Genomic DNA, 57,671 nt, shown 5'->3' on the forward strand with positions numbered 1-57,671 from the left:
GGATGCCGAAAAATTAAAAGGGCTTAAAATTTTTAGCTGCAGATCGGATTTACCCTTATTAGAACCTAATGAATTTTATATTGAAGATTTACGAGGCTTAACAGTAGTAGATCATACACTACTACCGCTGGGCAAAGTGGTAAATACTTTGAATTTTGGAGCAGGAGACATAATTGAAATAGAATTTCTCAATAATAAAATAGAATGCTTTCCATTTACTAAAGTATTTTTTCCAACAATAACCAGCCAATATATTAGCCTCAATTTATCGCCCCTTCTTCAGATATCAGATACGCACAAAAAATAGGCCTAATAAAAGCCTCCTTAGATTTTGCCCAATCTATACCCTTCGTCTTTCAAGAGTTGTGTTGTCATTAGACTTCTGTCGAAACTCGCATCGCACAGGTAACTTAAAAAAAATCTAATCTTCATTACGCTTCTCTGCCTTTTTCCGCTCATTTGGATTTAGGATAGCCTTACGCAACCGTATTGACTTAGGAGTAATCTCTACTCTCTCATCATTTTGAATATAACTAATTGCTTGCTCTAAGGTCATAATCTCTGGGGGAATCAGCCGCATCGCTTCATCTTTCCCTGATGCGCGTACATTCGATAGTTGCTTAGCTTTTAAAGGATTTACTTCCAGGTCATTATAACGATTATGTTCGCCAATAATCATCCCTTGATATACTGCTTCATTAGGGTTTATGAACATTTTACCTCGATCTTCTAAATTCCATAAAGCATAAGCAACAGACTCTCCATCTCCGTTTGAAATCAATACTCCATTACGTCTACCCTCGATCGCCCCTTTATATGGACCATAACTGTGAAAAATGCGATTCATCACTCCCGTACCACGTGTCTCTGTTAAAAATTGGCCGTGATATCCAATAAGGCCTCGAGAAGGTCCTAAAAATGTTACCCTGGTTTTACCTCCTCCTGATGGCCGCATATCAATCATTTCAGCTTTACGTAATGCTAGGGATTTAACCACTACCCCGACAAATTCATCATCAACGTCAACTTGAATTTCCTCAATAGGTTCTAATTTTTTTCCGTTTTCATCCTCTTTAAATAAAACCCTAGGTCTACTAATAGATAATTCAAACCCTTCACGCCTCATAGTTTCAATTAATATCCCAAGCTGCAGCTCTCCACGCCCCGCCACTTGAAAAGCATCCTGTGCTTCAGTTTGACTGACGTGCAATGCGACGTTACTCTCTATTTCTCGCATTAATCTATCACCTAACACTCGCGCTGTCAGCTTAGTGCCTTCTCGTCCTGCTAGAGGAGAATCATTTACTCCAAAAGTCATAGATAAGGTGGGAGGATCTATAGGTAGCGAGGGTAATGCTTCCATAATCTCGGGAGCACAGACAGTATCCGCAACAGTAGCATTTTGGATTCCAGCTATAGCAATAATATCACCTGCATAAGCTTCATCTACCGCTACTCGTTCCAGCCCTTTAAAAGATAATATTTTACTAATACGAGCATTTTCAAGCATCGCTCCATCTCTTGCTAACACCTTAACATTTTGATTAACTTTAATAGTACCACTATGGATACGTCCAGTAAGTACTCGACCAAAATATGGGTTATATTCTCGAGTAGTTACTAACATAGAAAATGGAGCTGCTACGTCAGCAATAGGAGCGGGAACATGCGATACTATTAAATCAAATAAAACTGATAGGTCTGTAGCCGGCTCGCTCAAACTAGTACTAGCCCAACCTGCTCTACCAGAGGCATAAATAATAGGAAAATCTAGTTGATCATCAGTCGCTTCTAATGCCATAAATAATTCTAATACTTCATCTACTACTTCACTAACTCTTCTGTCAGGCCGATCTATTTTATTAATTACTACAATCGGTTTTAAACCTAATTTTAAAGCTTTGGTTAATACAAATTTTGTTTGTGGCATTGTGCCTTCCGAAGAATCCACTAATAATACCACCCCATCTACCATGGTAAGAATACGTTCTACCTCTCCTCCAAAGTCCGCATGTCCAGGAGTATCTACTATATTAATACAAATACCATTCCACATGAGGGAGGTGCATTTAGCTAATATGGTAATTCCGCGCTCACGCTCAAGATCATTTGAATCCATTGCTCGTTCTGCTACTGCTTGGTTAGCCCTGAAAGTACCACTTTGCTTTAGCATATTATCAACTAGGGTAGTTTTACCATGATCAACGTGAGCGATAATGGCAATATTGCGAATAGCAGAGGACATTAAAACCTTTAATATATTTTTAGAATATGGAGTATAAAGTAAAATAATAAAATTGGAATAGACTTCCTGCATAAGTCAAAAATAGCACGCGGGATTTTGAGAAAAAGTGCAGACAAGCCGAGCTACGTACAATAGACGCAGCTGAGGAGCGAAAGCGAGCTTTGACTACAAAATCACCAACTAGATTGACTTATGCAGGAAGTCTAATAAATTTTAACCTTTTTTATGCACAATATACTCAATGAATTTCAAGAATCTTCATTTTATTTGACAAGCTAAGAAAGCGCAGTGTACATAAGAATATAAGTAGTATACTATTATTCTTATTAACATCGCTGTGTTCTCTCTAATATTATTCAGTACCCTAAGTTTATCCAGTACATTAACTCGACCTCACCAATACTCCCTACCCCCTTGGCAACACTATCCTCATTAAAAATTCCACTATCATCGTGCTTTACTCTCTTTGAATTTTCGTGGTTTCTTGCAATAACGTTGTCTTCTGCTGCTAGGTCATTTTTATCTTTCATTGTTTCTCCTAAACTTTGAAAGTGGCGCCCGGTAAGATGCTTTAATACCGAGGTTGCTATATCGTCACTAACTTGTCCTACTTTCTTATCCGGTACTTTAGAAGAAGGTAGATTATTTGTTATTACCTCTATTATCTGCGTTGGGTGTTGCAATAAACTATCTATCAGTTCAGGGAAATAAGCCGCCTGTAGCTGATCTGTCAAAGTTGCTGCCAGAGTAGGTTGAATATCTGTATATTTCATTACCATGGCCTTTAGCTCAATAATATTTTTACTTCCTACCTTTTTCAGCGCTTGCTCAATTATTTCCTGTACTAATACCGGAATCAAGGCTTTAGTCATATTATCAATATGCTTATCAATCTTATGGCTAGGGAATAGTGCTTGCTCTTCAGGAGGCTCTATATGTTTACAGGATTGTGAAATTTTACTCTCGACTAAATTAACTACATATTGGCCCTCGGCGTCCTTCATATCATTTAATAGCTTCATAAGTTTTTCGCCCTGTAAGCTTTGTTCTACTACTCCCTGGATATTTTTTACTAACATTTTCGCGTGATTATAAAATATCCAAGTAACGCTGCTTGCTATACGAGTGTCCAAACTCTTGTAAGATTGACGTTCTAGATAAAAATGTTCTTTTAAGGTCGCATAATGATCTAAAATAGCCGGAGGAATTTCTGGCACTATGAAATTCCCTTCTTGATCAAATAGCCACTGCATACCGAATAATTCCCCTTCTTTACGAAGCAATAACAATATCAATCTAAAGTCTGAGGTACGTAACATGAAGTTGGCATCGTCGTGGGGTAATATAGAATTCGAGTGTCGCATTATTGCAGCGTTAATCTCATGAAGCTCTTCTTTATCTAAGCTTTCTACTGCTTGATCAAAGCATTCCTTAAACTCGTCCCCTATTGCAGGATCATTATATACGTCAAGGAAATCCAGAATATCATTAGCAGTTGGCTCCCCTTTGAGTATTTTTGGGATTATTTTTTTTTGAATAATATTTTTTATCAATTCTAAGTTGTGGGTAGTAATAATTGGCATTTGGTTTCTTGTCAAAAATAAAGGTTGATTTTTCTTAAATAATTAATAGCTAATGCGGCATTATCGTCTCTTTTGCATCATTCGTCAATGCTAAAATCAGGTAATTCTATATACTCCTCTGCCGATGATTTTGCTGCTAGGCGTGATGGTAGAACCTATAAATAATAGGCGAGCTATTGAGCAACAACGCATGCAAATTCATATCAGAGGAGTATATCGCTTATTACAACTATTATTTGCTATATTGCTCTCCCATTAATACTCTGCTATAATTCACAATGTTAATTAAATAACAAATTGATGATGCTGCCACAAACATTTTATGAACGTGATACTCTTACGGTCTCACAGGAATTGCTGGGGAAAATCTTATGTTTTAATAACATAACAGCTCAAATTATTGAAACTGAAGGTTATATAGGAGAAGACGACCCTGCGTGCCATGCAGCACGTGGCAAAACTCTACGTACTGCCACTATGTACGGTCCTGCAGGCACCTCCTATGTATATTTAATATATGGGATGTATTATTGTTTAAATATAGTAACAGAAGCAGTCGGCTTTCCTGCTGCAGTATTGATTAGAGGGGTAATCCAACTTACCCCTCTACCTTGTCTATTGGATGGACCTGGTAAATTATGCCGAGCTTTCGGAATTAATAAAACGCATAATGGACAAAATATGACCCTTAACCAATCTTTTTGTGTTATTGATGTAGGGAACACCCCTAAATTTATTAGTACTCCGCGGATTGGCATTAGCAAAGGACAGGATAAGCTATGGCGTTATTTAGCAATATAACAAAAACGTTTCAACCCTCTCTTTTGTAGCCAAATGCCTCAAAACTATAAAAACAAACTTAGAGTTTATTGCAAAACCATCATACAAGAAAATATCTACAAAATTCAAGCCACTGAAACTCAGCTATCCATTATCAGCCAATTAAGTAAATTAATAGATTTATTAAATGTTACACATATTGGAATATACTACCATAATCAATATGAAATTAATATTCTTGACTTAATGCAATTAAGAACGGATTTGATATTTTCTTTACCTAAAGTCATAGAAGATAACCTGATTTATACTAAATATAGTTTAGGAGATAAATTAATAAAAAATAAGTTTAATCTTTATGAATCTCATAATTCTACTCAAGTCTATCCTAAATTAATATGTCTTCCTGGTTTAGGTTTCAGCACGCAAGGTTATAGACTAGGTTATGGTGGGGGATTTTTTGACCGTTATCTTATTAAGCACCCTACCATATTCAAGGTTGGAGTATCACTGAAAGAACAGTTATTACCGCCCTTTCCTATAAACAATTTTGATCAAAAACTTAATTATATTATTACTGAAGAATAAAAATAATAGCCTTAACTTCAAACAATTTTATTGTTAATTAAATTTCGATTATTATACCATGTCCCAAAACTAAATTAGCATTATAGTCACTTAGGTTAAACTAGCTACGTTGTTGCTCGTCGCTTACCTAGTATCTCCTAGGCTTCACTCCTCGCGCCTAGTATCTAATTCAACCTAAGTGACTATAGGAGTACGAGGGTCGGCTACCTGCGCGTACATATTAGCACGTGAGGAGCGCAGTCTTTAGACACGACGACGCCAATTCTTGAAGTTCCTAGAGTATATATAGACAAGGTGATGATTAGACTTCGGAAATGGTATTACATAATGATCACATCCTTGATTTGTAATTGTATAGTATATCGTTCTTTCCAGTAATTCATTTTTAAAGAACCAATTACCGAAATATTATAAGGTTTAGGAGCAAGTAAAATATTCTCAATAGGAGTTGTAGTACTATTAAAAGCAATAGCCGAGAGAGCGGTGCTACCGAATGCTTCTTTAGAAGGCGCTAGCAAACATTTAATATGTTTGTCGCCAATGATATCTGCTTTTAATACAAACAGATCGTCAAATTTAAATAATGGCTCAGGGTTCCCTGGACCGAACGGGGCTAATTTGTCTAATTCTTCCATTAATTGCAGATTCACACTCGCTGTAGTAAGCTCTAAGTCATATTCTTGATGATTTAGAGTTAAATTATTAGCTAAATCTCTCCTAAATTCATTATTTAAGAATTCTTGTAATTCACCTAATTTTTCTTCTAATACTGTAAAACCAGCGGCCATTGCATGGCCTCCCCCGCTTACTATTAACTCCTTAGTTTTAGCATTAATAATTTTACTACCAAAATCAATATTTTTTATTGAGCGACAAGATGCCTTGCCGATGCCATCATTTAACGCAATAATAGCCACAGGTTTATTAAATTTTTCTTTTAATCTACCAGCTATAATTCCAATAACACCAGGATGCCATCCTGCCCCTACTATAAACAAACTACTATCATGTTCCTGGGTTACAGCAATATTGCTAGCTTCTTCTAACATGATCAGCTCTAGGACTTTCCGCTCATTATTATGCTTTTCTAATTCTAATGCCAATTTATTAGCTTCTATAGTACAGCTAGTAGATAATAAATGCGCTCCTAGACTGGACTTGCCAACCCTTCCACCCGCATTTATTCTAGGACCTATTACAAAGCCTAAATGATAACAATTAGGCTTTTCATGCAAGCCAGCAATATCACATATTGTCGTTATTCCTAGATTTGTTCGTTGTTGCATAACTTTTAAGCCTTGGGCAACAAAAGCTCGATTTAAATTAATAAGTTGCATTACATCACATACAGTTCCAAGGGCTACCAAATCTAGATACTGCATTAAGTTTGGGGGGGATAAATTGAGGCCATCAATATTTCCAAAAAAATTGTACTTTTTTAGCTCAGATAATAAAGCAATAGCAAACAAAAAACTTACTCCTACCGCAGCTAAATATGTGTAAGGGCTTGTTTCATCAAGACGATTCGGATTAACTACTGCCACTGCCTCCGGTAATATGTCATGGCTCATATGATGATCAATCACTATTACATCTAGCCCTACTTGCTTAGCATATTTTAATGCCTCGTGGGCCATGGCGCCGCAATCTACCGTAATCAATAATATAGTACCATTATCTTTAATTTTTTGCATAGCAGAGATGGTGGGACCATAACCTTCAGCAATTCGATCAGGTACGTAAATATCCACTACCTGCCCTAGATCCTTAAAAAAATTTTTTAGTAATGAAGAAGAGGTAGCGCCATCAACATCATAATCTGCAAAAATACAAATTTTTTGACTATTTAAAATAGCCTGCCTAGTTCTATCTACCGCCTTTTGCATATCAAGTAAGTGAAAAGGATCTGGCAGGAAATTCTTAAGCTTAGGGGAGATAAAATTTAACGCTTGATCTATGCAATCTATGCGCCAGCGCAACATTCTTGCCAACAAATCACTAATCCCTGTATGCTGCGCAATTTGTAAGGCCTCATACTCATTAATAGGCCGCTGCTGCCAAATTATCTTATTGACTGATATTTTATTTACTGAGCTTTTATTTTCTTGCAGTTTCATAATAATTTTAATTTTTCTATACTCTATTGCTTTCAAGGGATAATTATCCAAGAAGTCTACCAACTCTTCAGGTACGAGCAGTATATATCATAGATTTAACGAGCACTAATAATTAATTGAATAAACTGCTTGTGTGATAAAAATGGCCTCAATAATAAATTCAACTTTTTATTGTAAAAGAATTGATGACTTACAACTTTACATTGAATATAATGAATGTTATAATTTTAATTAGGGAAAAATGGGAGGATAAAAATGAAAGGTTTTAATAAGGGTAAAATGACAGACAGCACTAAGAATCAGAAAAACCCTCATTGTTTAACATTAACCCAAACACCAGGCGGATCAAATAAAAGTAATTTTCAAGAATTTTGGAGATCCGTTATTGCTCAACCATATACCACTATTATTTTACCAGAGTCCGCTTATGGGGAGTTAGTTAATTATTATCAGGAATTTAATAACTGTATGAAAGAAGATAATAAAGTAATTAGCTATTCAATAAAGTTTAAGAATTTCCCCTCAGCAACTGCAGCCCTCATAAAAAGCAGCTTACAACAACAAGGAGTTACAATAGTCCAAAACAACCAAATAGAGCTAGATGACGACTTGCAACTTCCCAATCTCCCGGCTACCCTAACCGTAGAGTGCGATCTAACAGGTAACATTTCAAATGCTGTACAGAAGGATGAGGAACTTTTTATTGGCAACTCATAAAATTTAACACAATAGACCTCTTCCACAGCACGCCTTTGGTAGAGAATTTAATACATTTCCCAAAACTAAATTAGCATTAGGAGTATACTGTTCGTACCTGAAGAGTTGGTAGACGAAGGTCAACTTCAAGAAGAGCAAGGAGGGGCAAAGTCGAGCAGCGCAGCGTACTAAAGTACGTGAGCAGCCTCGAGCTTTAGGGCACGACGACGCCAATTCTTGAAGTTCACCGAGTATATGAGCGCCCTGCACCGGAGCGAGCTGCCAAAAAGGCCTATTGATTTATGCCGCAAACCTATTCTGCTGCTAATTCCTTTAATTTATAGATCAAATCTAATGCTTGTTTAGGGGTCAAATGGTCTACTTCAATTTTCTCCACTTCTGCCAATAAGGGGTTAAATTTTGTATTTTGTGATACTTCTGGTAGTATATTAGATAAATTCATATCACTGGCTTCAGTTCTTAAGATATTTATACCTTGCCTGTTACTTGTTTTTTCTAATTTCATCAAAATCTCTTTCGCTCTAATTATTACTGACTTTGGCAGTCCAGCTAAACTTGCCACATGAATCCCATATGATTTATCAGCAGCACCTTTAACAATACTATGTAAAAATAATATATCATGTTCTAATTCTTCGATAGCACTAGTATAGTTTTCTAAGGCGGGCAGAAAATCACTCAAGCTAGTTAATTCATGATAATGCGTTGCAAATAAACACCGACATTTCAAACTATTATGAATATATTCCAATACTGACCAAGCAATAGATAGTCCGTCATAGGTAGACGTTCCTCGCCCTATTTCATCTAATATTACTAGCGATCTTGCGGTTGCTTGAGCTAAAATCCCAGAAGTTTCTAACATCTCTACCATAAAAGTTGAGCTACCAGCCTGCAAATCGTCCCCTGCTCCTATTCTACTAAAAATCTTATCAACAATACCGATTTTAGCGCTACTTACTGGCACAAAACTACCAATTTGCGCTAATATAGCTATTATGGCATTCTGTCTTAAAAAGGTGCTCTTACCTGCCATGTTTGGCCCAGTAATTAACCATATTCTATTAGTAGCGGATAAGGTGCAATTATTACCAATAAAAGGTTTATTTTTTCTTAACAAGCTTTGTTCGACAACTACATGACGCCCCGATATAATTTCAAAATTTAAGTCATTCGTTAATACCGGTCGTGTATAATTATATTCATAAGCAACATATGCGAAATTGCAAAAAACATCTAAATTACTTAAACTATTAGCCATCAGGCGTAAAAATGCTGCTTGCTCAATAACTTGACTACATATTTTCGTATATAAATCTGCCTCAAGGTTAATGACTAAATTTCTTGCGTTCACCATGTCACTTTCTAATTGTTGTAAAGGAATGGTAGTATAACGCACTGCATTTGCAGTTGTTTGCCTATGAATAAATTTGGAGTCAAGCATTTTTTCATTATGCCTTGGAGTAATTTCTATAAATAACCCAAGGACATTATTATGCGATATTTTTAAATTTTCAATACCGGTATCAAGACGATATTCATTTTTTAACTTTTCAATGTAAGATTTACCATTATTAATTAAATCATATAATTCTTGGACTTTGGGATGATAACTATTTTTTATTATACCGCCTTCATTAATAGAATTAGGGGCATCTTCACGAATTGCTTGATCTATCAGATCATATAGTTCATCATTTCCTGCCAATGGTTTAATTAAATCTTCTATACAGCTAGGCAAATTTAAACCACACAAATTAACAAATTCACCTTTTATTTGTAAAGCTGCTTTTAAAGTGTATTTAATATTTAGGAGATCACGGCCGCAACCACGTTTCATGGTAATCCGCGCTATACATCTCTCTATATCCCCTACTTGTTTAAGCAATTTTCTGCTGTTTTCTAACAGCGTAATATTAGAATAAAAAAAATAGGTACGCTCCTGGCGGTAACTTATTGCGGTTATATCGATTAAAGGGGCTGATAAAAAGTGGTATAATAAACGACTGCCAGCTTTAGTAATCGTATTATCTAAAGTATCTAATATACTACCTTTAGTTTGACCCAATAAATTACTAGTAATTTCTAAATTGCGCCGAGTAGCGGCATCAATAGACATAAAATTATGATAATTAATAATTTTAGGAAAAGGTAAGTTAGGAATATTTTGTTTCTGGGTTAAAATTAAATATTCTAAAATACTACCAAGGCTACTTATTTGGCATTCCGATATTTCCCCTATAGCCTTTAAGTCATAAATCTTATAAAACTCTAAAATAATTTTCTGGCATTTTTTATTAGCAAAGCCACTGTCAACCTGATAGGAAATTCTAAGACGCAACTGATTATAAATATCATGGGATAATTGCTCTAGCCGATAATTCTCACTTAGCAGAATTTCTTTAGGTTTTAACCGGGCTAGCTCATTTAGTACTTCTGTGATTGGCATATCTAGCAGAAATATTTCTAAGGTAGAAAGATCTACATAACAAATGGCTGCGGTATTTTTGGTTAAAGCTACACTTGCTAAATAATTTGGTTGATGGGCGGTGATTAATGATTCTTCAGTCACAGTACCAGGGGTAATAATGCGCGTTACATCCCTATTTACTACTGCTTTATACCCGCCACGCCTTTTGGCTGCTTCTGGTGTTTCTAGTTGATCACAAATAGCAATTTTAAAATTTTCTTCAATTAATTTATTTAAATAAGTTTCAAGAGAATGATATGGTACCCCGCACATGGCAATTTCCTCATCGCCATTTTTCCCTCTCTTGGTGAGCGCAATACCTAACACTTGACTCGCAATTATTGCATCTTCAAAAAACATTTCATAAAAATCACCCATCCTAAACAACAATAGACACTCCAAATTAGCAAATTTAATATCTAAATATTGCTGTATCATCTTAGTAGAGTATTGGTAATTATATTTAAGGCGAAATTCTTCTAAAGTCATATATCTTCCATTGGTATAAGAATCTATAAGATTAAACAAATATTTAAAGTAGAGTCAATAAAATAAAATAGGAGCTTAGAAAGAATTGAGCAAAGGGTAAAGATAGGAATAAAGGTTCTATAGGGCACCCTATAGAACCTAATGTTATACTCGCGCGATCATTCGAGTATAATTATATTAACCTCAATTCGACATTAACTTGATATATCGAACTTAGATAATATTAGAAAGTAACTCCAGCGAATAAACCAGCAGAATATTGTTTAGTACGTTTAGTCAGCTGCATGCTCGCTCTTATACCATAGTTGATATAGCTATCGCTCTTAGCGCGCACTTCTCCACTTAAAGTAAAGTTTGATTCATCAACTTTATAAGTAGGCACAGAAAACAAACGTGGCATATCTGATACCCTTCCTTTCGCTTGCTTCTTTATTGAATTAATACATTCATACCCATACGACAAAGTAAGAGATGGTATTAATGTTAAATTATCTTGTACCTGATAAGCTTGGGCAAGAGTGGCTCCTATTTCAGTAATTAAAGATTTACGATTTGGGATATTAAATTCCATAGTAGTACTTCTAATATCGCCTACCTCTTTATAAGATTTGACCGATACTTCTTGATAGTTCACATTGAAAAATGGTGTTACCACTAATTTAGTTTCATCAATATAGTTATACCCTACCCCTACAGTACCAAGATAATGCACCCCTGATGGTTTGCCTCTCTCTTCTCTGGTAGCTAGCCCAAGCGCAATCTTACGTTTAATATCATATTTGATCTGGCCCGCTCCTACTGCTGCATATATAAACACCGGATTATCGAATTTGTAGGTACCATTGATAGAGACTAGATATTCTTTCATATCGGCTTTACCATGCCCATGCTTGAAATCCATATTAGATTTAGCGCCATTAAGTTGCAGACCTAAATTGAAGTTTTCATTCATTTTATAGTTAATTTGAGCATAAGCACTGCCAGTATTAGCTTTTTTAATACCTAATTCTTTCTTACTGATTGTTTTAGTACTATTATAAATATAATCACCACCTATATCAGCGGTATAAAACTGCTCCACTGGGTGCAGCACATTATTATGAGCGCTAGCATGCATAGTTTGCAAAGCGTTAGTACCAACTGCTATTGGTAATTCTCTGACGAATGCTACCCTACTTGGAGATTCAATAACTGACTCTACATATTGGGCAGTAATTTTTTGTGCAGCTTCAGTAGGGTAATTAGCTCCAAATACACCAAAGTCTCTATATGTTCCTGCAATATCTTGATCCGAGAGATAGGCTTTAGGATTATTACTCATTTCTTCAACTAATCTAGCATAATCAATATATATAACGTTAGCATCCGGAGCATGTTGCGCTATCCCATCCATCATGGCTTTATTCAAGAGTTTAGACAAGATTTGTCCGAAAATCCGATTTTGTTGGTCATTCAGACCACGATTTTCATATAAGTGCCGATAATATTCATCAACATGATTAAAGACAACAATATAATTTGCTCCATTAACAGAAATATTGTGTATAAAATTTCCTTCGGTATTTTTAATTCTTGTAAGTAGGTCAGCTGTACCTGGAAATGCTATTGCATTCACCGAACCATCCTCATTTGTTATTTGAGCCAACACTTGGCTTAATGCTGTCTCCACAGGGATATGATGGCGCACTACTAAAACTGCAGCCTTCCCTTGAATTGCGTTCCGTAGCCTCCTCTCTAGGCGAGCCTCAGCACTTGGTCCCATATTTACTAGGTACAGTGCATTTGGATCAATTTTGCCGCCATGAATTTGTATATATTGATTAAACATCCTATCAACTTCAACGCTAGTGCTGTTACCAGAATCAAAAAATGTTTGACCATTCACAAATTTAAACCCATATCTTTCAGTAATTAAAGCCGCCCAGCTATTATTTGGTGCAGTAAAACTATCCCCAAAGCTTATAACATTCGTAAAATTTTCTTTTGGTGCCGCAATAGCACTGCTAGAGGTTAAGAAAGTTGTAGCTAATACCATGCTGGCAAAAATTTTGTTTTTCTGTCTCATAATTTTCCTTAATAATATTTATCTTATTATTTAGCCAGCAAACTCAAACAAAATTAAGCTATTAACTGTAAATGCCAATATATTAAAAAATATTATATATTTTGTTATCTAAAACAAAAAATTATTAATACAAATAAAGCTTTTGGAGAAATTTTGCTATTTAGTTGGAGGAAGAGTGTGGAATAAATACCACATTATGCAGCTAAATAGTTAAAGATTATTAGGGATCTAGTAAAATGTTAATAATAATTCTTAACTATTCAAGCGTGTAATATGAATAAATATAAAAGTGAGAATTCTATATCAATTATAATATTATAATTGATATATTAAAACGATTAATGTATAGGCAATGCCAGGAAACGTGGCCGATAAGGAAGAGCCAAACGAAAGCTAAAAAATAGTATAGTTCTAGATTCTGTGAAGGTTTCTATGTAGTGGGCGATTTCGTGGTTATTTTCGTTCTCTAATCCTCACATACATTTAGTACGCTGCGGTTCTGTAAGCAAAAATGCCTATAAATCTACCACTACATAGAAACCTTCACAGAACCTAATCTTTTGAATTCATTATTTTCTGAGCTTCTTCATCTTCTAACCACTCCCCGGTTTGTAATAATCTTTGCTGTTGAAACTGCATCAGTTGCGGCGATGATAGCTCCTTCATATCAGTGATGGCTAAATACTCTACTCCATAATAATATGAGTCCACTGCTCTAAGCAGGTTATCGATATCCTTTATTTCGGATTTTTTATTACTAAAAAAGATAATATTATTAAATGGAATATTTATAACATGAAGAAACCTTGCAAGAGCCTCATCCTTATTCATAGTGCTGGTAAAAATAATCCCATGATAAAAAATAGGAGAATTATTATTGATTTCATCAAAGCTAAAGACCTCTTGGTTATTAATTTTTGTAGTAAATTTTATTCCCAAATTACCCAATTGTTGATATTGCCGCTCTTCAAAATTGTCAATCTGTTGACATGCCGGGTTTACTCTAGCAAATCCTAATACTAACGCTCCTGTCATCTTTAGTTTATTTATAAAATTAGGCCACCCTTCCTCAACTAACACAACTTGTCGCTGTAAGATCAGCTGTGCGATGGCGCGGTTAGCCCCAGGCACATTATGATTGGCTGCACTACTTAGCTCCTCAATAAAACCTCGATAGGCGCTACCGTAATTAAACATTTTAGATTTAGGCTTAATGATTGTATCATCAATGCTGATTAACACTAAGCTAGATTTCCCAATTTTTGGCAATAAATTTTTTACGGTATCAGAATCTAACGAATAAGTGGCCAGCGTTATAGCATAGCTGGTATTTATACTTAACACGGTAGTAATAAAGATTAATATCGCACATAATACTCTTAAATAATTATTTAAGAGCTCTATTGAATTATTTTTTGGTGTCATAAGGGTTGATCCTAGCTTTACTCTTAATTTTGGGATTATTGCGTTTGACTAACTTCAATTTTTTTGCCAGTCCCTCTACTAATTGCACAAAATTATTCTCGTTTATTTCTGACGCCTCTTGTGATTGTTGAGATAAATGATAACCAATAAAAACTAATTTATCATTATAATTTTTTAATTGCTGTTCTACGCCTTGTAGCTCAATAAGATCTCTACTTACCATTATTAAAACTGTTGGGGTACATTTTACTTCTATTAAGAAATTTAGGAGTACTTGAAACAGAGGAAGGTTATTGCTGCTCAATATTCCTTGATAGAAAACAGGATAAGAATTATCGAATGCTTCTAGATTATTGAGAATAAGATATTCCTGTAAAGGAAAGGCTTGAGATAAATTAATGTTCAAGCTTTTAAGATAATCTGCTTTCCATATTTCCAGTTTCTGAATATTGTTGAAATTACCGGTGAGCCCATTATCAATCGCTATAACCTGACTGCCCTGCTCCTGCATATCTTTGATAATATTAGGCAATGCTGGATCTGACAGCGTGTTGCTCCCTTCTGTAAGCACGAGAGTATCAAAATAGATCATTTGGGAGGATTTAATAGCGTTAAATATTTTGGATAATTGATTGAATGCTTTATTGTCTAATAGTCTGAAGGAGGGAAAAAATGGGTGAAATATAGCGTTTTGTACCCCAAAAATTACTAAAATATCTTTAGGAGAATAATTGGCAGAGAATGCCCGATAATCTTTACTAATTTGTTCTAAATTAGTTGTCTCAATGATTTGGCTGTTAGCTGTCATTGGCAGACACAAGAGTATATAGCTTATAAAAAGCTTACTAATACGCATTTAAAGCTCTCTTAATGTGGTTAAGTATAGTAATTTCATCCTTCTTCCTAGTAAATATATAGTATAATATTTTTCCTAGAGTCATCCGTTTTTTTACCTGTAACAGTAACTCTTGTTTAACAATAGACCGAGTTGTAACTAAATTACCATCCTGCAAGCATTTCATCAAAGCCTGCAATTGCTCAACAGTAAAATTATTTAATAATACTTTAATGATGAGCGTAATATATGCGGTAGGAGATTTAGTTTTTGCTTTCCTAGCATATTTCTTAAAATTTAGACTAGTAATTTTATTAGAATATCTATCATGAAATAATTCTATAAAATTAATTTCAGATAACTGTTTTATTATTTCCTCTCTTTCCTGTTCTATTGTTCTGCGGGTTGAAGGAGAGGCTTCATTAACATGTATTTTATAATCTTTATAGTCAGAAGCAATTTTATAGATTATTATATACTGAATAAATTTAGTATCATTACTATTCATTTTTAACAATGAAATAATATTTTTAAATAAAAGTTTATACCTATTTTTCAATGCATTTTTAGTAAAAATATCAAAAGTCCCATATCTTCTTATCATTTTAGAATTAATAGTAGAAGCAAGCGTAGATTCAAGTGATGAGATCATTAAAGAAATAGTATGACCATTTTGAATGTTTTGTGTCAGTTCTTTCCTAATATGGCTCAATATATAAGATAAATCGCGACTTTCTGTGAGAGATATAATCATGATTGAATCTATATGTTTAGTGATATTAATTAATACCTCATGCAAAAAAGAATTTTTCTTTAATAAAAATTTCTCTACTATAGCAAATTCTGCATTTTCTATCTGATGTAATATTGTATTATAACTTTCAAATAATTTAAAAAGCTCATACCCGTTAATATTAATCTTACTATCGTTGCCTCTAAGCTTTGCTTCCTCATATATCTTGACCAAAACCTTATTATGAAGAGGAGACTGATCACTTATATTGCTTAATCTATTATATAATGACACTAATTTAGCATTAGGTAATTCCATAAGAACATTATGCTCATCTAACAAAAATTTAATAATTTGTTTTAATACTGTCTCATATTCTGGTACTTCATATTCTGGTAATAAGGATAATATATTAGAATGAAATAGTACAATATTGGATTCTTTATGATGATTAACTGTATGGTCAACTTGCCACAATTCCTTTATTAAGAGCATGTGCTCTAAAAACAAGTTTTGTGGCTCTGTTAATAAAATATTAAATCTTAACGCAATAGTTAAAGCTTGGAACTTATCTATCTTTTCTTGCTGATCATTACCCTTACTAATGATACTACAACATTGCTGAATAAAATTTTCTATTAGATCATAGACTCTATTTATTTCAGAGGTTACTTCTTCTGTTTTATAAGCCCCATTAGACGAGTGCTCCAGAGATTCTATGACCTGCGTAAGAGCAGCAGTGAACGTTGAAAATTCCGCTATTTTAAAGGCTTTGTGTTTGAAAATGTCAGGTGATTGTTGCCCATACGAGTTCAGGAAAGACAATAACTGCTTTTGACTATCTACCCTTAGATGGTTAAGTAAATCAATATTTACTCGTAAAATATAGATAAAACGAGTAGTATATAAAGCTTTTTTTACTTTAAGCGAATATTGAGAAGCTACCATAAATTCAGAGCTGAAAGACGTAAAGCAGTCCTTTACTCGCTGTAATATTTTTGTATAATTATTATTAATAATTATAGAGTTAGAATTTTCCACAATAGTAAAACAATATTATAGTGCATAGTCTTTAACAACAAAATTATTAACTTAATCTTAACTTATTATATTATGAAACATCTTATTTTATTATCACCAGGTAATTAAGGGATTATTTATTTAGAATGATATCAAACATTTTAATTATTGGATATAATAAACTAATTTATTTAATAATATCAGCTTTTTAGTTGATTAATAATAAATAAGGCGTTATCCTTTTGAAAATCTTAACTTAAATCCAGGATTGCCTAAATTATTATGTCTACTACTACTCTTATTATTCTTAGTTCACTATTCTTTCTAATATCATGCACAGAAGAACAGGATAAACCGCAGGAGCAAAATACTAACAATATTAATACTGTTAGTGATGCAAGCGTACCAGCTGAAATTAGCCCACCAGTTCCTACAGCCGAACAGCTAGAAGCTTCTGCGAGCAGCAATACCCCAGATATTTCTACAGATACACAGGATTCAGAATCAGAGGTAGAGCTACAAAATATGAATGATCCCTCCGATTCGCAAGAGGCAGATATCTCTGATTCTCCTGATGCAGTCACTGGCGAAGAGAATATTGCTACTACTGTAGAGAGCTCCGAGACGAATAGCAATCCTTCCGGCGAGGAGGCGATAGTTAAGGCCCTACCAAATAAACAGGACAGTACTAATGAACCGTTGGATACACCAACTTTTAAAGTTAATAACAGCGATATAGTGCTGGGTAATGCTGATGCAAAAGTAGTATTTATTGAATATTATTCTCCCACCTGCCCCCATTGCGCGTACTATAATAAAACAATTTTACCACAACTAAAAAAGAAATACACTGATACTAATAAAATTGCTTACGTAATTCGGGAATTTATCGGAAGTAAAGAAGATTTAGATGCAGCAATTTTACAGCGTTGTACCAATAACATTAATAATTTCCTGAAATTTCAAGCGGTACTATTAGAACAACAAGATAAATGGGCCGGTAATAAGCGATATCGTGAATTACTGACAAATATAGGGAAGATAGGTGGCATACCGGAGAGTACTTACGCAACATGCCTTAAGGACGATAAAATTGTTAAAATGTTAATAGCTAATACTAATCTGGCTAATACTGCCCCCGGTTTTATAGGTACCCCTGCATTTTTTATTAACGGGGAACAAGTATCAGGGGGTTATGGTTTAGAAAATCTATCGAAACAACTTGATGCAGCTTTACAACAGGCTAAATAATATACCTAAATGTGTGTGATATATTGTTTATAAATGAAAAGTGTGTTAGGTTCTGTAAAGGTTTCTATGTAATGGTCTTATTGATCGTTATTTTCGTTCTCGAATCCTCACGTACATTTAGTACGCTGCGGTTTTGTGAGCAAAAATGCCGATAAATCTACGCATTACATAGAAACCTTTACAATACCTAAAGAAAAGCTCTGCTGCACTACTGTTTCTTCGTAAGGTTTTTCGAGGTTGCGTACAACTTAGTTGAGCCCAAAATATTTGCTGCTTGAGCGTTACTTTTTTCTTTATTTAAAGCAGTGGGTACAAACTTAAATATTAAAATGGCTCATAATCCTTTAGAACAATTTACCATTAAGAAGCTAATAGTAATTAAATTATTTGGTTTGGATATTAGTTTTACCAATTCTAGTGGTTATATGGTTGCTGCTGCAGTGTTAGCTTTATCATATCTTTACCTAGCTCTAAAAAAACAGGAAATCATCCCTTCTCGCTTACAAATCAGCGCTGAAATGGTATATATTATGATTACTGATATGCTAGAGCAAAATGTGGGAGAAAAAGGCCGGCGCTTTATTCCTCTAATCTTTACTTTATTCATTTTTATTTTACTATGTAACTTACTAGGGATGTTTCCTTATTCCTTTACTGTGACTAGTCATATTTTAATAACCTTTGCGTTAGCAACCATAATATTCTTACTAATCACAATTGTAGGGTTTATTACTCATGGTCTTCATTTTTTATCGTTATTCTTACCTAAAAATATCCCATTATGGCTAGCACCGCTAATGATTATATTAGAATTATTTGCTTACTTAGCAAAGCCGATAAGCCTATCGTTAAGGTTAGCTGCCAATATGATGGCTGGCCATATATTACTTAAAGTAATAGCAGGTTTTGCAGTATCATTAATAATATTTCTTAAATTCTTACCTATACCACTAATTATTGCTTTAATTGGCTTTGAAATATTTATAGCTATACTTCAAGCATATATCTTTACTATCCTATCATGTGTATATCTAAATGACGCCTTAAATTTGCATTAGATATTTACTACTACCATTTTTATAGGCAAAATTGTCTCGCAGTAATGCTAACCTACTGTAAAAGGCTGCTCAATCTATAAAAAATTACTTTATATTTATCCCTTATCTGACTATACTCAATAGACTTCCTGCATAAGTCGATCTAGTGGTGATTTTGTCGTCAAAACTTGCTTCCGCTCCTCAGCTGCGGCTATGTACGTAGTTCGGCTCAGCTTCGTTTTGCCTAAAAACCCCCTGAGCTTTTTTGACTTATACAGGAAGTCTAATCTTAAAATTTATTTTATATTTAGGAGTTTACTTATGGATGCAATATCTCTAAAATATATTGGAGTGGGGTTCATGGCTATAGGGATGTGCGGTGCAGCTATAGGGGTATCTAATATATTTAGTACCCTATTATCGTCTATTGCCCGTAATCCTTCTGCTAGTGATCAACTACAACGCATGGCCTTAATTGGTGCAGGTCTTACTGAAGCCATGGGGTTATTTTCATTTGTAATAGCAATTTTACTTATATTTTCCTAAGATTTATGCCTCAACTTGATAGTACTTTTTATTACTCACAAACTTTTTGGCTAGTGGTCATTTTCAGTGGTTTATATTTCTTTATATATAAATTTATTAACCCCCAAGCAAAAAAAATTTTAGACCAACGACAATTTGTGATAAAGTCTCATATTGTCAAGGCGGAAGGTCTTGCCGCTAAAGCCAAAGATCTTCAGCAACAATATCATATGGAAGTACAACAAATCCAAAATTTAGTAGAAAATATTCGGCAAGAAAAATTAATAAAAATGCAGTCCTCTATTTCTGCTAGAAAAAATCAGCTTAGTCATGAGCTAAAAGCCCAGATTATGCAAAATAATAGGGAGATTGAAGAAAACTATAAATTATTTTGGGTTCAACAAGAACAAAACTGTATTAGTTTAGCGCTGTTATTAATTACCAAAATTACCAATCAACCGGTAAATTTAGAATTATTAAATCGCTTATATAAAAAGATACCCTAATGTATTTATTTAATGAAGACTTTTGGATAGCGATATCTTTTCTGATTTTTATATATTTAGCCTATTCGCCAGTAAAAGGTATGATATTACAATCATTAGACCACAAAATTCTTATTATTAAACAACAAGTATTAGAGAGTAAAAAACTCACGGAAGATATGGAATTATTATTTGCTAACACTGTAAATCAGCTACAAAGCCTTGAAGCTTTAAGACAGGAAATGCTAGCAAACAGTAAAGAAGCGACTACTATCATGCTCCAAGAACAAGATAGAGAAATTATAAAATTTTTAGAAAATAAGAAGTTAAATACTAGTCACTTAATCAATATGCAAAACTCCAAATCATTTGAGCTTCTTCACGCAGAATTTTGTAACAAAATAGTAGAATTAGCAGCCTTATACCTTCAGGCAACTCAAAATGAAGGGAAGCTAGATATAGATATTGCCAAAAAATTTATAGACAGCGAATCGTCCATGACTCCTAATCCTTCCTAAGAAGCAGAATACATAACACAATGAATATTGATAAAAATTTACCTAATTATCTAACCATAGCACGCATTGCTGTTATCCCCATTATCATAATGTCTTTCTATCTAGATAACTCTAAATTTGCCCATAGGCTTGGAGCATTACTCTTTGTATTAGCAAGTATTACCGATTTTTTTGATGGTTATTTGGCACGGAAATTCAGTTTGGTATCTAGTTTTGGGGAAATGTTTGATCCAATAGCGGATAAATTATTGGTAGGTTGTGTGATTATTATGCTAGTCAAAAAAGGTAGTGCTGGAGAAATTCCTTGCTTATTAATTTTAATACGGGAATTTTTAGTAGCAGGGTTACGAGAGTTTTTAGCTTTAATTAAGGTCAGCCTGCCTGTATCTCGGTTAGCTAAAATTAAAACATTTATTCAAATGTTTGCTCTTACCACCTTGATCCTAGGTTCTAAAGGTTCGGGCTTCATATATATGGACTTAATCGGGCAGATTGCACTATGGATTGCTGCAATTCTAACTATTATTACTGGCTATTCTTACCTAAAGCTCTGTAGTAAATATTATTAAATTTGCGCTATTTAATCCCCTTTAAATCACTATAGACTCCCTACACCCTATACTTTTTTGAATCTCAAGAATCATCGTTTTATTTGGCAGCAATATAGTAGACCTCTTGCATAACCTAATCTAATTGGTAATTTTGTCGTCGAAACTCCTCTCTGTTCCTCACGTACTTACATGTACGCTGCGGTACTCGACTTCGTTTCTCCTAAAAATTCTTCAATTATCTTTAGGTTATGCAAGAGGTCTAGTCAATTAAGATGAATTAAGGACTAGGCGCGAGGCACGAAGCCTAGAACTACTAAGTAAGCAACGAGCAACGATGTCACCAAATTCTCCTGAATTAACTATAACAACTCGTGAAAGGTGAAAAGTATACTTGCATAACAACTTAAAGTAGTATATTTTGATTAAAAAACTACTATTAATTGTAAATGTGTTTATTACGTCTCTTTTTATCGATTAACCTTATTTTAGAGCAAGAATACCATAATCTTAGCCTGTGGTATTGTGTGAGTTTTATAGCGGGCATCGTCACTTATTTTACGTTAGTTAATGAACCATCTTGTTTACTGATTGTATCTATGCCTATTATTGCCTTACCTTTAATATGAACTGCGCCCCTATGTTTAGACCAAAAAAGCTTTAAATAGAGAGACTATTATTTTCATAAACTATCTACAAAAATATTATTTTTATAATTTTGTAGCTGTTGTGGTAATAGTGGAATTGTGGGTAAGTCGCAAGACTTATCCATAAATCCACTATATATCTCAAACGGCGTTTTGTACTCCAAAGCCTGATGGGGCCTTTGATTGTTATACCAATTCAACCATTTCGGGATATTATTTTTCAACTCTAAAACTGAAGTACACCGGTATAAATACGACCCCTCATACTTAAACGATCGCCATAAACGCTCAATATGGGCATTATCGTTACACCTGCCTTTGCCCGTCATGCTGATGCTTATGACGCATCTCCTCAATTCATTAATCCAATCCTCGCTGGTAAACTGGCTACCTTGATCACTATTAATTATCGACGGCTTCCCATATTTAGCTATAGCATCTTCTAACGCTAGCAAACAGCTCTCTGTATTTAAACTATTTGATAAACGATATCCTACTACTAATCTAGTATAAACATCGATTAATGCAACCAAATACATAAAACCACTTTGTACCCTTAAATAAGTGATATCCACCTGCCATACCTGATTTGGCTTTATAACCTCTAACCCTGATAGCAAATATGGATAAATAGCTTCTTTTAGGTTTCTTTTACTTGTATTAATCGAAGGGTAAATTGCTTGCAAATTCATTAGTTTCATCAACCTCCTGACTTTTTTGCTGTTAACAATTACCACTTCTCTCCTAAGTATCGCCGTTATTCGCCGGTAACCATATATCGGATAATTACTATAGATCTCAACTATTCTATTACTTAAATAATTATCTTGATCCTTCTCCGAATCCTTGTAATATAGGCTGGAGCGGTTCAGATTCAATAGCTGACTTTGCCGACGAACACTTAAATCTTTATAATCCTTATCTACCATCACTTTCCTCTTTATAGTTTCAACTTGGCAGATACGAGCTGCAAAAAATCGTTTTCTACCTTCAATTTGCCAATAGTTGCATGCAGTTTCTCTATTTCGCTTGTAGAACTAGAGGAATTACCGTTTTCATAGCTAAACTTAAAAATATCAGCACCATTTTCCAAAAATTGTTTCTTCCACCTTGTCATTACCGACCTTGGAACTTGATATTTTGAGATTATTTCAGCAATACTCAAATCTCCTCGGATCATCTCTAGCGATACTTTAAACTTAAATTCTTTACTGTAACTTTTTGGCTTACTCATTTTCGACTGCTCCTATTTTATATTTATTTTAACATAAAATAGTCTCTCTATCACTGCTCTAGTTTTCGGGGCGCATTACGATATTTGCAAGACCTCATATATTATGGAGTTTTATATTAAGGTTAATAATTTCCTTCTCGTATGGTATGGTGATCAGCAAATATCGCACATATACCAATAACTACAATCTACTTTATATATTAGACTTCCTACATAAATCAAAGATAGTTGAGGAATTTTTAGAAGAAACGAAGCCGAGCCGAGCGGCCTACATAGACGCATCTGAGGAGCGGAGGCGAGTTTCAACGACAAAATTACCGACTAGATTAACTGATTCAGGAACTCTAATTCACAAAGCGTTAGCTAGCCCGCTTGAACATCGCTATAACCCGCATATATTCCAAACTGACGAATGTGTCATTTCTCCTGTAGAAGGGATAGTTAATGCCATAAATTCGCGGAATCGTGGCCTCCAAATTACCTTGACTGGGGCTAGAATTTACAAATTACAGCAAAAGCTCGCAAAAGTTAGGATAACTGTGCCGGCAAAATATGCCAAAGAAATTGATATAAATAGTACTATAAAAATAGTAGCAAAACTTTGTCGGCCCCAAAATAGCCTGCTGCCTGGAGGCTATGATTTTAGTTTTTATGCCTACTTTAACAATTTAGGGGCAACTGGCTTCGCGCTAGCTCCTCCCAAAATTATATCATATACTAACCTCTCTACTAATAACTTGATCTACCACCTTAGAAAGAATATTTATAATAGGTTAATACAAGTACTAGGTTCTTGTAAGGGAAATTTTGCAGCAGCGATATTATTGGGGGAAACAAAAGCTCTAGATAAAAATATAATGCAAGCGATGAGGCAAGGCGGGGTATCTCATATCCTTTGTGTTTCGGGCTTACATTTATCCTTAGTTGCCACTATTTTGTTCATGGCGACAAGATTTTTATTAAATTTATCAAATTATATAGCTTATAATTATAATATCAAATCGGTAGCAGCAATTTGCTCTTTAATTGGTAGTTATAGCTATTTAGAATTAACTAATATGCAAATTGCGGCTACTAGAGCCTTTATTATGACGGCAATTTTTATTTACGCCCTGATGGTAGAACGCTCTGTTTTCCCTCTTCGCTCCCTGGCAGCTGCAGCTTTTATAATATTATCTCTAAATCCAGAAGTTGTATTTCATCCCAGCTTTCAGCTTTCTTTTATTGCCGTATTATCCTTAACCAGTGGTTACGAATTTTACCTAAAGAATCAATGGGTTTTAGGGGAAAATAAAGGAATATTCGCTAAGGTAAAATTTTATTATGCTTCTAATATTTATTCAAGTTTACTAGCAGGAGTAGTCACTGCACCGGTGGTAATCAATCAATTTTATACTTTTCCTACTTACTCTATCATCCTGAACCTTATTGCCGTGCCCATAATGTCTTTTTTTTTAATGCCTTTAGCGATAATGTCTTTATGGTTAATGATCTTTGGGATAGATCATTATTGTCTTAAATTAATGGGGTTTTTCATTGACTTAATAATTAAATCTGTAAAATTTACTACCTTATTACCTTTCCCCCTTTGGCATGTAGGTTATATAAGTAAACTTAGCTTAATTACCTTTTTATTAGGATTCTTTTGGATTTGTTTATGGCAAACAAAATGGCGTTTTTTAGGATTAATAATAATATTTTTATCTTTTATTTTAATGATCCTCTCCCCTTTGCCTAATTTTATTCTTGATATCAAGACAAATAATATAGGTTTAAAAAATAATAACTCTGAGCTGGAAATTCATAACTATTTTAATGAAATAAATAATCCTAATGCTCTACGGCCTCCTATAAACACAAGGATAACAATATCAAATTTTAAACGTCTCTACTGGGCCCAATGGTTTGGGCAAAAAGATGCTAAAATATTTATGGAGCCCCAAAATAAGTTTATTTCTCAGGGTAATAAACTTATTATCAATTCCCAACAAATTAGCAATAAAGAGCAATGTGAAAATGCAGATATATACCTTAATCTAGCCTCTGGTAGTAAATGCCGGGGTCATAAAATGACTATCACTAAGGAGTACTTACAAAACGCTGGAGTAATAATGATATTTTGTAATACTACTCAATGCAAAATTGTAACAAATAATAATAGATTTAGTGGCTAATAAAAATTTCTGTTTGTTAAGAAACTAGGTTCTGTGAAGGTTTTTCTGTAATGAGTAGATTTATAGGCATTTTTGCTCACAGAACCGCAGCGTATAGCTTATGTCATTATGATACATACATGATAGTACGCGAGAAGCATAGTAGTTGTGTATACTTGAAGATAAATATTTTGTACGCACCTTAATGGTCTATGCTATACTAAATGTAGGTGAGGATTCGAGAACGAAAATAACGATCGATAAGACCATTAGATAGAAACCTTCACAGAACCTAATATATTTCTCGTACTTAAAAAGTTGGTATACCACTCTTCTGCAAGTTGGCGCAAACAAGAACGCTAAGGGTCTCTATTAAAATGGCATCTTTAAGCCAGGAGGTAAGCTAATATTACCAAAAGCATTAGACATCGAATTTTGTGAGTCTTCATCGGCTTTACTTTTAGCATCATTAAAAGCAGCGATAATTAAATCTTCTAGTATTTCTTTTTCCGCCTCTTTAAGTAAGGAAGGATCTATAAAAGCTTTCCGCGCTTCACCACGACCAGACATAGTAAGCTGCACTAGGCCGCCCCCAGCTTTACCAGTATATTCAGTGGTAGCCATTTGATCTTGCATCTCTTGCATTTTTTTTTGCATAGATTGCGCTTGCTTTAAAAACTGATTAAAATTTGCCATATTAATTTTTCCTGTAATTATTAGATTATGCAAATAAGCGGCGGAGGTTAATTATTTCCAGGCCCTAGCAATATATCGGAGATAGTGATATCTGGAAAGTGTTTTATCAGAGTTTGCCAGTCTTGACTTGTTTTTACCTTATCTATCAATTGCTCTTTAAGAGTAATAACTTTCAATTGTTTGGTAATAGTTACATTATATACTTGCCCTGACCAAGCTAATAATAAATTATTCAGCTGAGCTTGTATATTTATGGTAAGATTATTACCCGCAACCTCTATTCTATTATTAGAAAAAGACTTTATTTCCACCTCATTCATTAGGTGATAATATATCTCCATTTCATTATGTAAATATAAATAACTAAGAAAAGGAAGGATTTTATTATTGATATTATGTTGTGAGGTAGGTAGGAAAAGCGAAGCTCCTGAAGGAGAATGAACCTCTTCTAATTCTTCAATAGATGGAAGCATTTGAGAATATATAGACTTTATTGCTAACATTTCTGCTTCTATCAATTGATCATGTGACATTTTTATCTCCATAATCCCTTTACTGTATATTTGCCAAATAACTGATAGCTGACAAATGGTCAATTGAGATAAAATATTTGCTACTTCTATATTAAAAGATTCATATATTGGATTTTGATAATTAGGTAATAACTTGACTTTGATAAGGTATGCGATAAAATCAGATAAGAGAGCTACAAAAATTTCCAGGTTTGCTGAGGCCATATAAATTTCATTGAGTAAACCCAGCGATTTAGCTGTATCTTTTTTTATAATAGCTTCCACAAATTTGATAATATTTACAGTATCTACTACCCCAACTATTTGGCAAATATCGGAAGCAGTAATGATATCCCCCTGCCCTAAGCCAACTACCTGATCTAACATAGAGATAGCATCTCTAGCTGAACCATCCGATCTGGAGGCTATTATTTTTAAGGCTTCCTTTTCAATTTTTAGCTTTTCTTTATCAGCAATTTCTTGCAGCAGCGATAAAATTTCATTAAAAGTTAACCTTCTTAGGTCATATCGTTGGCATCTAGAAATTACCGTTAACGGAATTTTTTGTGGTTCCGTAGTAGCAAAGATAAATATTATATGGCGGGGCGGTTCTTCAAGGATTTTAAGTAACGCATTAAAAGCACCTTTAGATAACATATGTACTTCATCGATAATATAAATAGTATATCTGCCAATTAAGGGCTTATATTCACTACTTTCTATTATTTTACGAATATCATCTACGCTGGTTTTACTAGCCGCGTCAATCTCTATTATATCGGGATGATTATTATTATTAAAGCTATTACAATTCTGACAATTGTCGCAGGCATTAATATCTTGACCTTGAACTTGTAGATTAGTGCAGTTTATAGTCCTAGCAATAATACGCGCCGAAGTTGTTTTGCCTACTCCTCTAACACCAGTAAGAAGATAACCTTGCGCTATTCGCTCTTTAGAAATTGTATAGCTTAAAATTTTTGTTAAAACTTCTTGTCCATATAACTTTGCAAAATTATTTGGACGATATTTTCTTGCAAAGTTAATATATTGCTCTGTTAATTTGTCATTACTTATATTCACAAAAATACGATAGAAATATTAGTTTTTAGTTCGCGATGATACTTTACTATGCGTAGATTTTAACTGCCCTTGCCGCAGTCTATACTCCTTACTATGATTTTGCTGCTGAGAGCGATGGTAGAGCCTATAGATAATAGGCGAGCTATTTGAGCAACGACGCATGCAAATTCATCGGAAGAGGAGTATATTTTAAAAATAATTTGATATTGCTAGTAATGACCCATTACCGACCACTTTGGCTGCTTTCTTTCGAACCTGACCACCTGAGCAGAATTCATGCCCACTACCAGCAATAAATAAAATAGTCACTTTATTTACTTAACGCAAGCTATTTTCGTCTTAATTTTATACAAAAAATATTATTAAACTTCCTGGATAAGTCAAAATCCCCCCCTGTTGTAAAGATAAAAGAATCATTAGGGGAAATATTACATATTCTCTTCACAAAATTGCCAATTAACTAGGGAGTCTAGATAGACTGAGACATAATCGGGACGCTTATTACGATAGTCGATATAATAGGCATGTTCCCACACATCGCAGGCAAGTAATGGCTTAATAGACTTAGTAATAGGCGTATCCGCATTGCTAGCTTTAACAATTTGTAATTTACCCTCATTAAATACTACCCAAACCCAACCGCTACCAAATTGACTTATTGCGGCTTGTTTAAATTCGGCAACAAAATTTTCATAATTAGTAAAATCTTTATCAATTAGTTTTAATATTTTACTACTAGGCCTTCCCCCTCCTTTTGGCTTAATAGAATGCCAAAAAAAGCTGTGGTTCCATACTTGTGCTGCATTGTTAAAGATAGAACTTTTAGTCGGGTCTTTAGCCGAAGAGATTATTATTGCCTCTAAGCTCATTTTTTGTAAATCTTGCTGGTCTTGTAATAAATTATTTAAGTTAGTTACATATGCTTGATGATGCTTACCATAATGATAATCAAATGACTCCGCGGAAAGGGAAGGAGCAAAATCACCCTTATTATAAGGCAATTCTGGTAAGATAAAAGGATAAGAACTTTGGTTCGCTTGAGGGCTATATATCATAATCTTCTCTCTATTTATTACATTAAGTTAACCTGAATTTATGAACAGTATATATCACCTAGAGCTGGGTTATTCTATTAATTTTAAAAAATCCGCTGCTAAAAACAAAGAACCGGTAATAATTATATTGGTTCCTTCTTGCTTTAAATTACTTATTTCTTTGATGGCTTCTTCTAAAGAATCGCTAGGAACAAATTCTATCCCTGCTGCAGCTCCTTTTTGACTTACCATCTCACTACTATAACTCATGACCTCAGACAAAACTCTGACCCCGTATCCTTTTACTATCAATAGCTTTAAATGTAAACAAAAATCCTCTACATTTCTATTTTTTGTCATTCCTAAAATGAGATAAACTGGTGGCTGTAAATTATCAGCAATCCAAGCAGCAAGAACTTGAGCGCCCGCACTATTATGCGCTCCATCTAGCCAAATTTGTACATGCTTATGTGCTAAATGCGAATATTTATTAAAAGAAATTTTTTGCAACCTGGCAGGCCAATGGATATTTTGTAGTCCCCTTTGTATATTTGCATTAGTTATATTAAATCTAGTATTAATCAAGCCAATAGTAGCAATTACTGCGGCAGCATTGATTAGTTGATGATCCCCCCGCAAGGAAGGGAAGGAAAACTGATAATTAGCATTCTGGGATAAATAATTAAAGCTATCATCGTTTTTCTTGATACCAAAATCATATTCATAGCAAAAAACCAACGAATTTAAAGCGCGGCATTTTGCTAATAGTACTTCATATACTTCTTCTACTTGACAACTAATAACACAAGGAATATTGGCCTTAATAATACCAGCTTTTTCTTTAGCGATCTCTGGTAACGTATTACCAAGTTGTTGCATATGATCGTAAGAAATAGGAGTAATAAGAGTAATAAGGGGAGCTGGCACTACATTAGTAGCATCCAATCTGCCCCCTAGTCCCGTCTCAAATATTAATATATCTGCTTTTACTTCAGCAAAAGCTAAACAAGCGGCCGCTGTAATACTTTCAAAGAAACTAGGTTCAATATCATCTTTTAAGCTTGCAATTCGTACTCTTTCACATACTTCAAATAAAAATTTATCAGAAATTTTTTCTCCTTGTACTACTATCCTTTCATTGACTTCCAATAAGTGGGGAGAAGTATAGGCATGTACTTTATAACCCGCAGATTCAAATATACTCTTAAACATGGCGACGCTTGACCCTTTACCATTGGTGCCAGCTATATGGATCACTGGGGGCAATTTTAGATGTGGGTTACCCAATGTGATTAGTAACTTACTAATATTCTCAAGATTATATTGTATATTTTGTTTCCAGGGGGCAGTAGGAAAATGGGGCATTCTCATATTTTTGCTCAATCACTAAATAGCTAATAATACAATACTTGAAAAATTAGTTATACCATTTCCGAAAACTACTCATCACGTCGCCTTACTTCATGCTCTCCTCCTTACGTACTAATATGTACGCGCAGGTAGCCGACACTCGTACTCCTATGTCACTTAGGTTGAATTAGATACTAGGCGCGAGGAGCGAAGCCTAGGGGATACTAGGTAAGCGACAAGCAACAACGTAGCTAGTTTAACCTAAGTGACTATAATGCTAATTTAGTTTTCGGAAATGGTATTACTTTAGACCTCTTGCATAACCTAAAGATAATTGAAGAATTTTTAGGAGAAACGAAGTCGAGTACCGCAGCGTACATAGACGTACGTGAGGAACAGAGAGGAGTTTCGACGACAAAATTACCAATTAGATTAGGTTATGCAAGAGGTCTTTTGTAAAAAAAGTCAAACATAGCGTTACTTATAAGCAATATAGGCCTGGTTCAAGACTTAGTATCTATAAAATTAGTTGTATATTAATATATAACAAGCTAATATATAGGCCTTTACTAAATGAAATAATATCTCAAATAACATGATTAATATTACTTTTCCTGACGGCTCCAAAAAACAATTTATAAAAAATATTACAGGAATAGAGCTAGCCCGATTGATTTCAGTATCTTTAGCCAAGGAAGCATTAGTAGTAGAAGTCAACAGCCAGCTACAAGACTTAAATCTTCCAATTGAATCGGATTGCAATTTAAGGATTTTAACCAATAAAGATCCTGAAAGCTTAGAAGTCATCAGACATGATGCAGCCCATATTACCGCGCAGGCAGTAAAAGAATTATTTCCGAATGTGCAAGTGACTATCGGCCCAGCAATTGAAAATGGTTTTTATTATGATTTTGCTACTGAGAAACCCTTTACTCCTGAAGATTTACTGAAGATCACTGCAAAAATGCAGGAAATCATCAATAGAGATGAAAAAATCGTTAGAGAAATATGGGACCGAGATAAAGCGATAGAATTTTTTAAAGGGCTCGGGGAATATTATAAAGCAGAAATTATTGCTGAAATTCCAACAAATGAGAATATTACCTTATATAGACAGGGCAATTTTATTGATTTATGCCGGGGCCCTCATGCATTATCAACTGGTAAAGTCCAATATTTTAAATTAATGAAAGTAGCTGGGGCGTATTGGCGCGGAAATAGTAACAATCCTATGTTGCAACGAATATATGGTACGGCATGGGCGACTAAAGCCCAGTTAGACAATTATCTTTATATGCTGGAAGAGGCTGAAAAGCGAGATCATCGGAAATTAGGAAAAGAGCTGGGGCTTTTCCATTTTCAAGAAGAAGCTACAGGTATGGTATTTTGGCACGATAAAGGCTGGAGTATATATAATATCATTGAGCAATATATTAGAAGAAAAATTAGAAAAGCGGGCTATAATGAAGTTAGAACTCCTATCCTAGTAGACAAAAGCTTATGGGAGCAATCAGGACATTGGGAAAAATTTAGAGAAGATATGTTTGCTTTAAATTTAGAAGATAAAGTTTTAGCACTGAAACCTATGAATTGCCCCTGTCATGTGCAAATTTTTAAACAAGGAATAAAAAGTTATCGCGATCTACCCCTTCGTATGGCTGAGTTTGGGTTATGTCATAGAAATGAAGCCTCAGGCGCCTTGCATGGCTTAATGAGAGTGAGAAGCCTGGTCCAGGATGATGCCCATATATTCTGTACCGAAGAACAAATTAATAGTGAAACAGTAAATTTTTGTAAGCTTTTAACTGAGATTTATCAAGATTTTGGCTTTTCTGAAATCAAAATTAAATTCTCAGATCGTCCTATTGTACGAGCGGGTAGTGATGCAGTGTGGGATAAAGCAGAACATTCTTTAAAACAAGCAGTAGCAGAGGCAGGATATTCATATATATTAAGCCCCGGTGACGGTGCATTCTATGGGCCCAAGTTAGAATTTTGTCTTAAAGACTCAATAGGCAGGGAATGGCAATGTGGGACTTTACAAGTAGATTTTGTACTACCAGAACGGCTAGATGCCAATTACATTGCAGTAAGCGGGGAGAAAAAAAGACCAGTAATGCTTCACCGCGCAATAATTGGTTCTTTTGAAAGATTTATTGGCATATTAATAGAAGAATATGCCGGCCGCTTTCCCCTATGGTTAGCCCCGGTACAAGTAGCCATTGCTACTATCACGAGTGACCTACAAGACTATGCCTTAGAAGTCAATAAACTATTAATTAATGCTGGCATTAGGACTAATATTGATATTTCTGGAGAAAAAATTAACTATAAAATCCGTAACTTTTCTAATAATAAAGTTCCTATAATAGCGGTTATCGGTAAGCACGAAATGGAAAACGAACTACTTACTATAAGGCAGCTGGGTTCGCAGAAACAGGACACTATACAGGTCGCTGCTTTAATACAGCTAATAAATGAACAAAACGAGCGCTATTTAACATAGGCTACATTAGACTTCCTGCATAAGTCGAAAATATACTTCTCTGATATGAATTTGCATGCGTCGTTGCTCAAATAGCTCGCCTATTATCTATAGGCTCTACCATAGCGCCTAGCAGCAAAATCATCGAAAGAGGAGTATAGTGGATGCAGAAATAAAAACTTAAGCTTAAGCAATAGAATGTTAGAAACTTATAATCCCCACCAACTTATTCCTCTAAAAAGCTATCAACAGGCTACTGCAACACAGGGGAATACTAAACAAAAGACTATTTCTATAGCTATAATTGGTAAACCAAATGCTGGGAAATCTTCATTATTGAATCAATTAATTGGGCAAAAGATTTCGATAGTAACGCCAAAGGAGCAAACAACTCGCACTATCATTACAGGAATAGTAACGATAAAAGATACTCAATTAATAATATTAGATACTCCTGGCATATTTGAACCGAAAAAACAATTAGAAAAAGCTATGGTAAGATGTGCATGGTCCAGCCTGCATGGGGTTGATTTAGTGTTAATGATATTAGATAGCACCAAAACTATTGATCAATTTACTTTGCAAATACTAAAAAAATTACAAAATTTCCAAATAAATTTGCTTTTCTTACTAAATAAAATTGATGTGCCTTCTAAAAATTTAGAAACGGTGGAAAATACTGTAAGGGCTCAAACCAATGCTAATATACTAAAAATCTCTGCTCTCTCTGGTAAAAATATCCACAAATTACTAGAATTTCTAAGAAAACAGGCTAAACTATCGCCTTGGTTATATGAGAAAGATGATATTACTAATTTACCTATGCGTTTTTTAGCAGCTGAAGTCACCCGTGAACAATTATTTCTGCAGCTTCATCAAGAGCTTCCTTATAATTTAACTGTACAAACAGAAAGCTGGCAAGAAAATAATGATAAATCTATAAAGATTTGTCAGGTAATTATTGTGACTAAAGATTCTTATAAATCTATGATTCTTGGGAAAAATGGTGCTAAAATTAAAGAGATAGGATATAAAGCTAGAATAGAAATGCAACAAGCTTTTGATTGCAGAATTCATCTCTTCTTATTTGTAAAAGTACGAGAATTATGGAAAGATGACCCCCATGCATATACACATATGAGGTTACAAAAGGTTTAAAATTAGACTTCCTGCATAAATCCGATCTAGTTGGTGATTTTGTCGTCAAAACTTGCCTCCGCTCCTCACGTACCTATGTACGCTGCGGTGCTCGGCTTCGTTTTTCCTGAAAATCTCTCAACTATTTTCGACTTATGCAGGAAGTCTATTAAAAAGGTAAGTTAGAAAGTTAATATGAATTTTAAAGATATAGGGATAATAATTGAGAAAAGACCTTTAAAAGAAAATGCATCGATAATTACTCTATTTACTGAAAAACATGGATTATATTCTGCAGTAGTTCCCCAAATAACTAAAAAGTCACGCGCTATTTATCAAGAAGGAAATATTGTGGATTTCCTATGGCAAGCTAGGCTAGAAGAACATTTAGGAACCGCCAAGTGTGAATTGATAAAATCCTATAGTGGGTTTTTAATTATTAATAAGACTAAGTTATATGCTTTTAATTCAATTGTGAATCTTATTAAACTTACTTTTCATGAGCGAGAACCACATAATAATTTTTTTCTTATTTTAAAAAAATATTTAGATAGCTTAGCAAAACATTTTGTTTTTGAAGAATATATTCGGCTCGAATTAACTATATTACAAGAAGGTGGTTATGGATTAAACTTAAATAAATGTGTAGTAACAGGTATGGAAGAAGATCTTCATTATGTTTCCCCTAAATCAGCATCGGCAGTGAGTTTAACAGCTGGGTTGCCATATAAGGATAAATTACTCTCCCTGCCCCAATTTTTGCTTGCTGCTAACGAACAAATTTCTAATAATGATAAAAAAAATGCTTTTATTTTAACAACATATTTTTTTAACCGCTATCTTTTAAATAATCAGCAACAATTATATGCAAGGGATAAATTTATAGAACATATCCTTATGCTTAAGTGAGCCACCCTATGAATCAATTAAACAAACTAATCACCTTAATAATTCTATTAATGAGTACCTTTATGTCAACAAGCCCAGCGTTTTCTTCTTCCCCTATACTCAATGGATTGCAAGAGTTGGATTTTATTGTGAGTGGTGAGCGCGCGGAGCGTACAACTAAGTACGTGAGCACGCGAAACCATGATAAAATGAAAAAACAACTCTTGAAAGGCGAAGAGTATCCTCTACTTATTCCTCGGAAAGTACTATTTGGTAACCCAGATAAGCTTGCCGTTCAATTCAGTCATGATGGCAAATATCTAAGCTATTTAGCTCCTAAAGATGGTATAGTTAATATTTGGGTTGCTACGGTAGGTAATCTTAAAGAGGCAATAGCTATAACTAATGAAAAAGAGCGGCCAATTAATAACTATTTTTGGGCGTATAATAATAAAGATATTCTTTACCTATACGATGAAAAAGGCGATGAGAATTATCGGCTATATAAATGTAATATTGACACCAAAAAAACTGAGCTACTTACTCCGAAGACAGCTGTAAAGGCACAGTTAATAGGAACAAGTATTAACTACCCTAATGAAATTTTAATTGGTTTAAATGACCGTGATAAAAGATATTTTGATGTTTATAAATTAAATCTAATAACATTACAAAAAGAGCTTATTTTTAAAAATGATAGTTTTTTTAATATAGTTGCTGACAATAACCTACAAATACGTGTGGTTTCTTCTCCAACTCAAGAGGGGGGGGCTGACTATTATCAGCTCAAAGAGAATAAATTAGAACATTTCATGACAGTCGCTATGGAAGATATGGTCGTTATAGTCAATTTTGATCAAACCAATAATAATATTTATCTGCTTGATAATAGAAACAGTAATACTATGGTTTTAAAACTCCATAATCTATTGACTGGCCAGGAAGAAATAATTGCTAAAAATGATTTGGTAGATCTTGCTATTGGCACAAGACATCCAATGAATCGCACCATACAAACTGTAAGGGTTAATTACGATAAAATTAGCGAGCAGATATTGGATAAGACAATTGAAAAAGATATCAAATATTTAACTAATTTTCATAAAGGTAATTTATATATTACCAGCCGCACTTTAGATGATTCTATGTGGATAGTAGCCTATCAAAGTGATACAGTACCATTAAAATATTATCAATATAACCGGCACTCTACCAAGGCTGAACCACTATTTACTTCAAGGCCGGATTTAGCACAATATAATTTACTATCAATGCACCCGGTAATTATTAAATCACGTGATGGTCTTGATTTAGTCAGCTATCTAACTTTTGCAGCTGGTACCACCCTTGATAGTGCCAATAAACCGAGCCATAAATCTCCGCTTATTATTTATGTGCATGGTGGTCCTCATGCAAGAGATGAATGGGGGTCAAATATCGTACATCAGTGGCTAGCTAATCGCGGTTATAGCGTCCTTAGTATCAATTACCGTGGTTCAACTGGTTTTGGTAAAGATTTTATTAATGCTGCCAACCTGGAATGGGGAAATAAAATGCACCATGACTTAATTGATGGTGTGAACTGGGCTTTAGCTAATAATATTACAGATAAAGATAAAATTGCTATTATGGGAGGCAGCTACGGGGGATACGCCACTTTGGTAGGGTTGACTATGACGCCGGAGGTATTTGCTTGTGGAGTGGACTTAGTTGGTCCCTCTAACCTGTTAACTTTAATTAATAGTGTCCCTCCTTACTGGGAACCAGCCCTTAATAGGTTAAAAAAAACTATTGGTCCTTGGGATACTGAAGAGGAAAAAGAATTTTTACACCAGAGATCTCCTCTTACTTTTGCAGCTAATATTACAAAGCCTCTATTTATTGCACAAGGGGCTAACGATCCTAGAGTAAAACAGGCAGAATCAGATCAGATTGTGAATGTCATGAATCAGGCAAATATACCAGTAATTTATGCGCTATATGAAGATGAAGGGCATGGTTTTGCCAGGCCAGAAAATAGGTTATCATATTATGCTCTAGTAGAACATTTTCTTGGAAGAATTTTGGGCGGGCAAGTGGAAGATATAGGGGATGATTTACAAGGAGCAAATTTAATACTTAATAAACAGAAAATGTTAAATAAAGAAACTGTGAAATCAATCTTAGATCAAATGATCAGGTAGCATTACTTTATATAAAGGCAATTCTGGCCAACAATTTATCCAGAATTGCCGCGTAAATATACCGCCCTGCCCCTGCACTGCTCATACTTCCAACCATCATTTTATTTTGAATGGCGAGCGCGCGCAACGCACATGTAAGCACGTGAGGATTCGAGAACGAAAATAACGACGAAATCGACCATTAGATAGAAGCCTTCACAGAACCTAATTCTATAAGCTTTTTTACGCCTGCTACCGATTGATTAAATAAATCTTGCTCTTCAGCGTTTAATTTTATTTCTACTATTTTTTCTATACCATTTTTACCGATTACTACTGGCACGCCAACGTAACAATCATGAACGCCATATTCACCTTGAAGATAGGCAGCACAACCTAATATTTTACGTCTATCTTTTAAGTAACTTTCTAACATTTCAATTGCAGAGGTGGCAGGAGCAAAGTAAGCAGAACCAGTTTTAAGCAAGGAGACAATTTCTCCTCCTCCATTTCTAGTGCGTTCTACTATCTCCTCAATACGCTGCTTCGTTGACCACCCCATCTCTACTAAATCTAAAATAGGTATGCCATTAATAGTGGAATACCTAATTAACGGGACCATTAAGTCCCCGTGACCCCCCAATACAAAGCTGCTGACATTCTCTACCGAAACATTAAATTCCTGCGCTAAAAATAAATTGAATCTTGCCGAATCAAGCACCCCTGCCATCCCAACTACCCTATTATGAGGTAGCCCACTCTCCTTTAACATTACATAAACCATAACATCCAGAGGGTTAGTAATAACAATTACAAAAGCATCTGGTGCATACTGCCTAATATTAGCAGCTATATTTTTAATAATACCGCTATTCACATTAATTAAGTCATCCCGGCTCATTCCCGGCTTACGCGGCACGCCCGCGGTCACAATTACTACATCTGAATTTTCTATATCCTGATAGTTATTGGTCCCTCTTAAAGACCCATCGGACCCTGATATAGAAGCTGCTTGGGATATATCAAGAGTTTTACCCTGAGGTACGCCTGGGGTTATATCAAACATTACTACATCACCTAATTCCTTCAAGCTGATCAGGTGAGCTAATACTCCTCCTATATTTCCGCCTCCTATTAAAGAAATTTTCACTCTTTTAGCCATGTGTCCTCTCACCATTTAATTTGTTAGAATTCATTGAATCAAAAAATTCTGCGTTTGTCTTGGTATTTTTTAGTTTATCTAATAAAAATTCTACTGCATCTATTGTGCCCATTGGGTTAATGATCCTCCGAAGTACCCACATTTTGGGTAAAATTGATTCGTCAACTAACAATTCCTCCTTACGCGTCCCTGATTTCGTTATGTCGATCGCAGGATAAATTCGCTTATCAGCTATTTTACGATCTAGTACTATTTCAGAATTACCGGTTCCTTTAAATTCTTCAAAAATCACTTCATCCATGCGAGACCCTGTGTCAATAAGCGCCGTTCCTATTATGGTCAATGACCCACCATTTTCAATATTCCTAGCAGCCCCAAAAAAACGTTTAGGCCTTTGCAAGGCATTAGCATCAACTCCTCCTGTAAGCACTTTACCAGACGAGGGGACTACCGTATTGTATGCTCTGGCTAGCCTGGTGATGGCATCAACTAATATCACTACATCTCTTTTATGTTCTACTAATCTTTTTGCTTTCTCAATTACCATTTCCGCAAGCTGTACGTGTCTGCTAGCTGGTTCATCGAAAGTTGAACTAACCACCTCTCCCCTGACTGAGCGTTGCATATCAGTTACTTCCTCGGGGCGCTCATCAATTAATAACACAATTAAGAATACTTCCGGGTTATTAGTAGTAATTGCATGAGCTATATTTTGTAATAAAACGGTTTTGCCTGTCCTTGGGGGCGCGACAATTAAAGCCCGTTGACCTTTACCCATAGGAGAAACCAATTCAATGATTCTAGTACTATAATCTTTATTATTATTCTCTATTTCTAATGATAATTTTTCTTCAGGATAAAGCGGAGTTAAATTGTCAAAATGGACTCTATGATAAGCTTTAGAAGGTTCTTCAAAATTTACCTTATTAACTTTTAATAACGCAAAATATCGCTCCCCCGGCTTTGGAGCTCTAATTTGTCCTTCTACTGTATCACCAGTACGTAAGCCGAAACGTCGTATTTGACTAGGGGAAATATAAATATCGTCAGGACCAGCTAAATAATTAACCTCTGGGGAACGGAGAAAACCAAACCCATCGGGTAAAATCTCTAAGACCCCTTCCCCGAGAATTAATCCTCCTTGCTCCACAGATTTTTTGAGTATAGCAAAAACCAATTCTTGCTTTAGCAAATAACTAGCATTCTCTATATTAAGATTCTCAGCTTGTAATTGCAGTTCTTCAGGAAGTTTACGTTTTAATTGTTTAAGATTTATCGTAACGACATCATCTTTAATAAAACTACCGGGTTTTATACCATTATCCTGGTACATATTAGGCAGTTCTTTATTGTCAGTAGCAGTATTTTTGGTCATACATATCTTTTTGTTATGATTATTTACGATAAGGCCCAATTTGTGATAAAAATCGTCAGTATTACCACAAATAAGCAAAGCTAAGTTATGTTGAACTAACGTAGAAGCCAAACCCTACATTAATTTATATAATATTACTGTAAAACTGAGGACATATTGATCCTTCGAAACACAAGCTGCTTAGAGATAGTTAGAAAATGTGAGATTATTCCATTAGAATTTTAAGAATTAGTTGTATACTCGAATGATCCCTCGAGTATATAATAGTTACATACTGCAAGCGACGAACACGTTAACCCTCAAGAACTTGCAAAAGCCAATTTATACCAAGTTACTATCAATAACATTCGGGTTGTCGATTGTGGGGATTGTCGTGCTTACCTAGTGCTACTAGAGTTAGTGCTCCTTCTCCACTTGCACTATTCCTCTAATATGAATTTGCATGCATCGTTAACTCATCGCTCGCCTATTCTTTATAGGCTTTGCTCCATCGCGCCTAGCAGCAAAATCATCGAAAGAGGAGGATACTCCTCTGTTTTGAAAGCAGCTTGGTGACATGAGCTAAAGAATATACTTATATTTTAAGGGGACGGTATTAATTGTTTTAATGAATTATATGACACTTTATATCAAAAAAGATGGTAACTAAAGATCTATATTTATCCACTCAAATATTTATTATCTCCTCTTTATCTATCAAATTATTTTCAATGTGTCAAACAAAATCAGATGAACTTCTATTTATTATTTTTAATGTTTCCAAGGAATTGTTATTTTAAGGTGCTTACATTCAGTTTATAAATTAACAGAAAACAAGAAATATATAGGCTAATTAGCGTATATTAGATGCAAGGAACTATAGTCACTTAGGTTAACTAGCTACGTTGTTGCTCGTCGCTTACCTAGTATCTCCTAGGCTTCACTCCTCGCGCCTAGTATCTAATTAACCTAAGTGACTATACATATATATAAGCAGAAGCCATTTTATTTCAATAGAGCTCTTGCAAAACTCGCATCGCGGAGGGAATTTGAAAAGGAGACTCTTCGCTCCAAACCGCATCGCACTAGGGTGTACGTGAGGGTTTAAGCCTAGATTCATTGTCCCAATTACCAGTAGAAGTAGAGTTTTGAGAGAGGTCTAATGATGTTATTGTTTGTTTTGACTTCTGATCTCGGTAATAATTTTTTGTAATTGCCCTAAATCCATCATTCCGGGTATTAACCTATCATTAATAATATAAGCAGGCACCCCTTGTATTTTCAAATTTCTTGCTAATTGTGTATTCTTTTCCAATATACTTTTGATTTCTTCTTGGCTCGCTAGCTCTAATATTGTCAACGGATTCAAATTATTATCTGTTAACAATTTTTCTACTGCGGTATTTGTAATAGGCTGCATTTCTATCAAGCTATCATGTATATTTTTAAATTTCGTAGGATCAGTTTTATAAACAGCTAACGCAATAGAAGCTGCAAAATAAGAGGCATCCCCAAGAATTGGAAAAGGTTTTAATAACACTTTAACATCTGGGTCTAATTTAATTAATTGGTTAATAAACTTATCTCCCTTTTTACAATAAGTACAATTATAATCATAGAAAGCAGCAATCACTATATTTCCATTGCTATTTCCAAGTGCCGGAGAAGTAGTAGAGTTATTAACTTCTGTCTGATGTTCTTTTAAGTATTGGCTGGCCTTAATCTCCATTTCTTGTTTTTTTCGCTGTTGCAATACTTCCATAGCCTGAACAATTATTTCAGGATTATTAAGCAAATATTTTTGGATAATTTGTTCGGTCTTATTTATTTCATTTAATTGATCAGATGATGGCTGATTTATGTTATTAGTGGAAATTTTTGCAGATGCAGTACTGGGTACCTTAATAGTTTTATAAGCAAATAATGCTATAAGCAAAATTACAATGATTAATAATACTTTACTAACAACGTTATTCATACATTTCTTTTTTAAAATTATCTTCTTAGTTATAAATAACTTATTGATCAAAGTAAAGACTAACCTACTTTGACTTACTAAAAACTTTTCATAGCTCTTCCAACTGCCCTAAAAGCAATATATACTGTTCGTACCTGAAGAGTTGGTAGACGATAGAATCAACTTTAAGAAGAGCGAGTAGTATACACGTCATTGCGAGAAGATTGCTTACTGCAACCGACTAAGCAATCTAGGAAAATCTACAAAATCACGATAATTTAATTTGCATGATTGCTTCGGGCGGCGCTTCGGGCCTTCTAGCAATGATTTTTGTTATTCTTAATAATCACTTATTGCAACCTTTGAGTGCGACTGTTAAATTGCCGTGCAAAGGCTCAAGTGTTTTTTATACTTGAAAAATTTAATATTAGCTGATATAAAGCACGTACGCACGCCAATTCTTGAAGTTCCTAAAGTATATAACACCGTAGAAATATTATTAGGATAGCTGATACCATTAAAACTTGAAGAATAGCCCATGTAATTTTCAGCTTGGATCAAGCCGCAAGTCGGACACTAAAGTAGAACTGTCAATATTATCATAAGATAATAGCAAATATTTGGGGTAGTGCAAAAAGTTAAAGGCAGCGTAAGCCTTCTTGGAGCCTCCTATTTTGTTATATGCGCCCTTAGCTCAGCTGGATAGAGCAACGGATTTCTAATCCGTAGGTCAGAGGTTCGAATCCTTTAGGGCGCGCCAATCGTAGATTTTGCTGCATTTTATGAACAGATCAAACGGTGAACGTAGCATAAACTATAACTTCCCGTCTTTTAGTTTCAGGTTCGAAAACACCAAATTTAGCAATTTACGTTTTTCGCTGACAGTTGAACCTTTGAAAGTTGCTAGGCTTCCGGAGGCCAGTTCTACTAAGTTTACAAGACATTCTGAGAAATTTATCGCCAGCTATATCATGATTCTCTATTGCCCGTACATTAGACCTCTTGCATAACCTAATCTAATTGGTAATTTTGTCGTCGAAACTCCTCTCTGTTCCGTAACAATCGTCTATGTACGCTGCGGTACTCGACTTCGTTTCTTCTAAAAATTCTTCAATTATCTTTAGGTTATGCAAGAGGTCTAATGTCTTCACGTCTTTGTATTAATTGACTACGTTTATTCTCATGTTCTTCCTTGCTGATATCGTCATCTAAAAATAAATCAGTTAATCTATCCATACGAGTTTTCATTTTTGTATGCTCAGCATGTAACTCTCTTATTCTCCTTTTATGAAAATCTTGCTCAATTTTTGCTGAAGCTTTAATATAAGAAATTACCTCTACTAGCAATTCAGGATCTAAATGAAGTGTTGCTAATACTTTTTCAACTTCTTTTAATATTATTTCTTCTTTCACGTATAGCCAAAGTGATTTACTCATAGCAATATAAATAAAATTTTGGGATGTTTGAGTTAAAAAATCATATTCCTTTGCTAATCTTCTACTTCTACCAAGCCAACCAAAGGTACGCTCTACTACCCAACGTCGCGGTTCAACCTTAAAACCCGACTGTTTAATTGGTAAACTCTGGACCGGAGTATCTTTATGAACCCAAACTCCATGCCTTGTTTTTCTCTTAACAATTTCCAAATCAATATCATACTCTTTATTAATATAATCCTTTAACTTGCTACCTTATAACCCATATCAGACCATATTTTTTTAACAGCACTATATTTGGTTAACATATTAGACCTCTTGCATAACCTAAAGATAATTGAAGAATTTTTAGGAGAAACGAAGTCGAGTACCGCAGCATACATAGACGATTGTTACGGAACAGAGAGGAGTTTCGACGACAAAATTACCAATTAGATTAGGTTATGCAAGAGGTCTATTATGTCTTTCTTACTATATTTAGGGGGTCTACCTCCTTCTTTGCATGATGGGATAAATAATTCTTGTATTAAACTCCATTCTCTTTCTTTTAGATCTGTAGGATATTTTGCTCTTGCCATAATTTAATATTAATCGCTTATTATCTGTTAATTTATCATATCTTTGGTTTTACAACAAGCTCTACATTGCAGTCTATAGACTAGTTGATATAATCTCTCTATTAAAGGCTTTAATTAGATAGTCCCTGGCCTATAGATCACAATTTGGTATTAGTTTTGGGCGATGATATTAGAAAAGGCATCTGACATAATATTTAATGTTTCTTAAATAATTAATTATATTAAAAGTATTGTTAGTGAATACCTTTTAGTGTAATATGCAACGCTTATTTTTAACTAATACGAGTATTTAATATGATTAATTGGGAAGCGGATGCACAAAGAAGGGAAGCGGAGGCAAAACAGAAAACTGATGCAAGACCAGAAGGGACCCAAAACAATGGTGTTTCCATTCGTGTGGGTTTGCTTAGTTGGTTAATGTGCTTGATTCCGGGTCTCACTACTAGAAATAAGGATCATGATACTGCAAATAATGCAAAGCATGATCAAATAGATACTAAACCATTAGTAAGTGATTTAATAGGAGTAGATTCCCATACAAGTGATGTTAACAATCCTTCAATTAGTTAATAAATTAGTTATTACTAGGACCAAGGGATATGTTTTAAGGAGTGTTCATTAAATTTTTAGATATTTGGTAAAAGAATGGGCAAGCCCTCAGTACATGACATAAAGGTTAACATGATATAATTGTTGGTAATTTGGGGATTAGAGGCTTGATAAATATATCAATAATGCTGGATAGTTCCTTGTACATTTGCCCTTGGTTTAAATATATTCTTCGTAAGTAATCAAGTCCATACCTAAAAGGTGACATAGCCTTTCTGCCGTGAGTTTTCAATTTTATAGGCCAGATAGAATGCCGCCATAAGCCCACAGTATAAGCAAAGGTAAAAGTTATAGCTAATATCCCTAATAATTTGTTTATTCTATCCAAATGTACTAAATGGGTATTTTCAAAGTTGAAGCCACGCGTCTTAAGGCATGCAAAAAGATTTTCAATTTCCCAGCGTTTTTTGTAAATATCCAAGGCCTGATAGGGGTTGTCATTGGTTGCTATAATTACTAATTCTCCTTCTCCGTTACGCAAAGCAGCCACAGAAACTTTAGGTCCTTTATAGTTCTTACCTAAATATCTCTTACCTCTGAGTACTTTATATTCATTATTCTGTAACTTCTTTACTAATGGATTTGCTGTCACTAATTCGTTTTCTGATCTACCAATAGTTAAATTTTGCTTAATTCTTATATAAAATGGAATATTACGATCTGCTAGAAATTTCAACCAGTCATCACCGATAAATTCACGATCTCCAAGCAATGCTGATATTTTTTCTACTCCAAATACTTGCAAAAATCTACCTATTAATTTCTGACGTTCACCACTATTTGAAACGCCAGTTTTTGGTAACATGTCCCACATGATTGGTATAGCTATGCCATTATGGCAGATTGATAATACTAAAATATTGATATCAAGCTTGCCAAATTTCCAGTTAGTACGATCCAAAGCCAACAACCATTTTTCTGATTCAATTTTGGCAAATGCTACTAATAATTTAGCCAGTGCAGTATAACAAAAACTAAAGCCAGAAAAAAATCTTTGTAGTTTGCGATATCGAGAATTATCATTGCCAGCTCCTTGAACTACCAAAGCTAGTTGAGTAAGATTGACATCTCTGACATAGAACAATCCTGTTATTATCTGCTCGATTAATTTTATACTTGCAAAACTCTTAAAAAAATAGTTTCCTAATAGTTGTGATAACGCTGAAGTCATTCTCCTTCTCCTTAAGTCTTAGACAACTTAAGTTATAGGACTTTGATCATGCGTTATCCACTGTTTTTTTCCTTGTTAACCTTTATGTCATGTACTGAGGGGCAAGCCTTTGATTTTTATATAATAATTCATTTGGGTAGTGTTTTTGATTTCCCACAACACAAAATACACTAGCACTTCCCTTGTTCCTAATTTTTCTTTAAAACCTTCACATATACTGTTCGTACCTGAAGAGTTGGTAGACGATAGAATCAACTTCAAGAAGAGCAAGGAGGGTCAGAATAAACGAAGTCAATTAATACAAAGACGTGAAGACATTGTACGGGAAATAGAGAATCATGACATAGCTGACGACAAATTCTCAGAATGTCTTGTAAACTTAGTAGAACTAGCTTCCGAAATCCTAAACACCTTTAAAGGTTCGACTATTGAGAAAAAACGTAATTTAACCTGAGTTTGACGTAAGAAAGAATAGTTGAAAAGGAAGAAGGGAGGGATTATAAAGTTCTCTAATAATAACAACAAAATTGGAGAATATTTATGATCCCTCTTACGGAGATTTTCTGCTTAATTGATGATTTTTGCAAGCATTTTGACCACGAGCAAAATAAATATCTATTACCACACCCTAACCGCAAGCGTAAAGTTGGTTGTACTCTAGGGCTTTCAGAGATTATTACTATTATAGTCATGTTTCATTTGAGTCACTACCGTACCTTTAAAGATTTTTATTTATGCTGCCTATGCCAAAATTATAGAAAAGAATTTCCAAAACTTGTGAGTTATAGTCGTTTTGTTCAGTTAATGCCACTGAGTTTCATGCCAATGGTGTTGCTGCTAAAAAGCCTGTCAGGAAGACAAACCGGTCAATATTATATCGACTCTACTAAACTTCCTGCTTGCCATAATTTAAGAATTAATAGACATAAAGTATTCAAAGATATAGCAAAAAGAGGTAAAACTTCCACGGGATGGTTCTTTGGCTGTAAGCTACATATTGTCATTAACAGTTGCGGAGAGCGTAATGCGCCCCGAAAACTAGAGCAGTGATAGAGAGACTATTTTATGTTAAAATAAATATAAAATAGGAGCAGTCGAAAATGAGTAAGCCAAAAAGTTACAGTAAAGAATTTAAGTTTAAAGTATCGCTAGAGATGATCCGAGGAGATTTGAGTATTGCTGAAATAATCTCAAAATATCAAGTTCCAAGGTCGGTAATGACAAGGTGGAAGAAACAATTTTTGGAAAATGGTGCTGATATTTTTAAGTTTAGCTATGAAAACGGTAATTCCTCTAGTTCTACAAGCGAAATAGAGAAACTGCATGCAACTATTGGCAAATTGAAGGTAGAAAACGATTTTTTGCAGCTCGTATCTGCCAAGTTGAAACTATAAAGAGGAAAGTGATGGTAGATAAGGATTATAAAGATTTAAGTGTTCGTCGGCAAAGTCAGCTATTGAATCTGAACCGCTCCAGCCTATATTACAAGGATTCGGAGAAGGATCAAGATAATTATTTAAGTAATAGAATAGTTGAGATCTATAGTAATTATCCGATATATGGTTACCGGCGAATAACGGCGATACTTAGGAGAGAAGTGGTAATTGTTAACAGCAAAAAAGTCAGGAGGTTGATGAAACTAATGAATTTGCAAGCAATTTACCCTTCGATTAATACAAGTAAAAGAAACCTAAAAGAAGCTATTTATCCATATTTGCTATCAGGGTTAGAGGTTATAAAGCCAAATCAGGTATGGCAGGTGGATATCACTTATTTAAGGGTACAAAGTGGTTTTATGTATTTGGTTGCATTAATCGATGTTTATACTAGATTAGTAGTAGGATATCGTTTATCAAATAGTTTAAATACAGAGAGCTGTTTGCTAGCGTTAGAAGATGCTATAGCTAAATATGGGAAGCCGTCGATAATTAATAGTGATCAAGGTAGCCAGTTTACCAGCGAGGATTGGATTAATGAATTGAGGAGATGCGTCATAAGCATCAGCATGACGGGCAAAGGCAGGTGTAACGATAATGCCCATATCGAGCGTTTATGGCGATCGTTTAAGTATGAGGGGTCGTATTTATACCGGTGTACTTCAGTTTTAGAGTTGAAAAATAATATCCCGAAATGGTTGAATTGGTATAACAATCAAAGGCCCCATCAGGCTTTGGAGTACAAAACGCCGTTTGAGATATATAGTGGATTTATGGATAAGTCTTGCGACTTACCCACAATTCCACTATTACCACAACAGCTACAAAATTATAAAAATAATATTTTTGTAGATAGTTTATGAAAATAATAGTCTCTCTATTTAAAGCTTTTTTGGTCTAAACATAGGGGCGCAGTTCAATACTAGCAAAGATATAAATTAAAAATTACTAATTGTTGTGACAGAACCAAATAGATATGGTCTTATTTAAATTTATAATAGGTCTGATTTTTATCACCTTTACAACTTAACATTCCTTGTTCTAGTCCAAAAGTTAAATCTCTACTAGCCGTTGCAGTAGAAATATCTTTATGTATAAAATTATAATCTTTTCTAGCAAACCATTTGTCTATTAAAGTAATTTTAGCAATCTCAATTCTTGATAATGGAGTATTAGCTTCAGGTATGGCATTATTAGTATATAGTTTTAATGCTTCTAATATTTGAGTGGTCATAAATTCAATAAACAATGTCGATTCTCCAAGCTTGTCGCATTGATTTAAGATGCTATAATACTCACTTTGATTGTTCCTTATTAAGCTCTCAACAGAAATATATTCAAAAATTGCATTAGTTTTTATTAGTAATAATTGTTGCCATAATCTTCCCATTCTTCCATTACCATCTAAAAAAGGATGAATAAATTCTAATTCATAATGGAAAACACAGGCTTTAATTATCCCTGAGACGTCATTATTGTGGTTGATAAAATTGAATAAATTGTCCATTAATAAAGGTACGCGATTTGCAGGAGGAGCAAGGTGAGTTATTTTATTACCTTTAAATATCCCTGCTCCACTTTTACGCCAACAACCATTATCTGCTATTAGATCTTGCATTAGTAATTTATGAGCTTCTAATAATGACTCTATTGATGAAGAATTGAAGATATTTAAATTATTATATACTTTGATAGCATTGTTCACTTCAATAATATCTTTTTGTGGGCCTAACACCCTCTTGCCATTTATTAAATCGGTGATTTGTTTTATGCTTAAGGTATTTCCTTCAATTGCAAGAGAAGAATGGATAGTTTTAATACGGTTATTTTTTCTTAAGTTTATAGGAGGTAAATAAAGCTTAGCACCGAATAATACGCCTAATTCATGGGAAATACTTTGTAATAATTCTATGATTTTATTAGTTATTTGAAAAGGAGGTTTACTACTCATAAGATGATAGTATCATATGATACTATCATTGTCCAGACAACTTATACCATTTTCGAAAACTAAATTAGCAATGGAAGGTAATAAATGAATTCGCTTGAAATAATATAGTATGTACCAGTGCGGGCGACTTCAGAAAGAGAATATGCAAGTTTTTTGCCGTGGATTATCCAGCATTAGCCCTTATCATTAGTTGACCGTCTCCCAGATAATTTTCGCGTCGCTACTAAAGCTTCTTCATTTTGATTGGATATATGAGTAATATTATCGTATGCTTGTTCAATTATCAATAATAAATAGGACTAGTAATAAACATGTTTAAGATATACCACCAACATGATAGAATCATGTGCGATCATTCTCTTCTAGAGCGAAGCTGGGATCTCTCTCACTCAACAGTTCATATAGAACATGATAATATTACCCCCTACGTTAATACTTTCTTGGTAAAGAATAATGATATTATTACTCTTGCTATTAAGACTAATGAGGACAATACAAGTGAAATACGAATTATCCTTCCGGATATTAATGAGTCTATCCCTATGAATTTAAATAATAATGATTTAAAGACCTTAATTGTAAGCGAGTATAGCTATCCCCTAAGGTTATCCCTGCAGCTTACTCATAAACCTCCTGAATTAACACTGCAGTATGGTAGCCAACTAGTATTACAGCACTACAACACTAACAAATTCGATACTATAGAGCTAGAGGATTATGCAATGTTAACTTTAACTAAAAATTCAATATTGAGTATAAATAATTTAAAATTATCTAATTCATCCATAGTGGAGCTGGAACCAACAGCAGGACTGAATATCAGTGATAGGGAAGGCTACCACCTCCACTTAGAATCCCAAGGTAGTATTCTGAAGTTCGATGGTGCTCTTTATGATACGTTACGTAATACGTTACATAATATGTTTAATATGTTTTCGATAGAACATGCCCATAGTATAGATATTACTCATTCTAAGGATAACATAGAGTTATTAAGTGGGGATAATATTATTGCCGCCAGCAGTGTATGATCCCGCTTTTTTAAAGTAGACCTCTTGCATAACCTAATCTAATTGGTAATTTTGTCGTCGAAACTCCTCTCTGTTCCGTAACAATCGTCTATGTACGCTGCGGTACTCGACTTCGTTTCTCCTAAAAATTCTTCAATTATCTTTAGATTATGCAAGAGGTCTAGTATAGCATAGACCATTATGATACACACAGGATAGTAGGCGGGAAGCATAGTATAGTCACTTAGGTTGAATTTAGAGATACTAGGCGCGAGGAGTGAAGCCTAGGAGATACTAGGTAAACGACGAGCAACAACTTCTAGTTTAACCTAAGTGACTATAGTACGCTGCGTTGCTCGACCTTGCCTACTCCTCGCTCTTCTTGAAGTTGATTCTATCGTCTACCCACTCTTCAGGTACGAGCAGTATATACTGCTCGTACCTGAAGAATTGGTTTTTATTTTAAATGGCGAGCGCGCGCAGCGTACAACTAAGTACGTGAGCACGTGAGTCCATGATAAAATAAAAAAACAATTTTTGAAAGACGAGTAGTATATATGGGCAATACATTCAGGGTACTTGTACTCCTAATGTGCTAATTTAGTTTTGAATGGTATTATATCTCACGCGGAGGGGTACTGCTTTTCTCATATTCTTCTATAATAGTATTATTTGTTTTAGGGAGCAGTAAAGGCTCATTTTTTATTGAATCATCAAAATCCTCAGTTAAAAATCTCTTTTTTATCTTAGATTCTTTAGGGTGATCTCTACCTAACTTATTATTTTTTTCAATTCGTTCTTCCTCTAATTTATTAGGCAATATAATCTCAGAGTTTGTAGTGCTATTATAGGAGGGCCCGATAGAACCAGGACATCTATGTTTTTCTAACTCTTGTTTAGTCTCACTGAGCAAAGCTTTAATATTCTCTAATTGTCTCTGCACTCCTACATTGCTATCATCCTGGCTTTTGTTTTTCACTTTACTACTTGCTGCTGCTAATACCGACCTTCCTTTCTTCTTTTCCTCGGGCTGCTGTTTAGCTTTAGTATGCTCAATATCTTTTTTGATCATTTTTAAGTACATTTGACGGTTCCGTAAAGTAGGATTAATTGTCTCTGTATCATATTCGCTAAGTAAATCCTCTTCCTCATCATCAAAATTTTCTTCTACTACATTCCTTTTGGCGGCTGCTATATATTTTTTATTATAGAGCGGTGGCCGTTTTCCCCCTTCAAAACCTTTCCTATCTATCAGTTTATTATTAGCTGATTTTTTAAAATATCCCCTAAAATTATCAGTACAACTAGAAAGTAAACATAATCCTAAAACTGTAACAATAATTTTCTTTAACATAAAACCACCTAATTATTAATTTATAATTTGTTCTACCGTATCGGCTAAAGTTTTACTACCATCATTTTTTCTTTTGACTAATTTTAAAGATGCTTGCTTTAATATATCACGATTTTGTATTAACACTAATAATTTGTCTGCTAATTCTGCCTCGGTACATTTTGCTTGTTCAAAACACCACCCTGCCCCACTTGCTTCCAGAGCCTTGGCGTTATAAAATTGATGATTATCCGCAGCTGTAGGCAAGGGAATAAATATAGCAGGTAGCCCTATATAACTAAGTTCAGCAATAGTGGATGCTCCTGCGCGCGCTATTACTAATTCATGATTTAAATATTGCTGATCCATATCATAAAAAAAATCGGCCAATTTATAGGATAGCTTTAAATTATTATAAATTTCAATGATATTAGCATGGTCTTCTAGTGCTGCTTGCTCTGTTATATGAAGTTGAATATTAGGGTGGGCAGTAACTAATATTTTAATAGCTTTAGGTATTAAAGTAGCGAAAAACTTCGCCCCCTGACTTCCCCCAAAAATAAATATCCTAAAAGGCACATGATTAAAATTATCTTTGACCTCTAACTCCCTAACATTTTCTCTAACAATATGACCGACAACTACTTTCTTCGCGTTATCTAAATTAGCACTACTTTTAGTGTCATCATAAGTAAGAGCTACCTTGGCAGCATATTTTAAGAAAAAACTATTTGTTTTTCCTAAGAAACTGTTTTGTTCGTAAACCACTATAGGAATACGCAAAAATAAAGCTGCGAGCAATGGCGCAAAAGTCGGATAGCCCCCAAAGCCAATTATAGCTGCGGGTTTAATTTTCATTAAGAGTAATATTAACTTCAAAGTCACACACAATAAAGATAGGAATAATTTTAGTTTATTAAGGAACCCTTTCGGAAATAACTTAACATTGATAATATGTGCAATCAACTTTACATCTTCGGTAATATATTTCTTACACCTAATATCAGTAAATAAATGTAACTCATAACCACGTCTTATTAATTCATTCCCTAACGTAATAGCAGGAAACAAATGCCCCGCTGTGCCTCCACCTGTAACAACTATTTTTTTCATATATTAATATTTTGAATTTTATACTTAGTAAGAGAGGTCTTATGGCGGGTTAAGCCTAATAATATCCCTACTGCAGCTGCAGTTGCAAGTGTAGAAGAGCCACCATAACTAATAAAAGGCAGAGTCATACCTTTAGTGGGTAATAAATTTAGAGTCACTCCCATATTAATTACAGACTGTAAACCTAACTGTACTACAATGCCACTAGCTGCTAACTGGGTAAATTTATCATCTTCCTTTATAAGTTTTATTATACTACGAATTACTATAAAAGCAAAAATTCCAATAATAATAAGGCAAATCATTGCCCCAAATTCTTCCCCAGCGACCGCGAAAATAAAATCAGTATGAGAATCAGGCAGCACATGTTTGACTGCGCCTTCCCCGGGGCCGCGCCCATATAACCCCCCATGCTCAAATGCCCGAATTGATTTTCTTACCTGATAGTTCTCGCTACTATCGGGATCTAAAAAGCTATTAATCCTTTGGGTTACATGAGGCAGCCAGAAATATGCTACCGTAATGCCTACTACCCCCATAAAAGCAGCGAGGATAATCCAAAATATGGGCATACCAGCAATAAATAGCTGAATACCTAGCACTAAGGTGATCATTACTAGCATGCCAAAATCTGGCTGAATAATCAATAATAAAGCGACGAAACTATATAGCATTAAACAAACAAAAAAACTTGGGAAATCTCCTTTAAACTTAAGCGATAATATCCAACCAATTATAACCACAAAAAAAGGTTTTATAAATTCTGAAGGTTGCATAGATAGACCAAAAATGTTAATCCAACGAGTAGCTCCTTTGACCTCATACCCATAAAATTTAACTAGTATTAACATTATTATACACACAACAAAGCTTAAAATTGAGAACCTTTTTAACCATTTTTTGGAGAATGAAGAGAAAAAAATCATTACCATAGAAGCAACGGCAAGATATATTGCTTGCCTGATTACAAAATAATGCGCACTTAGCCCAACCCTATTAGCTATTATAGTACCAGTAGTAGTAACTAACATTAGACTAAAAACAAATAAAATGATGGAAGCAATAATTAGTTTTTGGTCAATACTACGCCACCACCATTTGATAGAATTATTGGCTATTTCATTTTTGTGCTTATCTTGCATACTTATACTCCTCTTCCGATGATTTTGCTGCTAGGCGCGATGGTAGAGCCTATAGATAATAGGCGAGCTATTTGAGCAATGAGGCATGCAAATTCATATCATAGGAGTATATACGCAATGGATTTCAAGAGTTGGATTTTATTTGCCAGGGGTGAGGGCGCGGAGCGTACAACTAAGTACGTGAGCACGCGAAACCACGATAAAATGAAAAAACAATTCTTGAAGTACGAGCAGTATATATTCTAACTGACCTGTCAATACTCTACTCGATACGAATTATGCAACAAGCCTAGCTTCTGTGAACCGCGATATTATATAATTTTATAAATAATTCTCCCCGTTCTTCAAAATTTTTAAATTGATCAAAAGAAGCACAAGCAGGAGCTAATAAAATATTTTTTACTGCCTTACCATCTGTCTGAGCATCTTGCATAGCCATATTAAACGCCTCTGTTAAATCTTCACAAATTTGATACTGTACTTTCTTATCAAGTGTTGCAGCAAACATCTCCTTATCCTGCCCAAAAAGGTAAGCTTTACGAATTTTGTGAAATAAAGGCTCTAACCCCGCTATACCTCCTTCTTTTGCTATTCCTCCTGCTAACCAATATATATTATCAAGAGCGGTAAGAGATTTAGAGGCAGCATCCGTATTAGTAGCTTTACTATCATTATAAAAATTCACCTCCCTTCTACCATTACTATCGAAATTATGATTGTTACTCACGTGAGTATCATCTGAGTATATTGTACCAATATACTGCATTCTATGCGGAAGCCCCTTAAATTCCGTGATAGCTGTAATTATTTCTTCAGGTTTAATACCAAGAATACGACACGCAGCATAGCTAGCTATAATATTTTCTTGGTTATGGGAGCCTAGTAAATATTTATTATTAGGAAGGCGCCAAATAAGTGGTTCAGCAATATTATCATAAATAATGTTATGATAAACTGATGCTCCTTTATCAAGAATTTTACGGGTAGAAATAGGAAGCAAGTTCGTTCTATTTTCTATTTCTAATTGTTCAAGAAACTGCTTAGTAATTTCATTATCAACGCTAATGATTGCAAAGGATTCTTTATCTAACCTGTCACAGATCTTACGTTTAGAAGCAATATAGTTCTCCATACTACCATGTCTAGCTAAATGATCTTTAGTAATATTGAGAAGTATAGCAATTTTAGCTTTAAAGTTTTGTAATAAATCTAGCTGGAAGGAAGATAATTCTAATACATATCCAGGGGCATGAAAATCTATACTTAAAGCTGGAATACCAATATTGCCGCCAATTGGGTAATGACGCCCCTGAGTTTGTAAAATATAGCCTATTAACGCTACAGTAGTACTTTTACCATTAGTACCAGTCACAGCGACAAAATTAACTGATTTAGCCTCTTCAAATAATAACTCTATATCGGAAGTTAGTAATATATTATTAGAAGCAGCTAATTTAACAATATCATGCGATAGAGAGACGCCTGGGCTTAAAACAATTTTATCTAGCTTTTTCCACCTAGGATCTGATAAATCAACTAGCTTATCATTTCCATAAATTTCACTAAAAGCCTTCCGACTAACATTATTTTGATCATAGCAGATTACCTGGGCTACTTTATAAAGTGCTTCATAAGAGGAGACGCCAGTTTTACCTAAACCGAATATACCAATTTTTTTATGCTTTTGCGATAGAAGCAGTGACATAATAGTTTAACCTCTAGGCTTATATAATAGACTTATTGGATAATTCCCATCGAGCTGTCATACTCTCCAGCTTTCAAGAGTATAATTTGTAGGAGGCATAGGAAAAGCTCGCAGCGTACTTAGGAGGGGCGCGGAGGAAGATTACCGCTCCGAATCAACCGGACAAATCGCCTGCGAGATGCGAATTATGCGAAAAGCCTATTTATCTCCCTATCTCATTAATTAAAGCTTTTTCTCCCTCATTAAGCTTATCTATACCCTTTTGATCATTACTTGTTGTCTCAACTGTTTTGACTAAAGTCAATTCATAATGAGGTGGCATTTCCAATGGTTTATTACGCTTTACTAAATATTCATTAGGCCCAGTTGTTACCATCCCTATAGTTTCTTTTATTTTCTTATTACAGCCAGTAAGTGTTAAGAACACAGTAATTAATAAAAAGAATGTACGCACTTAATCTCCTTCATTCATATTTTGTTTATAAGTAAGTTCACGAATCCTGTCCGCCTCACTTTGAATCAGCGAATTATTATATTGGACTACATTTTTTTGTTCAACGGTTTTTTTAGTTTGATAATAATCATATAATAATATAATTACTCCTAATGAAATAAAACTATCAGCTAAATTAAATATTGGAAAACCAACATTATTATAATGAAAATAAATGAAATCGAACACTGCCCCATTAATAAAACGATCAATTAAATTCCCCACTGCCCCACCGACTACAAAACTATACCCAATAAATTCTATTACTGACTTGCTACGGACTAAGATACTCCATAAATATATAGTAATCGCAGAATTTAATACTAAAAATAGCATATTGCTATATTGATAGTAATTTCTTAATAAACCGAAGCTTATCCCGTAATTCCAGCTATAAACCATATCTAAGAAACTTGTTATTTCTAAGGTCAAACCAGCCCTATTCCTTAAATAACCTATAAACCACCATTTTACTAACTGGTCTATAATTACTAGCTTAAACATTATACTACTACTACGGCGTATAATTAGTAAAAACTTTTTTAATTTAGGGGGGATGCGCATGATTTAAAATTTTATTTTTGCTTATTTCTTTACTTCGGCCCAGCAGAATTTTGTAGTATAGTCAATTAATATAAACTAGGGGCGCCGTTGCTCGTTGCTCTACCATCGTAGCTCTAAGCTTTGAGCCTAGTCCCTAATTCCTTTTAATTGACTATAGCTCGAGCCTCAGACTTCAAAAAAACTTTATATCTGCATTATCTGCGACTTCAATTTTACTATCAAGTTCATTACTCAAAGATTTAATTTTATTTTTAAATTGTTTAAATTGAGCCAACTTATTACCGGTTAGTTCTACTCCCGGGGTGGTTTTAACGAGCATAGGATTAACATTTTTACCAGCAATTTTAATTTCATAATGTAAATGCGGCCCTGTAGCCCTACCAGTACTACCCACGTACGCGATCACCTGCCCTTGTTTTACTGCGCTCCCTACCTTAAGGTTTTTTGCAAAATTAGAGGCATGAGCATAACTCGTGGATAAAGTTTGGCTATGTTTTATTTGGACCCATTTTCCGTACCCCGCTTTCCATCCTATTTCAGTAATCACTCCATTACCTGCCGCATAAATTGGAGTCCCAGTTGGAGCAGCAAAATCCACCCCTTTATGTGCTTTACTGTAACCTAAAGTTGGATGATTACGCATCCCATAATGTGAAGAAATGCGCATAAATTTAACTGGGTTTCTTAGTAGGCTCCTCTTAACACTCTTACCATCTTCCGAAAAAAAAGAATGCTTGTCTTTGATATTATCGGGGGAATATCTATAAATATTATATTCTTGACCTGATAAATTAAGGGTTACATATAAAACCCTTCCATGGTGGGAAAAATTACCATCCTTAGTCACAAATTTTTCGGTTATCACAGAGACAGTATCGCCACTTTTAATTTGCCTAAGGAAATCGATTTGATAACTATAAGCATTAATCAACTCGTTGATACTATTATTTGATAAGCCTAAAGATTTTAAGGCTGCCATAAAGCTAGTATTAATCTCTACAGAAGATTTAGTTAAAAATTTATCAAGCGCAACAACAACGTTTTGAGCATAAAAACCCTGATCTGCCCTAATGATTTCTAAAGAGTTTAACTTGTCAAACACTATAGTGAGTTTACTCAGAGTCCACGATTCAGCAGCAAGATCCTGTCCCTCTTCTTCAGTGATTTTAATTTCATAATCAAATACTAGCTTTTGTCCTACCTTTAATGCAAAGTTGGAGTTTTTTTCTTGCACTAGCTTTATTATAGAGGCTATTTCATTACTGGGGATTTTTTGCTGTACAAATATTGCGTTTAAAGTGTCCCCTTTTTGAATAATTACAGTTTTTGAAATTGCTTCGGGTAATTCTTCAGGAATCACGGTAATTTCTGGCTGAACCACCGTCATCGACATCCTATCGTTCACAAATTTATTGATAGATAACGTGACAAAAATAGTAAACCCTATAAAAAGTAATATGGAGAAATACGAAAAAATAACTCTAATTCTATTACTAACCTGCTGGTCAGTTAATATAAAATGATTAACAGCTTGCATCAATATTCACTCAAATAGTATTAAAATATAACAGTATAATAAATTAAGGGGGTTTAAGGACTAGGTGCGAGGCACGAAGCCTAGAAATACTAGGTAAGCACGAACAACGGTGTCCCTAGTTTATATTAATTGACTATAACACATAAACTTAGCAGAAAATTCCAATAAAGTAATAAATATGCAACATACAAAAATAAATTACAATAGAAAAATGACTAAAGCGGTTAAATTTATAAATTATTAGCTATATTTCCCCTAATAACCGCCTATAGTTCGCAAAAGTTAGCGGCAAATTGAATAGATTTTG

General features: G+C 34.4%; 48 protein-coding genes, 1 tRNA gene, 1 other RNA gene and 2 pseudogenes (1 of these 52 cut by a window edge). 23 read left to right on the forward strand and 29 right to left on the reverse strand.

Translation table 11 applies throughout. The features are described 5' to 3' along the window. Positions 1-307: the 3' portion of a ribosome maturation factor RimM gene (rimM, locus tag AAGD44_RS02310; RefSeq protein WP_341764400.1), read on the forward strand. It extends 215 nt beyond the left edge of the window; 307 of the gene's 522 nt are visible here — the last part of the coding sequence; its start codon lies beyond the left edge, outside the window; its stop codon occupies positions 305-307. A 114-nt stretch (positions 308-421) separates the two neighbouring features. Here the strand turns inward: rimM and typA are convergent, their stop codons facing one another. Both typA and AAGD44_RS02320 read right to left on the reverse strand, forming a co-directional pair. Beyond that, positions 422-2,245, reverse strand: coding sequence for a translational GTPase TypA (gene typA, locus AAGD44_RS02315; RefSeq protein ID WP_341764401.1), 1,824 nt, complete (start codon positions 2,243-2,245; stop codon positions 422-424). Positions 2,246-2,601: 356 nt separating this feature from the next. Next, a complete protein-coding gene (locus tag AAGD44_RS02320; protein WP_341764402.1) occupies positions 2,602-3,843 on the reverse strand; it encodes a DUF5410 family protein in 1,242 nt (413 codons plus the stop codon). A 285-nt stretch (positions 3,844-4,128) separates the two neighbouring features. On the opposite strand from AAGD44_RS02320, the gene AAGD44_RS02325 reads away from it, so the two are divergent. Continuing rightward, positions 4,129-4,629, forward strand: coding sequence for a DNA-3-methyladenine glycosylase (locus tag AAGD44_RS02325; protein ID WP_341764403.1), 501 nt, complete (start codon positions 4,129-4,131; stop codon positions 4,627-4,629). Positions 4,630-4,662: 33 nt separating this feature from the next. After that, positions 4,663-5,196, forward strand: coding sequence for a 5-formyltetrahydrofolate cyclo-ligase (locus AAGD44_RS02330; RefSeq protein WP_341764404.1), 534 nt, complete (start codon positions 4,663-4,665; stop codon positions 5,194-5,196). Positions 5,197-5,516: 320 nt separating this feature from the next. On the opposite strand, the gene recJ is transcribed toward AAGD44_RS02330, so the two are convergent. Next, on the reverse strand, positions 5,517-7,313 hold the full coding sequence (recJ, locus tag AAGD44_RS02335) for a single-stranded-DNA-specific exonuclease RecJ (RefSeq protein ID WP_341764655.1): 1,797 nt from the start codon (positions 7,311-7,313) through the stop codon (positions 5,517-5,519). Between the two features lie 255 nt (positions 7,314-7,568). Between recJ and AAGD44_RS02340 the strand changes: the two genes are divergently transcribed. Beyond that, the gene (locus AAGD44_RS02340; RefSeq protein WP_341764405.1) at positions 7,569-8,030 is read left to right on the forward strand and encodes a hypothetical protein; all 462 of its coding nucleotides are present in this window, start codon (positions 7,569-7,571) and stop codon (positions 8,028-8,030) included. 292 nt (positions 8,031-8,322) lie between these two features. Here AAGD44_RS02340 and mutS read toward each other — a convergent pair whose 3' ends face one another. The 5 genes from mutS to AAGD44_RS02365 all read right to left on the reverse strand — a co-directional run bounded on the left by mutS (position 8,323) and on the right by AAGD44_RS02365 (position 16,995). Continuing rightward, on the reverse strand, positions 8,323-10,989 hold the full coding sequence (mutS, locus tag AAGD44_RS02345; protein WP_341764406.1) for a DNA mismatch repair protein MutS: 2,667 nt from the start codon (positions 10,987-10,989) through the stop codon (positions 8,323-8,325). Positions 10,990-11,212: 223 nt separating this feature from the next. After that, complete coding sequence (locus AAGD44_RS02350) at positions 11,213-13,054, reverse strand: autotransporter domain-containing protein (RefSeq protein ID WP_341764407.1); 1,842 nt, start codon at positions 13,052-13,054, stop codon at positions 11,213-11,215. Positions 13,055-13,606: 552 nt separating this feature from the next. After that, the gene (locus tag AAGD44_RS02355; RefSeq protein WP_341764408.1) at positions 13,607-14,479 is read right to left on the reverse strand and encodes a DUF2608 domain-containing protein; all 873 of its coding nucleotides are present in this window, start codon (positions 14,477-14,479) and stop codon (positions 13,607-13,609) included. After that, entirely contained in the window at positions 14,463-15,287 is an 825-nt protein-coding gene (locus AAGD44_RS02360; RefSeq protein WP_341764409.1) for a DUF2608 domain-containing protein, read from the reverse strand. Before AAGD44_RS02360 ends, AAGD44_RS02355 begins: the two co-directional genes overlap by 17 nt. A 37-nt stretch (positions 15,288-15,324) precedes the next feature. Then, complete coding sequence (locus AAGD44_RS02365) at positions 15,325-16,995, reverse strand: hypothetical protein (RefSeq protein ID WP_341764410.1); 1,671 nt, start codon at positions 16,993-16,995, stop codon at positions 15,325-15,327. A 354-nt stretch (positions 16,996-17,349) separates the two neighbouring features. Between AAGD44_RS02365 and AAGD44_RS02370 the strand changes: the two genes are divergently transcribed. The 6 genes from AAGD44_RS02370 to pgsA all read left to right on the forward strand — a co-directional run bounded on the left by AAGD44_RS02370 (position 17,350) and on the right by pgsA (position 21,452). Further along, positions 17,350-18,318, forward strand: coding sequence for a DsbA family protein (locus tag AAGD44_RS02370; RefSeq protein ID WP_341764411.1), 969 nt, complete (start codon positions 17,350-17,352; stop codon positions 18,316-18,318). Positions 18,319-18,647: 329 nt separating this feature from the next. Next, entirely contained in the window at positions 18,648-19,376 is a 729-nt protein-coding gene (locus tag AAGD44_RS02375; RefSeq protein WP_341764412.1) for a F0F1 ATP synthase subunit A, read from the forward strand. A gap of 300 nt (positions 19,377-19,676) precedes the next feature. Continuing rightward, positions 19,677-19,901 (forward strand): F0F1 ATP synthase subunit C, encoded by a 225-nt coding sequence (locus tag AAGD44_RS02380; protein ID WP_341764413.1) that lies wholly within the window; start codon positions 19,677-19,679, stop codon positions 19,899-19,901. Positions 19,902-19,906: 5 nt separating this feature from the next. Beyond that, on the forward strand, positions 19,907-20,386 hold the full coding sequence (locus AAGD44_RS02385; RefSeq protein ID WP_341764414.1) for a hypothetical protein: 480 nt from the start codon (positions 19,907-19,909) through the stop codon (positions 20,384-20,386). Next, on the forward strand, positions 20,386-20,883 hold the full coding sequence (locus tag AAGD44_RS02390) for an ATP F0F1 synthase subunit B (RefSeq protein WP_341764415.1): 498 nt from the start codon (positions 20,386-20,388) through the stop codon (positions 20,881-20,883). Before AAGD44_RS02385 ends, AAGD44_RS02390 begins: the two co-directional genes overlap by 1 nt. 20 nt (positions 20,884-20,903) lie before the next feature. After that, positions 20,904-21,452 carry a CDP-diacylglycerol--glycerol-3-phosphate 3-phosphatidyltransferase gene (gene pgsA / locus AAGD44_RS02395; protein ID WP_341764416.1) on the forward strand — a complete coding sequence of 183 codons (549 nt, stop codon included), beginning with the start codon at positions 20,904-20,906 and terminating at the stop codon, positions 21,450-21,452. Positions 21,453-22,113: 661 nt separating this feature from the next. On the opposite strand, the gene AAGD44_RS02400 is transcribed toward pgsA, so the two are convergent. Both AAGD44_RS02400 and AAGD44_RS02405 read right to left on the reverse strand, forming a co-directional pair. Further along, positions 22,114-23,007 (reverse strand): IS3 family transposase, encoded by an 894-nt coding sequence (locus tag AAGD44_RS02400; protein WP_341763476.1) that lies wholly within the window; start codon positions 23,005-23,007, stop codon positions 22,114-22,116. An 11-nt stretch (positions 23,008-23,018) separates the two neighbouring features. Further along, positions 23,019-23,312, reverse strand: coding sequence for a hypothetical protein (locus AAGD44_RS02405; RefSeq protein ID WP_341763459.1), 294 nt, complete (start codon positions 23,310-23,312; stop codon positions 23,019-23,021). A gap of 146 nt (positions 23,313-23,458) precedes the next feature. On the opposite strand from AAGD44_RS02405, the gene AAGD44_RS02410 reads away from it, so the two are divergent. Then, positions 23,459-25,486 carry a ComEC/Rec2 family competence protein gene (locus AAGD44_RS02410; RefSeq protein ID WP_341764417.1) on the forward strand — a complete coding sequence of 676 codons (2,028 nt, stop codon included), beginning with the start codon at positions 23,459-23,461 and terminating at the stop codon, positions 25,484-25,486. A 351-nt stretch (positions 25,487-25,837) separates the two neighbouring features. On the opposite strand, the gene AAGD44_RS02415 is transcribed toward AAGD44_RS02410, so the two are convergent. The 5 genes from AAGD44_RS02415 to AAGD44_RS02435 all read right to left on the reverse strand — a co-directional run bounded on the left by AAGD44_RS02415 (position 25,838) and on the right by AAGD44_RS02435 (position 30,161). Continuing rightward, a complete protein-coding gene (locus AAGD44_RS02415; RefSeq protein WP_341764418.1) occupies positions 25,838-26,161 on the reverse strand; it encodes a YbaB/EbfC family nucleoid-associated protein in 324 nt (107 codons plus the stop codon). Positions 26,162-26,208: 47 nt separating this feature from the next. Beyond that, positions 26,209-27,750 carry a DNA polymerase III subunit gamma/tau gene (gene dnaX / locus AAGD44_RS02420; RefSeq protein WP_341764656.1) on the reverse strand — a complete coding sequence of 514 codons (1,542 nt, stop codon included), beginning with the start codon at positions 27,748-27,750 and terminating at the stop codon, positions 26,209-26,211. Positions 27,751-27,957: 207 nt separating this feature from the next. Further along, positions 27,958-28,051, reverse strand: an RNA gene (gene ffs, locus AAGD44_RS02425) — signal recognition particle sRNA small type. 133 nt (positions 28,052-28,184) lie between these two features. After that, entirely contained in the window at positions 28,185-28,811 is a 627-nt protein-coding gene (locus AAGD44_RS02430) for a superoxide dismutase (protein ID WP_341764419.1), read from the reverse strand. A gap of 69 nt (positions 28,812-28,880) precedes the next feature. Then, complete coding sequence (locus AAGD44_RS02435) at positions 28,881-30,161, reverse strand: folylpolyglutamate synthase/dihydrofolate synthase family protein (protein ID WP_341764420.1); 1,281 nt, start codon at positions 30,159-30,161, stop codon at positions 28,881-28,883. 294 nt (positions 30,162-30,455) lie between these two features. On the opposite strand from AAGD44_RS02435, the gene AAGD44_RS02440 reads away from it, so the two are divergent. The 5 genes from AAGD44_RS02440 (at position 30,456) to AAGD44_RS02460 (ending at position 36,833) form a co-directional block, all read left to right on the forward strand. Continuing rightward, positions 30,456-30,599, forward strand: coding sequence for a palindromic element RPE1 domain-containing protein (locus AAGD44_RS02440; RefSeq protein WP_341764081.1), 144 nt, complete (start codon positions 30,456-30,458; stop codon positions 30,597-30,599). A 136-nt stretch (positions 30,600-30,735) separates the two neighbouring features. Further along, entirely contained in the window at positions 30,736-32,646 is a 1,911-nt protein-coding gene (thrS, locus tag AAGD44_RS02445) for a threonine--tRNA ligase (protein WP_341764421.1), read from the forward strand. 177 nt (positions 32,647-32,823) lie between these two features. After that, on the forward strand, positions 32,824-33,783 hold the full coding sequence (gene era, locus AAGD44_RS02450; protein WP_341764422.1) for a GTPase Era: 960 nt from the start codon (positions 32,824-32,826) through the stop codon (positions 33,781-33,783). 174 nt (positions 33,784-33,957) lie between these two features. Beyond that, complete coding sequence (gene recO / locus AAGD44_RS02455; protein WP_341764423.1) at positions 33,958-34,671, forward strand: DNA repair protein RecO; 714 nt, start codon at positions 33,958-33,960, stop codon at positions 34,669-34,671. 8 nt (positions 34,672-34,679) lie between these two features. Then, positions 34,680-36,833 (forward strand): S9 family peptidase, encoded by a 2,154-nt coding sequence (locus tag AAGD44_RS02460; RefSeq protein ID WP_341764424.1) that lies wholly within the window; start codon positions 34,680-34,682, stop codon positions 36,831-36,833. Positions 36,834-37,014: 181 nt separating this feature from the next. Here AAGD44_RS02460 and mdh read toward each other — a convergent pair whose 3' ends face one another. Together mdh and rho are read right to left on the reverse strand one after the other, a co-directional pair. Then, positions 37,015-37,974, reverse strand: a complete 960-nt coding sequence (mdh, locus tag AAGD44_RS02465; RefSeq protein ID WP_341764425.1) for a malate dehydrogenase — start codon at positions 37,972-37,974, stop codon at positions 37,015-37,017. Beyond that, complete coding sequence (rho, locus tag AAGD44_RS02470; RefSeq protein WP_341764657.1) at positions 37,967-39,307, reverse strand: transcription termination factor Rho; 1,341 nt, start codon at positions 39,305-39,307, stop codon at positions 37,967-37,969. Before rho ends, mdh begins: the two co-directional genes overlap by 8 nt. 680 nt (positions 39,308-39,987) lie before the next feature. Between rho and AAGD44_RS02475 the strand changes: the two genes are divergently transcribed. After that, entirely contained in the window at positions 39,988-40,128 is a 141-nt protein-coding gene (locus AAGD44_RS02475) for a hypothetical protein (RefSeq protein ID WP_341764426.1), read from the forward strand. Between the two features lie 368 nt (positions 40,129-40,496). Here AAGD44_RS02475 and AAGD44_RS02480 read toward each other — a convergent pair whose 3' ends face one another. Beyond that, positions 40,497-41,306 carry a DsbA family protein gene (locus AAGD44_RS02480; RefSeq protein WP_341764427.1) on the reverse strand — a complete coding sequence of 270 codons (810 nt, stop codon included), beginning with the start codon at positions 41,304-41,306 and terminating at the stop codon, positions 40,497-40,499. A 662-nt stretch (positions 41,307-41,968) separates the two neighbouring features. Between AAGD44_RS02480 and AAGD44_RS02485 the strand changes: the two genes are divergently transcribed. After that, positions 41,969-42,045, forward strand: a tRNA-Arg gene (locus tag AAGD44_RS02485). A gap of 718 nt (positions 42,046-42,763) precedes the next feature. Here AAGD44_RS02485 and AAGD44_RS02490 read toward each other — a convergent pair. Together AAGD44_RS02490 and AAGD44_RS02495 are read right to left on the reverse strand one after the other, a co-directional pair. Continuing rightward, positions 42,764-42,848, reverse strand: a pseudogene (locus AAGD44_RS02490) (IS5/IS1182 family transposase); the annotation flags it as partial. Positions 42,849-43,179: 331 nt separating this feature from the next. After that, positions 43,180-43,300, reverse strand: a pseudogene (locus AAGD44_RS02495) (IS5 family transposase); the annotation flags it as partial. A gap of 294 nt (positions 43,301-43,594) precedes the next feature. Between AAGD44_RS02495 and AAGD44_RS02500 the strand changes: the two are divergent. Continuing rightward, positions 43,595-43,870, forward strand: a complete 276-nt coding sequence (locus AAGD44_RS02500) for a hypothetical protein (protein ID WP_341764429.1) — start codon at positions 43,595-43,597, stop codon at positions 43,868-43,870. Positions 43,871-43,976: 106 nt separating this feature from the next. On the opposite strand, the gene AAGD44_RS02505 is transcribed toward AAGD44_RS02500, so the two are convergent. Then, positions 43,977-45,080 carry an IS4 family transposase gene (locus tag AAGD44_RS02505; RefSeq protein ID WP_341763462.1) on the reverse strand — a complete coding sequence of 368 codons (1,104 nt, stop codon included), beginning with the start codon at positions 45,078-45,080 and terminating at the stop codon, positions 43,977-43,979. 540 nt (positions 45,081-45,620) lie between these two features. Here AAGD44_RS02505 and AAGD44_RS02510 point away from each other — a divergent pair. Genes AAGD44_RS02510 through AAGD44_RS02520 form a run of 3 tightly spaced genes read left to right on the forward strand, consistent with a single transcriptional unit; the run spans position 45,621 to position 47,379 of the window. Then, complete coding sequence (locus AAGD44_RS02510; RefSeq protein WP_341764430.1) at positions 45,621-46,130, forward strand: transposase; 510 nt, start codon at positions 45,621-45,623, stop codon at positions 46,128-46,130. A gap of 50 nt (positions 46,131-46,180) precedes the next feature. Then, positions 46,181-46,474, forward strand: coding sequence for a hypothetical protein (locus AAGD44_RS02515; protein WP_341763459.1), 294 nt, complete (start codon positions 46,181-46,183; stop codon positions 46,472-46,474). A gap of 11 nt (positions 46,475-46,485) precedes the next feature. Continuing rightward, positions 46,486-47,379 (forward strand): IS3 family transposase, encoded by an 894-nt coding sequence (locus AAGD44_RS02520; RefSeq protein ID WP_341763476.1) that lies wholly within the window; start codon positions 46,486-46,488, stop codon positions 47,377-47,379. Between the two features lie 119 nt (positions 47,380-47,498). Here AAGD44_RS02520 and AAGD44_RS02525 read toward each other — a convergent pair whose 3' ends face one another. Beyond that, complete coding sequence (locus AAGD44_RS02525; RefSeq protein WP_341764431.1) at positions 47,499-48,467, reverse strand: Fic family protein; 969 nt, start codon at positions 48,465-48,467, stop codon at positions 47,499-47,501. Between the two features lie 311 nt (positions 48,468-48,778). Here AAGD44_RS02525 and AAGD44_RS02530 point away from each other — a divergent pair, with 311 nt between their 5' ends. Next, the gene (locus AAGD44_RS02530) at positions 48,779-49,498 is read left to right on the forward strand and encodes a hypothetical protein (protein ID WP_341764432.1); all 720 of its coding nucleotides are present in this window, start codon (positions 48,779-48,781) and stop codon (positions 49,496-49,498) included. Between the two features lie 595 nt (positions 49,499-50,093). Here the strand turns inward: AAGD44_RS02530 and AAGD44_RS02535 are convergent. The 7 genes from AAGD44_RS02535 to AAGD44_RS02565 form a co-directional block, all read right to left on the reverse strand. Next, the gene (locus AAGD44_RS02535) at positions 50,094-50,831 is read right to left on the reverse strand and encodes a hypothetical protein (RefSeq protein ID WP_341764433.1); all 738 of its coding nucleotides are present in this window, start codon (positions 50,829-50,831) and stop codon (positions 50,094-50,096) included. A gap of 15 nt (positions 50,832-50,846) precedes the next feature. Further along, a complete protein-coding gene (gene murG / locus AAGD44_RS02540; RefSeq protein ID WP_341764434.1) occupies positions 50,847-51,923 on the reverse strand; it encodes an undecaprenyldiphospho-muramoylpentapeptide beta-N-acetylglucosaminyltransferase in 1,077 nt (358 codons plus the stop codon). Further along, positions 51,920-53,065 (reverse strand): putative lipid II flippase FtsW, encoded by a 1,146-nt coding sequence (ftsW, locus tag AAGD44_RS02545; protein ID WP_341764435.1) that lies wholly within the window; start codon positions 53,063-53,065, stop codon positions 51,920-51,922. Before ftsW ends, murG begins: the two co-directional genes overlap by 4 nt. Positions 53,066-53,354: 289 nt before the next feature. After that, positions 53,355-54,770 (reverse strand): UDP-N-acetylmuramoyl-L-alanine--D-glutamate ligase, encoded by a 1,416-nt coding sequence (murD, locus tag AAGD44_RS02550; protein ID WP_341764436.1) that lies wholly within the window; start codon positions 54,768-54,770, stop codon positions 53,355-53,357. A gap of 202 nt (positions 54,771-54,972) precedes the next feature. Next, positions 54,973-55,224: a DUF3035 domain-containing protein gene (locus AAGD44_RS02555; RefSeq protein WP_341764437.1), complete on the reverse strand. Its 252-nt coding sequence runs from the start codon at positions 55,222-55,224 to the stop codon at positions 54,973-54,975. Continuing rightward, positions 55,225-55,827, reverse strand: coding sequence for a signal peptidase II (gene lspA / locus AAGD44_RS02560; RefSeq protein WP_341764438.1), 603 nt, complete (start codon positions 55,825-55,827; stop codon positions 55,225-55,227). It lies immediately after the preceding gene. Positions 55,828-55,999: 172 nt separating this feature from the next. Beyond that, positions 56,000-57,364: a M23 family metallopeptidase gene (locus AAGD44_RS02565; protein ID WP_341764658.1), complete on the reverse strand. Its 1,365-nt coding sequence runs from the start codon at positions 57,362-57,364 to the stop codon at positions 56,000-56,002. Positions 57,365-57,671: the final 307 nt, after the last annotated feature.

This window comes from Candidatus Tisiphia endosymbiont of Beris chalybata, assembly GCF_964026555.1.
In the GTDB taxonomy this organism is placed as follows: domain Bacteria; phylum Pseudomonadota; class Alphaproteobacteria; order Rickettsiales; family Rickettsiaceae; genus Tisiphia.

What these genes read in the sequence shown, in the direction of transcription:
- pgsA (WP_341764416.1), top strand. Translation starts at nt 20,904, where the DNA reads ATGAATATTGATAAAAATTTACCTAATTATCTAACCATAGCACGCATT.
- AAGD44_RS02430 (WP_341764419.1), bottom strand. Translation starts at nt 28,811, where the DNA reads ATGATATATAGCCCTCAAGCGAACCAAAGTTCTTATCCTTTTATCTTA.
- AAGD44_RS02375 (WP_341764412.1), top strand. Translation starts at nt 18,648, where the DNA reads ATGGCTCATAATCCTTTAGAACAATTTACCATTAAGAAGCTAATAGTA.
- ftsW (WP_341764435.1), bottom strand. Translation starts at nt 53,065, where the DNA reads ATGCAAGATAAGCACAAAAATGAAATAGCCAATAATTCTATCAAATGG.
- AAGD44_RS02370 (WP_341764411.1), top strand. Translation starts at nt 17,350, where the DNA reads ATGTCTACTACTACTCTTATTATTCTTAGTTCACTATTCTTTCTAATA.
- AAGD44_RS02405 (WP_341763459.1), bottom strand. Translation starts at nt 23,312, where the DNA reads ATGAGTAAGCCAAAAAGTTACAGTAAAGAATTTAAGTTTAAAGTATCG.
- AAGD44_RS02340 (WP_341764405.1), top strand. Translation starts at nt 7,569, where the DNA reads ATGAAAGGTTTTAATAAGGGTAAAATGACAGACAGCACTAAGAATCAG.
- mdh (WP_341764425.1), bottom strand. Translation starts at nt 37,974, where the DNA reads ATGGCTAAAAGAGTGAAAATTTCTTTAATAGGAGGCGGAAATATAGGA.
- AAGD44_RS02355 (WP_341764408.1), bottom strand. Translation starts at nt 14,479, where the DNA reads ATGACACCAAAAAATAATTCAATAGAGCTCTTAAATAATTATTTAAGA.
- AAGD44_RS02525 (WP_341764431.1), bottom strand. Translation starts at nt 48,467, where the DNA reads ATGAGTAGTAAACCTCCTTTTCAAATAACTAATAAAATCATAGAATTA.
- AAGD44_RS02350 (WP_341764407.1), bottom strand. Translation starts at nt 13,054, where the DNA reads ATGAGACAGAAAAACAAAATTTTTGCCAGCATGGTATTAGCTACAACT.
- AAGD44_RS02390 (WP_341764415.1), top strand. Translation starts at nt 20,386, where the DNA reads ATGTATTTATTTAATGAAGACTTTTGGATAGCGATATCTTTTCTGATT.
- murG (WP_341764434.1), bottom strand. Translation starts at nt 51,923, where the DNA reads ATGAAAAAAATAGTTGTTACAGGTGGAGGCACAGCGGGGCATTTGTTT.
- AAGD44_RS02530 (WP_341764432.1), top strand. Translation starts at nt 48,779, where the DNA reads ATGTTTAAGATATACCACCAACATGATAGAATCATGTGCGATCATTCT.
- AAGD44_RS02410 (WP_341764417.1), top strand. Translation starts at nt 23,459, where the DNA reads ATGGTGATCAGCAAATATCGCACATATACCAATAACTACAATCTACTT.
- AAGD44_RS02435 (WP_341764420.1), bottom strand. Translation starts at nt 30,161, where the DNA reads ATGAGAATGCCCCATTTTCCTACTGCCCCCTGGAAACAAAATATACAA.
- thrS (WP_341764421.1), top strand. Translation starts at nt 30,736, where the DNA reads ATGATTAATATTACTTTTCCTGACGGCTCCAAAAAACAATTTATAAAA.
- AAGD44_RS02565 (WP_341764658.1), bottom strand. Translation starts at nt 57,364, where the DNA reads ATGCAAGCTGTTAATCATTTTATATTAACTGACCAGCAGGTTAGTAAT.
- mutS (WP_341764406.1), bottom strand. Translation starts at nt 10,989, where the DNA reads ATGACTTTAGAAGAATTTCGCCTTAAATATAATTACCAATACTCTACT.
- AAGD44_RS02520 (WP_341763476.1), top strand. Translation starts at nt 46,486, where the DNA reads ATGGTAGATAAGGATTATAAAGATTTAAGTGTTCGTCGGCAAAGTCAG.
- AAGD44_RS02500 (WP_341764429.1), top strand. Translation starts at nt 43,595, where the DNA reads ATGATTAATTGGGAAGCGGATGCACAAAGAAGGGAAGCGGAGGCAAAA.
- recJ (WP_341764655.1), bottom strand. Translation starts at nt 7,313, where the DNA reads ATGAAACTGCAAGAAAATAAAAGCTCAGTAAATAAAATATCAGTCAAT.
- lspA (WP_341764438.1), bottom strand. Translation starts at nt 55,827, where the DNA reads ATGCGCATCCCCCCTAAATTAAAAAAGTTTTTACTAATTATACGCCGT.
- AAGD44_RS02400 (WP_341763476.1), bottom strand. Translation starts at nt 23,007, where the DNA reads ATGGTAGATAAGGATTATAAAGATTTAAGTGTTCGTCGGCAAAGTCAG.
- AAGD44_RS02510 (WP_341764430.1), top strand. Translation starts at nt 45,621, where the DNA reads ATGATCCCTCTTACGGAGATTTTCTGCTTAATTGATGATTTTTGCAAG.
- AAGD44_RS02365 (WP_341764410.1), bottom strand. Translation starts at nt 16,995, where the DNA reads ATGGTAGCTTCTCAATATTCGCTTAAAGTAAAAAAAGCTTTATATACT.
- AAGD44_RS02460 (WP_341764424.1), top strand. Translation starts at nt 34,680, where the DNA reads ATGAATCAATTAAACAAACTAATCACCTTAATAATTCTATTAATGAGT.
- AAGD44_RS02415 (WP_341764418.1), bottom strand. Translation starts at nt 26,161, where the DNA reads ATGGCAAATTTTAATCAGTTTTTAAAGCAAGCGCAATCTATGCAAAAA.
- AAGD44_RS02515 (WP_341763459.1), top strand. Translation starts at nt 46,181, where the DNA reads ATGAGTAAGCCAAAAAGTTACAGTAAAGAATTTAAGTTTAAAGTATCG.
- AAGD44_RS02325 (WP_341764403.1), top strand. Translation starts at nt 4,129, where the DNA reads ATGATGCTGCCACAAACATTTTATGAACGTGATACTCTTACGGTCTCA.
- AAGD44_RS02475 (WP_341764426.1), top strand. Translation starts at nt 39,988, where the DNA reads ATGGTAACTAAAGATCTATATTTATCCACTCAAATATTTATTATCTCC.
- AAGD44_RS02360 (WP_341764409.1), bottom strand. Translation starts at nt 15,287, where the DNA reads ATGACAGCTAACAGCCAAATCATTGAGACAACTAATTTAGAACAAATT.
- AAGD44_RS02480 (WP_341764427.1), bottom strand. Translation starts at nt 41,306, where the DNA reads ATGAATAACGTTGTTAGTAAAGTATTATTAATCATTGTAATTTTGCTT.
- AAGD44_RS02380 (WP_341764413.1), top strand. Translation starts at nt 19,677, where the DNA reads ATGGATGCAATATCTCTAAAATATATTGGAGTGGGGTTCATGGCTATA.
- AAGD44_RS02330 (WP_341764404.1), top strand. Translation starts at nt 4,663, where the DNA reads ATGCCTCAAAACTATAAAAACAAACTTAGAGTTTATTGCAAAACCATC.
- murD (WP_341764436.1), bottom strand. Translation starts at nt 54,770, where the DNA reads ATGTCACTGCTTCTATCGCAAAAGCATAAAAAAATTGGTATATTCGGT.
- typA (WP_341764401.1), bottom strand. Translation starts at nt 2,245, where the DNA reads ATGTCCTCTGCTATTCGCAATATTGCCATTATCGCTCACGTTGATCAT.
- AAGD44_RS02505 (WP_341763462.1), bottom strand. Translation starts at nt 45,080, where the DNA reads ATGACTTCAGCGTTATCACAACTATTAGGAAACTATTTTTTTAAGAGT.
- AAGD44_RS02535 (WP_341764433.1), bottom strand. Translation starts at nt 50,831, where the DNA reads ATGTTAAAGAAAATTATTGTTACAGTTTTAGGATTATGTTTACTTTCT.
- AAGD44_RS02385 (WP_341764414.1), top strand. Translation starts at nt 19,907, where the DNA reads ATGCCTCAACTTGATAGTACTTTTTATTACTCACAAACTTTTTGGCTA.
- rho (WP_341764657.1), bottom strand. Translation starts at nt 39,307, where the DNA reads ATGTACCAGGATAATGGTATAAAACCCGGTAGTTTTATTAAAGATGAT.
- era (WP_341764422.1), top strand. Translation starts at nt 32,824, where the DNA reads ATGTTAGAAACTTATAATCCCCACCAACTTATTCCTCTAAAAAGCTAT.
- recO (WP_341764423.1), top strand. Translation starts at nt 33,958, where the DNA reads ATGAATTTTAAAGATATAGGGATAATAATTGAGAAAAGACCTTTAAAA.